Here is a 54,503-nt window from a genome sequence, read left to right as displayed (position 1 = left end):
GCTGGGGTGGGTTGTGTGGGGGTGTTGGGACACCCCCCCCCCCCCCCCCCCCACGACCCACCCGCACCGACCATGCCACGTTTGACTTACCCCTCATTAACACTCACGACCCCGGCCAGGATCGTACATATAGACATGAACCGGACACCGGGCAGTCGGAGACTGTCCTTTGTGGACACTCAGCGGCGCTTGGACGTCAGCGGTGAGGGCCCGCGCCACGCTTGCTCACCCCTGCATTCCGTGAAGGCCTCCTTCCCTACCCTGAAGGTAGGGAAGGAGGCCTTCACGGACCCACGACCACCTGGCCGCCACCTCCAGTAAGTACCTTGGCCCTTACCGCTCACGAGGCCTACAGCGGAATGGACTTGCTGTTGCAGCCTCCGCCACCGCAGGCCGTCACGGTCAGCTGCCTCGCCCCGGCCGGCAACCTGACCATCGCCCGCCGCACCCCGTCATCGACGGTCACCTGGGTCACCACCCCCTGCGGGGACACGGCGAACCGCGCGGTGAGGGCCGAGACCGGAGAACGGTCGGTCAGCGTGACCACCAGCTGTCCCGGATCGACGGTGCCCCGGACGCTTTGCGCCGCGCATCCGAGCGGACTGCACACTTCGAAGGGTGTGGCGGCGGTCGCGGTGCCCGGGAGACCGAGGGCCAGCACGCCCAAGGCGGCGACGGTGAAGGCAAGAGATTTCATGACCACTCCCCAGTGATTGTCGGAATCACCGAGGCTATGGCCGGCCGCTACGCACACGGCGAAGTTTCACTTAGGACCGAAAAAGCCCCCTTCCCACACGAAACGTGGGAAGGGGGCTTTTCAGCGAATCAGGAGCGGCGGGCCCGCTTCGCCTTGCGAGGCGGCGGAAGCGCACCTTCGGCACGGAGCCGGGCGGCGTGCTCGGCGAGCGCGTCGACGAGGTGCGGGACGTCGGCCTTCTCGGGCTGGACGTCGACCCGCAGCCCGAATTCCACGGCGGTCTCCGCGGTCTTCGGGCCGATGCACGCGACCAGCGTGCGGGTGTGCGGCTTGCCGGCGATGCCGACGAGGTTCCGCACGGTCGAGGACGAGGTGAAGCAGACCGCGTCGAAACCGCCGGTCTTGATCATCTCGCGGGTCTCGGCGGGCGGCGGCGCGGCCCGGACGGTGCGGTACGCGGTCACGTCGTCGATCTCCCAGCCACGTTCGCGCAGGCCGGCCGAAAGGGTCTCGGTGGCGATGTCCGCCCGCGGCAGCAGCACGCGGTCGACCGGGTCGAGGACGTCGTCGTACGGCGGGAACTCGGCGAGGAGGCCCTCCGAGGACTGCTCACCTTCCGGGATCAGCTCGGGGATGATGCCGAAGGAGCGCACCTTCGCGGCGGTCGATTCGCCGACGCAGGCGATCTTCACGCCCGAGAAGGCGCGGGCGTCGAGCCCGAACTCCTCGAACTTCTCCCACACCGCGCGGACGGCGTTGGTCGAGGTGAAGACGATCCACTGGTAGCGGCCGTCGACGAGACCCTTGACCGAACGCTCCATCTGCGCGGGGCTGCGCGGCGGCTCGACCGAGATGGTCGGGACCTCGTGCGAGGTGGCGCCGTGGCCGCGAAGCCGCTCCGCCATCTCACCGGCCTGCTCCTTGGTGCGCGGCACCAGGACCTTCCAGCCGTACAGCGCACGCGACTCCCACCACGACAGCTTCGAGCGCTGGCCGACGGCCTGGCCGATGGTCACGATGAGCGGGCCGACGAGCTCGCCCGCCTCGTTCGCGACGGTGGCCAGCGTGGTGTCCAGGGTGCGCTGAGTGTTGATGGTGCCGTTGGAGGTCACCGCGACCGGGGTCGTCGGCGCCAGTCCGTGCTCGGTCAGCGCGGACGCGGCCTCGGCCAGGTGCGCCGACGTCGCGTGCAGCACGATCGGGCCCGGGGTGGCGGCCAGTGCGGCCCACTCGACGTCGCCGCGGACATCGACCTCGGTGTGCGTGCCACCGAGCGCGACACCGGCGTACGCCGGCACGGCCGCGCCGGGCGAGACGCCCGGGATGATGTCGAACACGGCGCTGGTCCGGGAAACGGCCTGCACCTCGGCGACGACGGCGGGCTGGGTCAGCGGGTCACCGGCGATCAGCCGGAGCACGAGCCGTCCGGCCTTGGCCTCGTTCACCAGGTCCTTGGCGACCTCGGTGGCCTCGCCGACGGCGGGGCGCACTTCGGCGCCCTCGGCGGCGAAGGCCAGGACGCCCGAAGGGACGTCCGGGTCGGTCACCACGACCTCGGCCTTGGCGAGCAGCTCCTGAGCGCGGACGGTCAGCAGACCGGCGTCACCGGGGCCCGAGCCCACGAAGGCGACACGCCCGGTGGTCTTACGCGCGGGGGTCATCTGTGCGTTCTCCTCTTGAGCGGCCGCAGTCGAGCGCGGCCCTACCTTCAACGTTCTGACTCACTGGGCGGGGCCGGACAGCGCGCCGGCCCCCAGGTCGAGCAGCTCGGCGGCCAGTGTCCGGCCGAGCTGTTCGGCTTCATGCTTGTCGGCGAGCGCGGAAGCGCGCACCATGTCGACCGCGTCCCCGTCACCTTCGACGGCGGCGGTGCCCCGCAACGAGATCCGCTCGACGACCCGCCCTTCGGCGTCCAGGTCCTCGACGATCTCCGCCAGCGCTCCGACCGGTGCGCTGCACCCGGCCTCCAGCGCCGCGAGCAACGCCCGCTCGGCGGTCGCCACGGCACGGGTGCCTTCATCGTCCACTGTGGACCCGAGCAAGTGCTCGATGTCCACGTCACCGGTCCGGCACTCCACCGCCAGCGCACCCTGTGCGGGCGCGGGCAGCATCTGGATCGGGTCGAGGGTCTCGGTGATCTCCTCCGCCCGGCCGATCCTGGCCAGTCCGGCACGCGCCAGGACGACGGCGTCGAGCTCTCCGTCGCTCACCTTGCGCATGCGGGTGTCGATATTGCCTCGGATCGGCACGATTTCCAAACCGAGACCGAGCGCGCGCAGCTGCGCGGTCCGCCGCGGCGAGCCGGTGCCGACGGTCGAACCGGGCGGAAGCTCGCCCAGAGTCAGCCCGTCACGGGCGATCAGCGCGTCACGCGGGTCCTCGCGGAGCGGCACGGCGGCGAGCGTGATGCCCGGCTCCGGCGTCGTCGGGAGGTCCTTGTACGAGTGCACGATGACGTCCACTTCCTCGCGCAGCAAGGCTTCACGCAGCGCGGAAGTGAAGACGCCGACCCCGATCGTGGGGATCGGCGCGGACGACTGGTCGCCGGGGGTCGTCACGGTGACGAGCTCGACCTCGGCCCCGGTGGCACGCAGGGCGTCGGCGATGGTGCCGGTCTGCGCGAGGGCGAGTTTGCTGCCGCGTGTCCCGATGCGGATGACTCTGCTCACTGGATGATCACTCGTCTTTCGGCTTTGCGGTAGGACTCGCCACCGCGGCGGGCGCCTGCGGGTCGAGGCAGAACAGCTCGCGCAGCGCGTTGGCGTAGTCGGTGTCGGCCGTCTCGGCGGCCAGCTGCTTGACCCGCACCGTCGGCGCGTGCAGCAGCTTGTCGACCACGCGGCGGACCGTGCGGCCGACCTCCTCGCGGACCCCGGCTTCGAGGTCCGGCAGGCGGTTGTCCAGCCGCAGCAGTTCGGCGTCGACCACCTCGGCCGCCCGGCGCCGCAGCGCGGTCACGGTCGGGGTGACCTCGGCGCTGCGCTGACCGGCGAGGTACTCGCGCACCTCGTCGAGCACGATGCCGGTGGCCTTCGCGGTCTGCCGCTCGGTGGTCGGGGTGCCCGCTTCCCGCATGCGGCGCTGGATGGTCTCGAGGTCGACCACGGTGACGTCGGCCAGCTCGGCGACGTCGTGCTCGACGTCGCGCGGGAGGCCGAGGTCGCAGACGACCAGCGGGCGCCCGGCACGGGCCGGGACGTGGGCGGCGGTGAAGACCGCGGCCTGCGCGCCGGTGCAGCAGACGACGACGTCCGCCTCGGCGACCGCGTCCGCGATCCCGCTCATCTGGACGGCCTTCGCGGGCACGCCCTGCTCGACGCTCGCGGCGGCGAGGCGGGCGGCCCGTTCCTCGGTGCGGTTGGCGATGGTGATCTCGCCGATCCCGGATTTGCGCAGGTGGGACGCGGTCAGCGCGCCCATCGAACCGGCGCCGACGATCAGCGCGTGCTTGCCCGCGATGTCGCCCGCGGCGGCCAGCGCCTCGGAAACCACCGACGCGCCGAGCTGGTCCAGCCCGGTCTCGGTGTGGACGCGTTTGCCGACGCGCAGCGTGGTCTGGATCAGCTCGTGCAGCGTGCGGCCGACGGTGCCGGCCTCCCGCGCGGTGGCGTACGACGACCGGATCTGGCCGAGGATCTGCGTCTCGCCGACGACCATCGAGTCCAGCCCGGAAGTGACCGAGAACAGGTGCTCGATCGCGGCGCCCGCGTAGTGCACGTACAGCGAATCGTAGAGGTCCGCGGGCTCCATCCCGGCCTGGCGGGCGAGCACGTCGGAGACGTCGTTCAGGCCGCCGTGGAAGGTCTCGACGACGGCGTAGACCTCGATGCGGTTGCAGGTCGAGACGAGGATCGCCTCGCTGACGTGCTCGGCCTGCTGCAGCTCGTTGAGCACCTTGGTCACGTCGGTCGCGGGGACCGCGACGCGCTCCAGGGTGTTCAGCTCGGCACTGCGGTGCGAGAGCCCGACCGCCAACACGCTCATTTCAGCGCACCACCATTCCATTGCCGTGGCCGTTCACGCTGCCATTCTCGGCGCCCCCGGGGCCACCGTCTCCTCCGCCGTTGCCGTTAGCGGCCAGATCGGCGCGACGAGCGACGTGGAACGACAGGATCTGCAGCTCGACCGCGAGATCGACCTTGCGAACCTCGATATGTGCCGGAACCTGCAGCACCACCGGGGCGAAATTCAGGATGCACTGCACGCCACCTGCGACGAGCCGGTCGCAGACCGACTGCGCGGCGGTGGGCGGAGTGGCGATGACGCCGATGGAGATCTGCCGTTCGGCGCAGACTTTGGGGATCTCGTCGAGATGCGAGACCGGGAGACCGCCGACCGGGACACCCACCAGGTCGGGGTCGAGGTCGAACAGCGCCTCGACCGGGAACCCGCGGCCCGGGAAGCCGCCGTAGTTGGCCAGCGCGTGCCCGAGGTTACCGATGCCGACCACGGCGACCTTGTGCTTGCGGGTCAGGCCGAGGATCCGCTCGATCTGGCTGACCAGCACCTGGACGTCGTAGCCGACGCCGCGGGTGCCGTACGAGCCGAGATAGGACAGGTCCTTGCGCAGTTTTGCGGAGTTGACGCCCGCGGCCTGCGAGAGCTCCTCGCTGGAGATCGTCGTCGCGCCCTGCTCGGCCAGCCCGGAGAGGACACGGAGGTAGACCGCGAGGCGGGCGACGGCGGCCTCGGGGATCGACTTCGCGCGGACCGCTTCCGGTTCGGCGGCGGCCTCGACGGCGGGCATCTCCGCGGTGGGCGCGTTGTCGGCGTCCGGTGTCACCCGGGTGCGCCGGCCTCGTTGCGACACCACGCTTGTCCGCTCCCTCTGGCTCCTGCTCACGACATGAATCGCCCGAACCTGGAAATCGGCTCTTGACCCGCCGCGCTGAGTCCGGTTCGATGCCGGGCGCTTTCGGAGGCGACGTATCTACGGTAGCCACTTGTGAACGCAGGCACAAAGTCACAGGTGAGCGCTGTGGTCAGTCTCTCTAGCGCGCGTTGACCGACACCGTGTGCCAACCCGTGGCGCCGTCCGGCACGGTTCCGGCGCGCTCCTGCGTCTGCGTGTAGCCCGACTGGTCCGTGGCCCGGACGGCGATCTGATGCTGACCAGCGGCGACGTCGACCTCGGTCCACCACATCCGCCAGGTGTCCTTCGACGTCTCGGCGGACAGGACGGCCTCCTGCCACGGCCCCTGATCGACCCGGACCTCGACCTTCGCGACGCCGGTGTGCTGCGCCCACGCGGTCCCGGACACCACGATCTTGCCCGCGTTCACCGCCGAGCCCGGCGCGTCGATCCGCGACTGCGTCTTCACCGGCCCTTCCTTGGCCCACCCGCGGTCGAGCCAGTACGCCTTGCGCTCTTCCCAGGTGGTGATCTCCAGCTCGGTCACCCATTTCGTGGCGGACACGTAGCCGTAGAGCCCGGGGATCACGATCCGCGCGGGGAAGCCGTGCTCGATCGGGAGCGGTTCGCCGTCCATGCCGAGGGCGAGCATCGCGCCGCGCCGCGGGTCCAGGGCGGCTTCGACCGGGGTGCCGCAGGTCCAGCCGTCGACGCTGGTCGCGAACATCTGCTCGGCGCCGGGTTTCACGCCCGCTTCGTTCAGCAGGTCGCGGAGGTCGATGCCGATCCAGCGGGCGTTGGAGATGTACGGGCCGCCGACCTCGTTGGAGACACAGCACAAGGTGACGTCGCGTTCGATCAGCGGCCGCGAGCGGAGATCTTCATACCGATAGGTGACTTCGCGATCGACCATCCCGCGGATCTGCAGGCTCCAGTCCTCCGTGCGGACCTGCGGAACCACCAGCGCCGTGTCGATCCGATAGAAATCCTTCGAAGGAGTGATGTACGACGGGGTCCCGAGCTTCACGAAGTCCGCGTCGGCCGGGATCGGCGGCGCGGTCCTCGCCGCGACGAGCCTGCCGACGGCGGCACGCGACTCCTCGGCGTTCTTCCTGGTCCCGACGATCTGGCCGGTCAGCGCCGCGACACCGGCGCCCGCCGCGACGGACGCGCCGGTGATCAGCACCTTCCGCCGGTCCGGGCCTTCGCCTTCACGGTCGTCGAAGAACACCTTCGGGCGGAAGAACGAGTGCAGCCGCGTGAACACGACGAGCGCGACGACGGTGGCGATCACCGGCGCCAGCAGCGCGATCTGCCCGAGGTCGGTGCGCACGAAGACGGCGGCGACACCGGCCGCGCCGAGGACGCCGGCGAGCACCTGCCCCGGCAGCGGCTTGCGGCGCGAGAGCTGCCCGGCGAGCAGTGCGAACAGCACCAGCACCACGGCCAGGCCGATCTTGAGGACGGGCTTGTCCCAGGTCTCCAGCGTCTGCTCGGCCCAGGCGACGACCGCGTGCGGGCTGTGGTCGATGACGAAGTTCGCGACGGCGACGAAGGGCGAAGCCGTGTACCCGACGAATCCCGCGACGAGATGTCCCACGCCGAGGGCCGCCGCCAGTGACAGGAGCCCGGTCAGTGCGGCTTGCGGGAAGCTGAGCCTGCGTTCGTCGTCCACGACTCCATCTTCGTCAGCGATCGGCCCGAAGGTCGGCCGATCGCCCTTACGAGACTGTTACGCCAGGGCTTTCCGGAGCCTGTCCTCTTCGACGCGCCAGTAGCCGTGCTCGGCGTCGTCGATCAGGATCACCGGCACGCGGTCGCCGTATTCGGCCCGCCATTCGGGGTCGCTGTCGACGTCCTCCGCCGACCAGGCGACGCCCAGTTCGCCGCAGATCCGCTCGATGTCCTGTTCCGCGACCTCGCACAGGTGGCAACCGGTGCGAGTCATGACGGTCACGTGGTGCGCCATGCGTTCAATCCTTACCTGAGGCGCAGCCTGCGCAGCTTCCCGGTGGCCGAATGCGGCAGCGACTCGGCGAATTCGACGGTGTGCGGCACTTTGTACCCCGCCAGATGCTCGGCGCAGTGCTCGACGACCTGCTGCTCCGAAAGCGAAGCACCGGGCGCGGGGACGACGACGGCCTTCACCGCTTCGCCGGTCCGCTCGTCGACGACGCCGACGACGCCCGCCTCGACGACCTCGTCCAGCATCGAGATCACGTTCTCGACCTCGTGCGGGAAGACGTTGAAGCCGTTGACGATGATCAGGTCGTTGGCGCGGTCCACCAGGTGCAGATCGCCGTCGGTGTCGAGGTAGCCGACGTCGCCGGTGCGGAACCAGCCGTCCTCGTCGGGGCCGTGGGAGCCGTCGGGCCAGTAGCCGGAGAACAGGTTCGCGCCGCGGATCGACACCAGGCCGGTGCCGCCGTCCTCGTCGAAGGCGTCGCCGAGGTCGTCCGGGTCCAGCGGGACCGGCTCCGCGTCGCCGTCGCTGTCGACCAGCCGGAGCTCGACACCGGGCAGCGGCCGCCCGACCGAACCCGGCTTCGGGTAGCCCGTGACCAGCGTCGTGGTGACCACGGGCGCGCATTCGGTGAGGCCGTAGCCCTCGTAGACGTCGAGTCCGGTGGCGCCGCGGAGGGCGGTGAGGATCTTGGGGTGCAACGGCGCCGCGCCCGAGGTCATCCGCCGGACGGTGGAAAGGCCCCGCCCGAGCTCCTCGGGGTCCATCGCGGCGAATTCGGCGTACATCGCGGGTACGCCGGCGATCGATGTCACCCGGTATTCGGCGCAGTCGGAGAGGGTGCGTTCGGCGAGGAAGCGCTCGGAAAGGATCGCCGTCGCGCCGACCGCCGTGGTCTGCAGCAGGCCGGGGCCCAGGCCGTAGACGTGGAACAACGGGATGGTGATGAGGACGCGGTCGCCGTGCACCAGCGGCGCCGGGACGATCCGGCTCAGCTGGTCGAGGTTCGCCAGCAGCGCCCGGTGCGACAGCATCACGCCGCGCGGCGGGCCGGTCGTGCCGGAGGTGTACGAGATGACCGCTATGTCCTCACCGGCGCCGGACGCGTCGACCGGCTCGGCTGCTCCATCCGACGTAACAGGCGGTGAGAGGCTTATCACCCGGTCGGGGAGTTCGTCGGTGGGTTCGCGTTCGAGGACGAGCCGCGCGCCGCTGTGCTCCAGCAGCCCGTGCAACTCCGCCGACGGCCCCTGCGGCGAGACCGGGACGACCACCGCTCCCGCGCGGAGCGCCCCGAACAGCGCGACGGCGAACGCGGCCGACGTCGGCAGGCGCAACGCCACCCGGTCGCCGCGCTCGATTCCGGCGTCGAGCAGGGCGCGGGCCAGTGCGTGGGCGGCGTTGTCGAGTTCGGCCCAGGTCAGCGCGACCCCTCCGCCGGTCTCCTGGACGGCCACCTTCCCGGGCCACTGACGGGCGGCCTCGGCGAGCAAAGTGGGCACACTTGGATCGGCAACCTGCTCCGCGCTCAACTGCGAACCTCTTCCCTCGGTGAACGGCGTTGCCAGTTTGTCATCTCGGCCACCGTCATGGGTGTCACTCGCTTTCGTCGCAGTTCCGTAACCCCGGCACCGCTACCTACTTCGCGGTAACTACACGTATGCTGCTGGTCGTCGTCGAGTGGTGTTGATCACTCGATGGTGAGAAAGGGAGTCCGGACGTGCAGATCTTGCAGGCCCACGCGGCGGTGGGACATGCGGGCCGGTCCTCCCTGTCCGGAACGGGAGGTGGACCGTGACTCTTCCCGCGACGAGCCCCGTCTCGATGCTGGCGGGCCACATCCTGCGCCGGAGTGGTTTCCCCTCGGCGACACCGGCCCGGCCGAAGGTCAGCGACACCGCGGAGAACGACGCCGCCGCCGAAGCCGCGAAGGCCGAAGCGTGGGAGCTGGTCAGCGCCGCCCAGGACGGCGACACCTCGGCGTTCGGACGGCTCTACGACCGCTATGTAGACGTCGTCTACCGCTACGTCCTGTTCCGTCTCGGCGACCGGGACCTCGCCGAGGACGTCACCAGCGAGACCTTCCTCCGGGCGCTGCGCCGCATCACGTCGGTGAGCTACCAGGGGCGTGACGTCGGCGCCTGGTTCGTCACCATCGCGCGCAACATCATCCTCGACCACGTGAAGTCGAGCCGGTTCCGTCTCGAGGTCGTCACCGACGAGGTCGCCGAGCCCAACGGGGCGCCGATCGGGAACGTCGGCGTGCAGGCCGTGGCGGGGCCCGAGCAGCAGGCCATCAGCCGCGCCACCCGCGCCGAGCTCCTCCGTTGCGTCGCCGAGCTCGGCGAGGACCAGCGCGAGTGCATCGTGCTGCGGTTCATGCAGGGGCTCTCGGTCGCCGAGACCGCGGCGATCATGAAGCGCAACGAAGGCGCCATCAAGGCCCTTCAGCACCGCGCGGTACGCCGTTTGGCACAACTTCTGCCCACAGGACTGCGTTAACGTTCCATATTTGTCCCTCACCGGGCCTTGCCGTAACTATTGGGCCTCCCCGCTCGTTTTCTCAGCCAGACCGGTGTCAGGACCGGGCTGAGCAGATGGAGACTTCGCCGTGGGCGTGCCGGGATGGTTCGCGCGGGAGCGGGCGGACGGTGACCGCTTCGCCGATCTTGTCGACGGCACCGAATCCCCGGACGACGACGAGTTCGCGCACGAACTGGCGCTCGTCGGCGGCTTGCGCGAACTCGGCGCCGGCGGCGCACCCGACGCCGAAACCCGCCAACGGATCCGCGACGAGATCGCCGGGCGCCTCGCCGAAGCCGAAGCCGTACCGAAGCGACGTGGTCACGCCGTCGCCAATCTCGCGGCGGCCGCCGTCGCGCTCGTGCTGGCGCTCGGCGGGATCACCCTCTTGCTGTCCAAGGACGCGTTGCCGGGCGATCCGCTGTACGGCATCAAACGAGCGGGTGAATCGGCCTCGCTCGGGCTCACCTTCGACGAACAGGACAAGGCGAAGAAGCACCTGGAGTTCGCCGCGAACCGCGTCGGCGAACTGGACGAGCTGACGCGACAGGGCGCACCCACCGACGCGTACTTCACCGGACTCGCCGATTTCGAGACGGATCTGCGCGCCGGCGTCTCGCGGCTGACCGCGCTCGTCACCGATCAGGGTGGCCAGACCCGGCTCACCGAACTCCGCTCCTGGGCGCGGCAGCAGTCCGACCGGCTCGGTCTCCAGGCCGGCCACGCCCCCGCCGAAGCGCGCGACAAGTTCGACGCGGCCCGCGTCCTGCTCGACAAGGTGCAGACACGGACGACGGATCTCGGTTCGCGCCTGATCTGCTACACGATCACCACGGGCTCTTCCGACGAACTGGGCGCGGTCCCGGCCGCCGGTGACTGCGTCCGCAACCCCGACTCCCCCGACGCCGTCCTGCCGCCGGTGACGTCTTCCCCACCGTCGTCGGCTCCGACGGGAGCACCGACGCTGGCCTCGGTGCCGCCACCGTCGTCCGGTGTGGACACCGCGACCCCGACCGGACCGCTCGCTCCGCCGACAGGAGGCACGCCGCCGCCCGTGGCACCCGTCCCCGGCCCCACGAACCTGCCGCCCGTGCCGACGACCACCACCACGCCGAAGCCGCCGCTGATTTCGATTCCACCGCTCATTCCGGGATTACCGCCGATAACCATCGGCTGACGCGGTGTCACGTGAGGCAGGCGCCACACCTGGGACAGCGTGGTCGGCCGCTCGCTACGCTGTGCTTCAGGCACCTGGGATTCCGGAGGCGGTGTGCGTGTCAGTTTGGCGGGGCAGGGACAAGAGTCAAGAGCTCGAACGGCTGGCCGAGCTCGCGGGCGAGGCGTCGGCCGAGGCCGCCATGGCGACCGCGTCCGCCGAAGCACTCGAACCGCCCGCGCCGCCCGCTCCGCCGGACCTGACGGCGGCCGCGTTCTTCGACGTCGACAACACCATGATGATGGGCGCGTCGATCTTCTACTTCGCCCGCGGACTGGCCGCCCGTAAGTTCTTCACGTCCGCCGATCTGGCCGGATTCGTCTGGCAGCAGGTGAAATTCCGGCTCGGCGGCCGGGAGAACAAGGAGGACATCAAGACCCACCGTGAGCGCGCACTGTCCTTTGTGGCCGGTCGCACGGTGCAGGAACTGACCGACATCAGCGAAGAGATCTACGACGAGCTGATGGCGGACAAGATCTGGTCCGGCACCCGGGCGCTCGCGCAGATGCACCTCGACGCCGGACAGCGCGTCTGGCTGGTCACCGCGACCCCGATCGAGCTCGCGGCCATCATCTCCCGGCGCCTCGGCCTCACCGGCGCGCTGGGCACCGTCGCGGAGACCAAGGACGGCGTCTACACCGGCCGTCTCGTCGGAGACCTGCTGCACGGCCGCGCGAAAGCCCACGCCGTGCGGGCGCTGGCGTCACGCGAAGGACTGAATCTCAAGCGCTGCACGGCGTATTCGGACTCGCAGAACGACGTCCCGATGCTGTCGGTCGTCGGGACCGCCGTCGCGGTGAACCCGGACGGCGGTCTTCGCGACGTCGCGCGGGCCCGCGGCTGGGAGATCCGTGACTTCCGGACCGGGCGGAAGGCCGCGAAGATCGGCGTGCCTTCGGTGCTCGGCGTCGGCGCCGTGGCCGGCGCCGTCGCGGCCGGCATGGCCTACCGGAAGCGCTGACCGCGTCACTCGCGTGCCTGAACCCGTCACTCGCGTGATCGAACACGTAACTCGCGTGCTTGGCGCCGTATCTCTCGAGTTCCGGCTCTAATCACGCGAATGACGGCCCCGATCACGTGAGTTACGGCTCTGATCACGCGAATGACGCGTTCTAGCCCTTGAAGACGCTCTTCCGCTGCGACAGGCGTTTGTACAGCGATTGCTGGATCGACTCCCGCACCTGGTCGGTCAGCGTGAACACCAGCATCGGGTCGTCCACGGCGTCCGCGTCGTAGGTGTCCGTGCGGATGGGCTCGCCGAACTCGATGGTCCACTTCGTCGGCAGCGGGATCGCGCCGAGCGGGCCGAGCAGCGGGAAGAACGGCGTCACCGGGAAGTACGGCAGGCCGAGCACCCGCGCGAGCAGCTTGATGTCGCCGACCTTCGGGTAGATCTCCTCCGCGCCGATGACGGACACGGGAATGATCGGCACCCCGGTCCGCAGCGCGGCGGAGACGAAACCACCGCGGCCGAACCGCTGCAGTTTGTACCGCGACGAGAACGGTTTCCCGATCCCCTTGAACCCTTCCGGCCAGACGCCGACGAGTTCTCCCTTGCGCAGCAGGCGTTCCGCGTCGGCGTTGCAGGCGAGCGTCTGCCCCGACTTGCGAGCGAAGGAGCCGATCAGCGGCAGCTGGAACACCAGGTCCGCGCCGAGGCCGCGCAGGTGCCTGCCGCCGGGGACGTGATCGTGCACGGCGACGGCGGTCATCAGCGCGTCGAGCGGCACCGTGCCGGAGTGGTTCGACACCAGCAGCGCGCCGCCGTCGGCGGGCAGGTTCTCGACGCCGAACGTGTCGACCCGGAACCACTTCTCGTAGAGCGCGCGCAGCGGCGGCAACAGCAGGGTCTCGGTGAGCTCGGCGTCGAAGCCGAACTCGTCGACGGTGTAGTCACCGGTCAACCGGTCGCGCAGGAACTCCAGTGCCGTCCTGAGCGAGGCCGGGAGGAGGTCCGCGTCGGCCGGACGGGTCCGGGCGGGCGAGACCCGCGCCGCCCCGGGGAACTCGACGACGGGCGCGTCCGCCCGGCGTTCCTGCTCCAGATGCTCTTGTGCTTCTTCCGACTCGCGAAGATCCCGCTCCGCCTGGACGGCCGGGTCCGGCTTCTCTCTGCCGGGGCCGTGCAACGGGATGACCTGCGCTTCAGCGCCGCTCACGTCTTCCGCCTCGCCTTCGTGAGAGTTCTCGTGTGGCCTGCTCATCGGTGCGCCGCCTGTCCGGTCGCCGCGGCCACCAGCACCTTGCCCGCGAATCCGGCGAGCCTGCCGCCGTCCACCACGGGCCGGAGCCCGCGGCCGGTGATGTAATCGTCGAACGCTTCCCGCGTCGTCCAGCGCGGGGTGTAGCCGAAGTCCTTCTTGAGCTTCGTGATGTCCACGACGCGGCCGAAGTTCAGCAGCCGGACCTGGTCGGCGGAGAAGTCGACGACCCTCGCCCCGCGCAGCACCTTGCCGACCGACGGCACGACGCCGCTGGGCATCGGGAGTTCGACCCGCCCGGCTCGCCGGATCGCTTGAGAGAGGGTGAGTACCCCCTCCGAGCCGACGTTGAACACGCCGGGTTTGTCGTTCAGCGTCGCCTGTTCGAAGACGGCCAGCGCGTCGGAGGCGTGAAGGAGCTGGATCCGGGCGTCGTAGCCGAAGACGGTCGGGACGAACGGCAGCGCGAAGTAGCGCGAGAGCACGGTGTCGATCTCGGGGCTGATGATGTTGGCGAACCGGAGGAGCGTCGTCGTGATGTCGGGGCGGCGGCGCATGAGCCCGCGGACGTACCCCTCCATCTCGACGGCGTCCTTCGCGTAGCCGCTGGCCGAGGTGGGGATGAGCTCCGAATCCTCGGTGAAGACGGCCTGCGAACGCGCGCCGGCGCCGTAGACGGCGGCCGTCGACTTCACCACGAGCTTGCGCACGAGCGGCGAGCGCTGGCAGGCCGCCAGCAGCCGCATCGTGCCGATGACGTTGACCTCTTTGATCGCCGTCCGGCGGGCCGGGCCCGCCGGATGCGCGGTGCACGAGGCGTGCACCACGGTGTCGACCTTGGCCGTGCTGATCACCTTGGCGATCAGCGGGTTGCGAATGTCGGCGCGGACGTACTCAGCGTGCCCCATCCGCTGCAGCACCGACTTCTGCGGGGGCGTGGTGTCCACGCCGATCACCCGCTCGAACTCCGGATTGTTGCCGAGTCTGGCGAGCAGTTTCCCGCCAAGGTCTCCCCCGACCCCGGTCACGAGCACGATGTTCGACGGCATAGGACTCCCTGCGGCTTTGGACGGTTCTCGGGCTTTCGATCACGGGGTCCTGATGACCTTCGAGCGCGGATTGATCCACCGAGTGTGCGCGTACCTGCACTCATTGGAAGCATCGCGCGGCTGCCCTTGAGATGTTACCGCTCATTAGGGGTAGTCGAGTCAGCGCTTACATGCTATTAACCCGCTGCTCGCAGAGGGGATGCACGTCTCACTCGAATGGGCGGAAACCGCCCACCGAATGGGAATGGCCCGTCCAGAAACTGGACGGGCCACTCACCGGCTGTGTCTTACTTGCCGGCCTTCCTACGCTGAACGCGCGTCCGGCGCAGCAACTTGCGGTGCTTCTTCTTCGACATGCGCTTACGGCGCTTCTTGATCACAGAGCCCATCGTGAGCGCTCCTTCCTTCGTCGTCGGTCACGCTGCCCGGCGCAGCGTCCAACGGGTGGAGCGCACAGGCACGAGCGGTCTTCCAGGGTACTCGCGCCCCGGAAGACGCCCTCGGGCGGGCACGTTGTGCTCCGCGAAGCGGGCCTCAGCCCACGTCGAAGTACGCGCCTTGCAGATACTCGTGTACGGCCTTTTCGGGCACTCTGAACGACTTCCCGACGCGCACCGCGGGCAGCTCGCCCGAGTGAACGAGGCGGTAGACGGTCATCTTGGAGACCCGCATCAGCGTGGCCACCTCGGCGACCGTCAGGAACTGGACCTGGCCCACTGAAGGCAGGTCATCCTTCTTGTTCGGCGGCATGATTCACCGTGTCCTTCGACACGTGTCGCGCCACGAGGCTTCCCCACCTGTGGTATCGACACGCACGTGCTCTCCTGAGAGTAGCGGGACACGTGTGGCTAAAGCGACGCGAGACCGGATAAATATCGCGCGACCGCGACCGCGCCGCCAGGGCGCGGCTACGCAGCGAAGTCGCGTTAGCTCGAACGGCGCCCTGCCATCACGATCGCGGGGCCTAACGGCCTAAACGCGCGACTACAAGGGATCAAAAGACCTGGGTCGCCTCAGCCCTCGTGGGCGCGGCCCAGCTCGGTCGAGCGGTCCTTCGCGGCCTCGATGGCGGCCAGCAGCGCCGCGCGGACGCCGTGCTTCTCCAGCTCGCGGATGGCGTTGATGGTCGTCCCGGCGGGCGAGGTGACGGCCTCACGCAGCAGCACCGGGTGTTCGTCGGACTCGGCGAGCATCTTCGCCGCTCCGACCGCCGACTGGATGATCAGCTGGCCGGCGAGCGCACGGGGCAGGCCGAGCAGGATCCCGGCGTCGATCATGGCCTCGACCAGGTAGAAGAAGTACGCCGGGCCGGAGCCGGACAGCGCCGTGACGGCGTCCTGCTGCGACTCGGGCACCTCGACGACCTGCCCGACGTGCGAAAGCAGGTCCTTCACCACCGCGATGTGCTCGGCGGTCGCGTGCGCACCCGCGGAGACGGCACTCATCGCCTCTCCGACGAGCATGGGGGTGTTCGGCATGACCCGCACCACCGGGACGCCGTCGGCCAGCCTGCGCTCGTACAGGGCCGTCGGCAGGCCCGCGCACAGCGAGACCACCAGGGACTCCTCGCCGAGCAGCGGCGCGAGCTCGTCCAGCACGGGCTCGATGTCCTGAGGCTTGACCGCGACGACCAGCACGTCGGCCCGGCGGGCGGCGTCGGCGACGCTGACCCCGTGCACGCCGTAGCGCTCGGTCAGCTCGGCGGCGCGCGCCGGATACCGCTCGGTGAACAGCAGGTCGGCGGGGCTGTGCCCGCCGTGCAGCAGGCCCGAGAGCAGGGCCTCCCCGATCTTCCCGGCACCCAGAACCGCGATCACACTCATGCCGTTCAGCGTGCCAAACCGCCGTCAGCCGCCAGGCGCCGGGGCGAGGGCCAGCTGCCGCGCCTGGCAGACCAGCCTGCCCTGCGAGTCGACCACGAGGGCGTCCGAGTCGAACCAGGCCTCGTGCACCGACTGACTCTGGACGATCACCCGCAGCCAGCCCGGCGCCGGCCGGGTGCGCAGCAACGCGGTCAGCTGCACGGTGGGCGCCCAGCCGACCCGGCCGAGGTTGTAGACCACCGGCGGGTTCACGTCGCTCGCGAGCAGGGCGAAGTACGGGTCCGCGAGCCCGTGCCTCGGCCGGACCCACAAGCGGATCCTCGGCGGGTCGCCGATCCGGCCGTGCAGGTAGCCGACGCTCGCCGGATCGAGCCGGACCTCGCAGCCCTTCGCGAGGTTGAAGAGGCCTTCGGAGGTCTCACCGGTCATGGGCACCGCGCCGGGCGGCGGCTCCGCGGGCATGGCCGGGACGTCGGTCCACTCCGGCCGCCGCATCGGCAGCCGTCCGGTGGTCACCCTGGCCTCGACACAGCTGCGGCCCCGCTGCTCCAGCAGGACCCCGACGACCGAAGCGCGCCTTCCGACCTTTCGGACGTCCATGCGCAGCAGCACCGGCCCCACCGCGGGCGGGTGCAGGAACTCCGCGCTGATCGCGAGCGGCTCGGACGGCGGCTCGCCGCGCTCGTGCAGGAACGACAGGGCGGCCCGTGCCATCAAGGCCATCAGGAAGCCGCCGTGCGGATGTCCGCCGATCGACCATTCGGTCCGGAGAACCGCCGTGAAGGTGCCGTCACCCAGTGATCTCGTCGCGCATGCCGCGTCGAAGGAGGTGCTCGTTTCGTCGGTCGCGCTCACCGAGCACTGACCCAGGCCACGAGCCGATCCATCGGGGTGCGGGAGATCAACAAGCGCAGCTGGTTCACGGTCGGAACTTTACGTGTACCAGCGCCTCGAGCGCAGGGAGGAATGAATCTCCGCACCTGGAGACGATCTTTGTCACTGGCCGAGATGAAGCCTCGCGAACAGGAGTGACTCCGCGAGGTCCCGCGACCGCTGCGCCGCGCTCGGCGACCGGCGGGTGTTGATCTCCAGCACGACCTGCCCGGAGAAATCGCTGCTCACGAGCTTTTCCAGCAGTTCGGCGCAGGGTTCGATGCCGCGTCCGGGCACCAGGTGCTCGTCCTTCGGGAGCCCCGTGCCGTCCGCCAGATGGACGTGCGCGAGCCCGGGACCCATGCGGTCGGCGAGCGCGAGGGCGTCCATCCCGGCTGCCGCTGTATGGGACAGGTCGAGCGTGTAGTGGCGAAACCCTACGTCCGTAGGGTCGATCGAAGGCCGGAACGCCGACACCCGCGACGTCCGCGAGCCTCCGGGCGGCCGGACCTTGAACATGTTCTCGACCGCGATCTCGATGCCGCTGGCTTCTTCGAGCTCGTCGACGAGGTCTCCGAACGCGTCGCCGTAGCGGCGCTGCCACCGGAACGGCGGATGCACCACGACCGTGCGCGCGCCCAGTTCCTGTGCCGCTTCGACCGACATCCGCAGGCGCACCACGGGATCCGGCGACCACACGCGCTGGGTGATCAGCAGCGACGGCGAGTGGATCGACAGCACCGGCACCCCGGTGCGGCGCGACCAGCGGCGCAGCGCCGAGACGTCCTGGCTGACCGGGTCGGCCCAGACCATCACCTCGACACCGTCGTAGCCGAGGTCTGCGGCCAGCTCGAACGCCGTGCCCGCCCGCAACGGCCAGACGGACGCCGTCGAAAGGCCTACCGGAACCTGCTGAACCATTCCGGCATTCTTCCCGAGGCCGCTAGCGGGCGACCAGCAGGAGTGCGGCCGGTGAGACCGTCACCACCAGTCCGACCAGCACCGCGAGCACCAGGGTCTGCAGATCCTCCGCCTTGCGGATCTTCCGGACGATCCACACCAGCGCGACGATCACCAGCACCGCGGCGACCAGCGCGGCGGCGGGGATGTTCACCCACAGCCAGTTGAAGCCCAGCCACACGGCGGCGCCGCCGACGACGCCGAGGGCGAGCTGACCGGCCAGCGCCAGCCACTGCTTCCCGGGCGAGACCTTCTCGGCGGACGCCGCGGGCTCGTCGTCCTCGACGACATCCTCGGCCTGATCGTCGTAGTCGTCCTCGTACTCGTCGGCGCGGTAGCCGTAGTCGTCGCGGCCGAAGTCCGGGCCGCCGTCCGGGTACGCCGGGTCGGCGAACTCGCGCTCGTAGTCGTCGAGGTTGTCCTGCCGCTCGCGGTCGTCGAGCGAGTGGGGCGGCACGAACGGCATCGGTGCCGGATGCCCCATGGTCGGGGGGCCGGCGTCGAACGGGTCCGGCTCGGGATCGGCGTCCGGCTCGACGGGCGCGACCGGGGGCGGTACCGGCGGGATGCCGCCGATCTCGGTGTCCTCGGACTGCACCTTCTGCCTGCGTTTACGCCATCCGGCGAGCCCGGCGGGCGGTGCCGCGGGTGCGACGGGCGCCTCGGGTTCGGGCGTGTTTTCGTCGCCGACCGCGGCGAACTGCTCGGTGCTCGGCTCGGCCTTCGGCTGGGGCGGCCGGGCGGCCGGGCGGCGGCGCCGCGCCGGCTGGGCGGGCGGCGTCGCGAACCCGCCACTGGCCATCGGGCCGGGCTGGTCCTGGACGTCTTCGGCCGGGGCGTCGAGGCCGCCGTCGAGTCTCGCCGAAAGCCCGGAGGACGGAGGACCGGCGGGCGGCTCGGGACGGCGGCGGACCGGCGGCACCGCGCCGCGGGTCTCCTCCGGTCCCGGAGGCCGCGGACGACCACGCGGGGGCAGTCCCTCGGAGTCCGGCGGACGCTGCTGGTAGCCGGACTGCTCCTGCGGCGGGGTCGGCCGGACGAACTGGCCCGACTGCTGGGGCGGGCGCTGCTGGTAACCGCTCTGCTCCTGCGGCGGCATGGGCCGCGCGAACTGACCGGATTGCTGCGGCGGACGCTGCTGATAGCCGCTCTGCTCCTGCGGCGGGCGCACCGGCGGCGTCTGCCGCGTCGGGGTGGACGCGACGTTCGGCGGCACCGGCAGCGGCGCGGAGTCCTGCTGCGGCTGCGGGAGCGGACGCGCGCCGGAGTCTTGCGGGCGCGAACGGCGCGGAGGACGGTTCGCCGGCGGCGGGGTATCGCCGGACACCCGGTCGATGATCGCCTGCGGCGCGGTGTCGCTCACCGACGGCGCGCGCCGTCCGCGAGTGGGCTCGGGAGCCTCGTCCTCGTCGTCGGCCGCGCGGCGTCGCCTGCGGCGCCCGCCTTCGGGCTGGGCTCCGTGCTGCGCGAGCAGCTCCGCCACCGTCTTCTGTGGCTGGCCGCTCTCTGTCTCGTCCGTCATACCGTGCTGTCCAATGCGCGCTCGAGCCGTTGTGAACCGGCACGCGACGGGGCATCGGCGGCGTCGCGCGCGCTATCCACCGTCATCCGCATTTCCGTCACCTCTTCACCGTGCCCGTTCTCCGTCGACTAAGTCCAGTCGGGCGCTGCCGCCCACAGTGTCGTCCGCACCGTTCGAATGGTCCAGCCGTCGAAGGATGACACCTTCTCGCAGCGCCCACGGACAGATCTCCAGTTCTTCCAGGGAAAGCGCCCGCATGGTGGCTTGTGCGACGAGCGCGCCGGCCACCAGCTGATGCGACCTGCTCGCGCTGACCCCCTCGAGTTGGGCCAGGTCCTGGGCGGTCATCCGGGAGATGAACGCGATGAGCTGGCGCAACGCGGTGTCGGTCAGGGTACGGCGCACGTGCGGCCCACTGGCCGACGGCGCCGCTCCGGTCAGCCGGGCGAGTGACCGGAACGTCTTCGAGGTCGCCACGACACGATCGGGTTCACCCAATTTGGCGACCTTCTTCGCGAGCGGGGCGAGTTGTTCTTCGATCCACGCCGAAGTCGCGATGAGCTCCGAACGGGTCGGCGGGTCGTGCTGGAACCGCGTCCGCGTGGTCCGGCCCGCGCCCAAGGGCAGCGATTCGGCCAGATCGGGCTCCTCGTCGCGGCCCATCGCGATCTCGAGCGAGCCGCCGCCGATGTCGAGCACGAGCAGCTTGCCCGCCGACCAGCCGAACCACCGGCGGACGGCGAGGAAGGTGAGCCGGGACTCGTCGATCCCGGAAAGCACCTTCAGTTCGACGCCGGTCTGCTCCTGGACCTTCGCCAGCACCTTCGGGGCGTTCTTGGCCTCGCGGACCGCGGAGGTGGCGAACGCCATGACCTCTTCGCAGCCGAGCCGGGCCGCGGCCGCCTTCGCCGATTCGACCGCACGAACGAGGCTGTCCGCGCCCGCGCGGCTCAGGTCGCCGTTGCGGGTGATCTGCTCGGCGAGGCGGAGGACGGCCTTTTCGGAATGCATCGGGGTCGGGTGGGCGCCACGGTGGGCGTCGACCACGAGCAGGTGGACGGTATTGGAACCGACGTCGAGTACCCCTAGGCGCACGAGCGTCTACGGTACCCGCCCCCACGTCAGGTCACGAAACCGTAACCGTGATCTGTATCGCAGGGGCCGGGGCTGAAGGGGACTTTCCCCGCATGCGATGAGACGAAAGCGTCCTTCACCGCGTCTTATGCTGGGAAAGCCCCCTTCAGCTCACGTCTCGAACTTGTAGCCCAGGCCACGCACCGTGACCAGGTGCCGGGGCGAACCCGGGTCCGGTTCGATCTTCGACCGCAGCCGCTTCACGTGGACGTCGAGCGTCTTGGTGTCGCCGACGTAGTCCGCGCCCCACACCCGGTCGATCAGCTGCCCGCGCGTGAGCACGCGGCCCACGTTGCGCAGCAGGTACTCGAGCAGGTCGAACTCCTTCAGCGGCAAGGAGACCTCCTGGCCGTCGACGGTCACCACGTGCCGCTCGACGTCCATCCGCACCGGCCCGGCGGCCAGCACCAGCGGGGCCAGATCGCCTTCGGAGCCCGGCTCGCCGCCGCGGCGCAGCACCGCCCGCACCCGCGCGATGAGCTCGCGGGCCGAGTACGGCTTGGTCACGTAGTCGTCGGCGCCGAGTTCCAGCCCGACGACCTTGTCGATCTCGCTGTCGCGCGCGGTCACCATGATCACCGGTACCGCGGACCGCTGCCTGAGCTGCTTGCAGACGTCGGTGCCGCTCATCCCGGGGAGCATGAGATCGAGCAGGACGATGTCGGCGCCGTTGCGGTCGAACTCCTCGAGCGCCTGCTGCCCCGTCACGGCGACGGCGGCGGTGAAGCCCTCTTTGCGGAGCAAGAACGCGAGCGGGTCGGCGAACGACTCTTCGTCCTCGACGATGAGAACCCTCGTCACAGGTTTCCTCCATGGTCGGGGCTTTCTTGCCCTGTTGCCACGAGACGGGGTGTCCGCTCGGGGGTCTTCTCCGGCCGTGATGCCGGCGGAGCCTGTTTCACGGGCGCGGCCGGTTCGGCGGGGATGTGCGCGGGGATCCGCAGGGTGAAGGTCGACCCGGTGCCGGGACGGCTCCACAGGCCGACCGAACCGCCGTGGTTGGCGGCCACGTGCTTGACGATCGCCAGGCCGAGCCCGGTGCCGCCGGTCGCCCGCGACCGCGCCTTGTCCGCACGGTAGAACCGCTCGAAGACGCGCTGCTGCTCGTCTTCGGCGATGCCGATGCCGCGGTCGGTCACCGCGATCTCGACCTTCCCGTCGACGAGTCGCCTGCTGATCGACACCGGGCTGCCCGGCTGCGAGTACGCGACGGCGTTCTCCAGCAGGTTCGACAGCGCGGTGACCATCAGCGTCCGGTCGCCCTCGATGAGCAGGCCGCTGGCCGCGTCCGTGGTGATGGTGATCTCGGCGGATTCCGCCGAAAGCGTCGTCCGGCCGAGCGCCTCGCGGACCACGGCGTCGACCTCGACGACGTTCAGATCGGGCAGCCGCTCGGCGCCCTGCAGCCGCGACAACGCGATCAGCTCGGTGACGAGCTGGCCGAGCCGGGTCGACTCGCGGAGGATCTTGCCGCCGAAGCGGCGGACCTCGTCGGTGTCTTCCGCGGCGTCGAGGACGGCCTCGGTGAGCAGCGCGATCGCGCCCACCGGCGTCTTGAGTTCGTGGCTCACGTTCGCGACGAAATCCCGCCGGACGGCTTCGAGCCGGATCGCCTCGGAGTGGTCGACGGCCTCGACCACGGTGAACCCGTCGCCGAGCGGGCGGACCTCGCCGAGGACGGCCTCGGGCTGGCGACCCCTGGCCTCCAGCGGCGAAAGGTCGATCTCCATCGGCTCGTCGGTCTCGACCACCTGCTCGGCGGCCTTGCGGGCCCGCGGATCGGCCTGGTTGACCTTCACCAGCCCGAGCTCGTAGGCGCGCGGGTTGTGCAGGACCATGTCGCCGAACTTGTTGAGCACGACGACGCCGTTGTTGCTGGACCGCACGAGGCGTTCGAGCAGTTCGGCCACGGTGGGCCCGATCGGTCGCCGCTCCTCGCGGCGGGCGCGGCCCCTCGCGATCAGGAAGCCGAAAACCACACCGACGATCAGTCCGCCGACGGCCAGGGCGAGTGCAACAGGCGTGGTCACAGGGGAATCGTAAGCGCGTGGGTAGTCTTTTGGCCTAGTCCCGGCCGCGTACTCGTGATGCCTATGACACCTGAGGACACCCTGTTCGCCTGCAGGTCAGACCTCGTTCACGCGGCCGAGACCTCCCGGGTGAGGCGGGTCACCCGAAACGGGGACGCCGGTGACGACTCGTGCCCGGATTCCGACTTTCGTCGTGACTATCCAGACCGTGTTCTGCCCACTCACCGGCGAATAGCGACGTTCCCGTTACGGCCCCCGGGGAATGTTGGAAGACTGTCGCCGTGGAACTCGTCAGTGACATCTCCCTGATTCGCGGAGAAGAAGAGTTGTTCGACCGGACGGCTCATCTGTTCGTCGCGGCGACCGACATCGCGTGCGCGGCCGACGACCTCTACACCTGGGCGCTTTCTCGGCCCTCGCTCACGCGGCAGGGCGAACGGCTGGTGCGCGACAAGCGGATCCGCAAGCTGTACCGGCCCGGTGTCCTGCTGAACGAGCAGACCGCGCAGCACCTGCACCACCTGTCCGGTCTCGGGGCGCAGATCAGGATCGGCACCGAGGAGATCAACGAGACGATCCTGCTCGACGAACGGGTCGCGATCATGGCGGGCGACGAGGGCAAGGCGGTGCGCTCGTACAGCGTCATCTCGCGCCCCGAGCTGGTGCAGGGCATCCTGTCGCTGTTCGAAACCGCCTGGCTCGCGTCCACCACCCTGGAGACGTTCGACGCGCGGTTCGCCGACATCCGGATGGAGGCACCGCAGATCCTCGAGTTCCTGACCACCGGCTGCAAGGACGAGAAGGCCGCGAAGAGCCTCGGCATGGGCGTGCGCACCTATCAGCGGCGCGTCTCCGAGCTGCTGGTCGCGCTCGGCGTGACGTCGCGGCTCCAGGTCGACGCGCGGGCGCGGGAACTCGGCCTCCTGTGAAGCGCTGGGCGGGGTTGGCCGTGCTGCTCGCGCTCGCGGGCTGCACCACGACGATCTCCGGCGCCGCGCGGCCCGAACCGGAGACTCCGCCCGCGAATCTCGCGCTGGTCGACCCGGCTCGGACGGCGTCGGTGCTCACGGCGGTGAAGACGGCCACCGAAGCGGCGTTCTCCTACGACAGCACGGCCGTGCCCGCCTACGAGAAGGCGCTCGCCGACAACGTGACACCGGGCGCGCGCGACGAGATCGCGAAGCTGTTCACCGAGGTCCGGAACTCGGCGGAGCCGATCAAGCTGGTGACCAGGGTGATCGTCTCGGCCGCGGTCGAGCAGACCCCGGACAAGGCGCGGGTGCTGACCGCGCTGGACCAGACCAGCACCAGGGCGGGCACCACCAGCAAGGGCATCGCGACGGTGCTGCTCGGGACAGTGCGTGAAGGCGACCGCTGGCGGATCGACAAGATCGAGGTGACCCCGGCCGGACCCGGGCCCGCGGCGGACAAACCGGGCGCGGGTGACCGGGTGCTCGCGCGGGTCCGGGATTCCGCCCGTGACGGTGCCCTGCGCGCCGCGGAAGCCCTGCTGAACGTGGACCCGGCCGACCCCGAAGGCACGTACGCCCGCTACGAATCCGTGTCGACCGGGCAGCTGCTGACCCAGTTCCGGCAGGACAAGGCGGCTCGGCTGGACCAGATCCGGTCCGGGGGCACGAAGGCGTCGATGGCGCCGAACCCGGCGGCCGCGGTCATGGAGGTCGTGGACGACAAGGCGAGCGTGCTGCTCTTCGCGACGTCGGAGGTCAAGGACGCGGCCGGGCAGACGACGAAGAAGTACCTGCCGATCGTCCTGCGCCTGCAGCGGCTGCCCGAGGGGTGGAAGGCGGCCGGCGTCGAGTCGGTCCAAGCCCTCCCCTGAACGCAATTCGTCCTCTGAATGCGGTGGTTCGAGAGCGAACTACCGCGTTCAGAGGACGAAACGCGTGGGTTCAGCGGCCCTGGTTCGCCACGGCGGCCGCGGCTTCCTTGGCGGCCTCCGGGTCCAGGTAGGTCCCGCCGGTGGTCACCGGCTTGAGGTCTTCGGTGAGGTCGTAGCGCAGCGGGATGCCGGTCGGGATGTTGAGCCCGGCGATCGCGTCGTCGGAGATGCCGTCCAGGTGCTTCACCAGCGCCCGCAGCGAGTTCCCGTGCGCGGCGACCAGCACGGTCTTGCCCGCGCGCAGATCCGGCACGATCGCGGACTCCCAGTACGGCAGCAGCCGCGCGACGACGTCCTTCAGGCATTCGGTCAGCGGGGCGGCGTCGCCGAGGTCGGCGTAGCGTGCATCGCCGACCTGGCTGAACTCGTCGGCCGGGTCGATCGGGGGCGGCGGGGTGTCGTACGAGCGGCGCCAGAGCATGAACTGCTCCTCGCCGAACTCGTCCAGGGTCTGCTTCTTGTTCTTGCCCTGCAGCGCGCCGTAGTGCCGCTCGTTGAGGCGCCAGTCGCGCTTCACCGGGATCCAGTGCCGGTCGGCGGCGTCGAGCGCCAGGTTGGCGGTCGAGATCGCCCGGCGCATCAGCGACGTGTGCACGACGTCCGGCAGCAGACCGGACTCCGCGAGCAGCTGCCCGCCCTTGCGTGCCTCCTGCTCGCCCTGCTCGGACAGCGGCACGTCCACCCAGCCGGTGAACAGGTTTTCGGCGTTCCACGTGCTCTGCCCGTGACGCAGCAGCACCAGAGTCCCAAGCTCAGCCATGGGGTTCAGCCTGCCAGAGTGAGCGGAAGCGCCGGTCAGAGGGCTGGGATTGCCTTTGCTTCTACGGAGAGTGCGTTACCCGCGAGTAACACCTTCACCCGTCCAGAAGACGGGTTGCCAACAAGTCCCGATCCCCGGAAATCAGGCTGCACTCCGTTATCCCCGTTTTCCAAGTTCACTCGAACGGAGTAACCGGTAGTCTTGTGATTACAGGTGGAGATCTGACAGGTTGACTACGTCCCGCGCGGCCGGATTCCACGCACTCCCCGGCTCGACGCGGGTGACGACCGCGACTCGTCTCCCCCCTGCCGAGTCGCGGCGCCCGCCGGCCCCGTTGGCATCCCCCTCGTCACCGGGTCCACCTTGGCGGGAACTTCAGCGGGGCGGCTCGAGATCGCGACTCCCCCCTCCCTCGAGCCGTCCCGCCTGTTCTCTTCTCGGGCCCAGCCCGTAACTCGCGTGATTGAAGACCGAACTCGCGTGACTGGGGCCGTAACTCGTGAGTTACGGCCCCAGTCACGCGTGATCGGCGTTCAGTCCAGCGGAGGCGCGGACGGCAGGTCCGAGGCCGTCGCCATCGCGGGTGCCGCCGGACGGCGCCGCTTGCGCAGCCACCAGACCAGCGCGGCCACGGGAACGCCGAAGACCAGAACGAACGGCGCCATCGCGCCGAGCACGGTCAGCAGGCCCCCGCCGAAGGTCAGGAACGCGTCCCAGCCGCCGGCCAGCCCGCCGAGGAACCCGCTGCGGGACTCCTCCGCCGCCGCGACCGTCTCCGCCTTCACCTGCAACGAAATAGTCGACATGGCGACACTGCCCGCCAGGCTTTCGCGCCGCTTCTGGAGCGACTCGAGTTCGGCTTCCCGGCTCGTCAGCTCGCTCTCCACCGAGGCGATCTCCGAGACCGACGTCGCCCTCGCCAGCAGCGCGCGGATGCGCTCGACGCTCGCTCGCTGGGTGGCCAGGCGCGAGTCGACGTCGACCATCTGCTCGGTCACGTCCGTCGCGGTGACCTCGCGTTTCACCTGCTTCCCGAGCTTCGCGAGCTGGTCGAGCACGCCGTCGAGGCGCTCGGAGGGCACGATGACGTTGACCGACGCCCGCTTCTCCTGGGTGCTTTCCTGCCCGGTGTAGCCGGCGGCGCCCTGGGTGATGACGCGCACCTGCGAGATCACGTCGGCGACGTTCGGCGCGGTGAGCTCCAGGTTCGCCGTGCGCACCAGCTTGCGGTCGGCCACCCCTGGCTGCCCCGCGGGCGCCGGGGCCTTGTCCGAACCCGCCTTGCCGTCGGGCGCCTCCTTGTTCGACGGCCCTTGGTTCGGCGCCGCCTGCTTGGTGTCGGCGGACATCGGCATCGCGGCGGACTCGCTGCTGCCGGAATCGTTCGCCGAGCAGCCCGCGAGCGCCAGCACGATGCCTGCCGCGGCCACCCATCTCAATCGCTTGCGCATCCGTCCTTCTCCCTCCAGTGCTGCGGAAAGAGACGGAACGGACGACGGTGCCGTTGCACCGTCCGGGTCACGAGTCGGTCAAGGCCCCGGGTTCGTGCCCGTTCGAAGGCTCGACGAGATGCTTGAACGCCTGCAGATTCGCCAGCGATTCGCCGCGCGAGACGCGCCAATCCCATTCGCGTTTGATCGATTCGGCGAACCCGAGCTCCAACAACGTGTTGAAGTCGCCGTCGGCGGCCTCCAGCACCTGCCCGAGGATCTTGTCCAATTCGGCTTCGGTGACCGTGTCCAGACCGAACCGGCCGACCAGGTAGATGTCGCCCATCGCGTCCACCGTGTAGTGCACGCCGTACAGTTTCGCGTTGCGGCGCAACAGAAAACGGTAAACGTCCTCATGGGACTCATCGGGACGGCGGCAGACGAAGGCTTCGACGGCGAAGGCGTGGTCCCCGGCGACCAGCCAGCAGTTGGTCTGCAGCTTCTTGGTACCGGGCAAGGTGACGAAGTACTTTCCCTCGCCACGCCTTTCGTATTCCAGGCCCGCATTGTCCAAAGAGGACCGCAAGGTCTCGTCGAGCGTCAAACCGCCACCTCCGCGCGCTGTTCGAGGGCACGCCGGAACGCGCCGGTCGCCTGAGCGTACGTGTCCAGCAGGCGGTCCGTCGTGCGGCGCCAAGAGAACCGCCGCGCGTGGACGACGGCGTTGGCCGAAAGCTCGGCACGCCAGCCGGGCCGCAACGCGACGTTCGCGAGCGCGCCGGCCCAGTCCTTCGCGTCGTGCGAAGGCACGAGCAGCCCGGAGACGCCGTGCGGGACGGCGACCGGCAGCCCGCCGACCTCCGCCGCGATCACCGGTGTCCCGCAGGCCTGCGCTTCGAGCGCGACCAGCCCGAACGACTCGTTGTAGCTCGGCACGGCGACCAGGTCGGCCGCCCGGTAGACGTTGACCAGTGACCGGCCGGGCTGGGGCGGCATGAACCGGGTCTGCGCCTCGATCCCGAGGGAAACGGCCAGCTCGCGCAGGGCCTGCGGCTGCTCCAGCCCGGTCCCGGACGGGCCGCCGACGATCAGCACCACCAGCCGCGACGCCAGCTCCGGCCGCTCCCGCAGCATTTCGGCCGCGGCCAGCAGGAGGACGTCCGGCGCCTTCAACGGCTGGATCCGGCCCGCGAAGGCCAGCACGATCGCGTCCTGCGGGAGACCCAGCGCCCGGCGCGCGGCGGCCTGGGAGCCAGGGGTGAAGCGGTCGAGGTCGACGCCGGGCGGGATGGCGTGCACGGCGTGCGGGTCGGCGTCGTACAGCTCGATCAGCTCGCGGGCCTCGACGCGGGTGTTCGCGACCAGGCAGTCCGCCTCCTCGACGACCTGCTCCTCGCCGATCACGCGCGTGCGCGGCTCGGGGGTGTCGCCCTCGGCCAGCGCGGCGTTCTTGACCTTGGCCAGGGTGTGCGCGGTGTGCACCAGCGGCACGCCCCAGCGGTCGCGGGCGAGCCAGCCCGCCTGGCCGGAGAGCCAGTAATGCGAATGGATGAGGTCGTAATAGCCCGGTTCGTGGAACGCCTCGGCCCGCAGCACCCCGGCGGTGAACGCGCACAGCTGCGCGGGCAGCTCGTCGCGCCCCAGCGGCTCGAACGGCCCGGCCGGGATGTGCCGGACCAGCACGCCGGGCGCCAGTTCGGCGACCGGGGGCTGATCCGAGGACGTGGCCCGCGTGAACACCTCGACCTCGACGCCCCGGCGGGCCATCTCGATGGCCGTCTGGCTCACGTAGACGTTCATCCCCCCGGCGTCGCCGGTACCCGGCTGCTCCAGCGGAGAGGTGTGCAACGACAGCACCGCGACGCGCCTGGGCGCGGCATCGAACCCGTGCAGAGGGATCGTCACCTGGTCAACACTCCCGAAGTCCTACTGATCGGCGAACCCGCGCAGCAGTTCACCGAACTCGTCCGCCGCTTCGGCGAACGGCAGATGCCCCACCTCAGGTAGCCAACGCACGACAGCCCCCTGAATCTTCCCCGCCGCGTATTCCGCCGACGTCGGATCGATCACAGCGTCCGCGAGACCATGGACGATAAGTGTCGGTTTGTCCAGATCGCGAAGCACGTCCTCGCTTCCGACGTCACGCCGGAACAGCGCGGAGCGCACCGCGGGCGGCGTGGAGAGGCAGGCTCCGAGCAGCGATTGGGCGAGCGTGCCCGACACCGGGGCGGCGGTCATCCGCTCGCTGAACTGCACCAACGCGGGAATCGCGACCGCCGGATCGTCCGAAAGCACCGCCGGGATGGCGTCGCGCATGGCGGGACCGACCTTGCCGCCGGGGCGATTCTTGCCGATTTCTGTGATAGCGCCCACAAAAACGACGCCGCCGAGCCGCGACGAGCCGTGCACCCGGAGGTAATCGGCGATGACCAGCCCGCCGTAGGACCAGCCGACGACGATCGCGTCCTCGCCGGCGAAGTCGAGGACGGAGGCGAGATCCTCCGCCCACACCCGCGGATCGTCGTAGCCCGCGGAGGGCACTTCGGAATCCCCGTGACCGCGCAGATCCATCGCGACCAGGCGGAACCGCTCGGTGAGCGCGGGATCCGCCATCTGGGGCGCCCACGCCTTCGCGGATTGGGCCCAGCCGTGCACGAACACGATCGGACGGGTGTTCTCGGCGCCCTCGACCCACAACCCGATGCGGGTCCCGCCGTAGCCGACTACCTCGGTCTTCATGTCCGCACTTTATGAGGTCGGCCGGGGTGGGGGGGGGGGGGGGGGGGGGGGGGGGGTGGTCGGGGGCCGGACCCCCCCCCCCCCCCCCCCCCCCCCCCCCCCCCCCCTGTACCGAACGGCCACCGGCGCCCGCACTCGCTATTTGACAGCCGAGAGGGCCTTCCAGGACTTCCAGTCGTAGAACCAGTTCTTGACGTCCGATTTGGTCGGGCTGCCCAGTTTCGAACCGGTGATCTCGACCGGGTCGCCGATCATCGCCGAGTCGAAGTACTTCTTGGCGTCCGCTTCGAGCAGGTTCACGCAGCCGTGCGAGGTGTTGGCCTTGCCGATGTTCGCCGCGTTGTCCTGGTTCTCGTGGATGTACTCGCCGTTGTTCGAGATCCGGCAGGACCACTTCTTGTTGACGTTGGTGTAGCCGTAGCGCGCGTTGTCGAACCGCGCCGTCGGCTCCTTCGTCATCACGATGAAGGTGCCGTTGGGGGTGTTGCGCTGGACGTCGCCGTCGAGCCCGTTCGAGCACGGGTAGCTCGCCGATTCCGACCCGCCCCGGTAGACCTTCATCACGTGGTCCGGCGTGTGGATCTTGACCACCTGGTTGCGGCCGATCTTGAACTCGGTGGTCACGTCGGCCTTGCCGTACGCGCCGCCGCCGAGCGCCACGCCGTAAAGCTTCGCCTCGACGCTGACCTTGATGTTGGCGGGCCAGTACTCCTTGGGCCGCCAGTCGACCTGCGTATCCGACAGCCAGCCCCAGGAGCCCTCGACGTCCTTGTCGGTCTTCACCTTGAGCGCCTTCTCGGCGGCCGCCTTGTCCTTGACCGGGGCCGCGAACTTCACGCTGATCGGCATCCCGACGCCGACCTCGGCGTCGTCGGTCGGGTTCAGCGTGGCGCGAACCTCCTTGGCCGGCTTGACCGTGCTGAACGAGCCCTTGAACTCGGCGGGCTTGTTGTCGCTGCCCGTGGCCTTCGCGGCGTAGGTGTACGTCTTGCCGTAGCCGAGGACCTCGGTGCTGGTCCAGGTCAGCCCGTCGGGGGAAAGCTCGCCCTTGACGTCCTTGCCGCCGTCCGCGGAGACCTTGACCTCGGTGAGCTTGCCGTCGGCGACCTTCACGACGACCGGCGTCACCACGGAGGCGTCCTTGGCGTCGGCCGCGGGTTCGGCGGTGATCTTGGCGACCGGAGCGGCTGACTGTCCTTCGCCGCCACTGCCTTCCGGCTTGGCGTTGCCGCCTTCTTCGCTGGAGCAGGCCGCGGCCAGCATGGCCGCCCCCGCGGCGAGCGCGGCCTTGAACACCGTGCGCCGTTCGATCACCGTGTACCTCCCATGAAGATCCCCGCGAGCTTCTACCCGCTCAGCGCCGGGAACCTCTCCGACGTTACCCGCGGCGACGGAACTCACCCTCGCCCCTCGGAGGGATAGACGCACGGGGACGGCGCGGGGTTGTTCACCCTCCCGCATTTAGTCCTCTGAATGCGGGCAGGGGTCAGAGCGAGCAGTTGATGAGCAGGGGTTCAGGGTGCAGCGAAACGCCGAAGCGAGCCTCGACGCCGTCACGCACTTCGCGCGCCAGAGCGAGGAGGTCCTCGGTCGAGGCCTTGCCCCGGTTCGTGAGCGCGAGCGTGTGCTTCGTCGACAGCGAGACCCGGCCGCCAGGCCCTTCGTGGCCCTTCGCGAATCCGGCCCGCTCGATCAGCCAGGCCGCGGACAGCTTCGTGCCGCCGGGCGCCGGATACTGCGGCACGCGCACGTCCTCGCCGACCACGTCCACGATCCCCGCCAGCACCTTCGCCAGCCGAGCCTCCCCGATGATCGGGTTGGTGAAGAAGGAGCCCGCGCTCCAGGTGTCGTGGTCGTCGGCGTCCAGGACCATGCCCTTGCCGCGACGCAGCCCGAGGACGGCTTCGCGTGCTTCGGCCGCCGGAACCCGGTCACCGATCTCGACGCCGAGCGTGCGGGCGAGTTCGGCGTAGCGGATCGGGGCGGAGAGGCCGTCTTCGTTCACCTTGAAACGCACCGTGAGCACGACGCCCGCGTCGGTCCCCTTCAGGATCGACGTGCGATAGCCGAAGCCGAGCTCTTCGGCGGTCAGCGTGCGGATCTCGCGGGTGGCGCGGTCGTAGAGATCGACCGAGACCAGGGACTCGGCCACCTCGCAGCCGTACGCGCCGACGTTCTGGATCGGTGTCGCGCCGACCGAACCCGGGATCCCGGAGAGGCATTCGAGCCCGCCGATGCCCTCGGCGACCAGGCCTTCGACGAACCCGTCCCAGTTCTCACCGGCCGCGACCTCGACGAGATCTCCGTCACGTGTCCAGCCGGTGTTGCCGATCTTCAGCACGGTGCCCTCGAAACCGTCGTCGGCGACGACGAGGTTCGAACCGCCGCCGAGCAGCAGGACCGGCTCACCCGCTTCGTCGGCCGCGCGGACCTCCTCGACCAGGGCCTGCACGGTCTTCGCCTCGGCATAACGCCGCGCCGGGCCGCCGAGGCGCAACGTGGTGTGGTCGGCGAGGGTGGGAGTTTCGGCAGTGCTCACGCCCGTGAACGGTACTGTCTGGCGCCATGGCCTCCCGTATCGAGCACCGCTCAGCGTTCTCCGCAGACCTCGCGACCACGTTCGACGCGGTCGCCGGCGAGGCGGCGCTGCGGGCGAGGCTGGAGCAGATCGGCGGCGACGACGCGGAGCTGCTGGAGTACGTCCCGGCCGGTGACGGAGTGCGCTACAAGCTGCGGCAGGGCATCAGCTCGGACAAGCTCCCGTCGGCCGTGCGGACGCTGCACCGGGGCGATCTGATCGTCGAGCGCGAGCAGACCTGGAAGGCGGCCGAAGACGGCTACACCGGCACCGCGACGGCGGCGGTCTCGGGCGTGCCGGGCGAGATCACCGCGAAGACGTCGCTGATCGGCGAAGGCGAGCGGACTACGCTGGTCAACAGCGGCCAGGTCAAGGTGCGGATCCCGTTCGTCGGCGGGAAGCTGGAAGGCGTGATCGCCGAACAGGTCACCAAGCTGCTGGAGCGCGAGGCCGAATTCGTCGCGAAGTGGCTGGCCGAGCGCTGAAACCGGTCGGGGCACCGACCCGGGGCACGACCAACCCGAACCGGCTCCGCCGCGTGGACCGGTGGCTCGCGAGCGACCCGGGGGTGACGCGGCTGCTGCATCGCGCGGACGAACCGCTCGTGGTGGACCTCGGCTACGGCGCCTCACCGGTGACCACGGTCGAGATGGCGCGATGGCTGCGCACGGTCCGCCGTGACGTCCGTGTGCTGGGCCTGGAGCTGGACGCCGAACGGGTCGCCGTCGCGCAATCCGCCGTCGACAAGCCCTGGTTGGACTTCCGGCGCGGCGGTTTCGAACTCGCGGGGACGCGGCCGGTGCTGGTGCGCGCGTTCAACGTGTTGCGGCAGTACGACGAAGCCGAGGTCCCGGGTGCCTGGTCGCTCATGCTGGACGCGATGGCACCGGGCGGGCTCCTCGTCGAAGGCACCTGTGACGAGATCGGACGGCTGAGCACCTGGGTCGCGGTCGGGCCCGGCGGGCCGCGCACGCTGACCGTGTCCGTCCATCTCGCGAGCCTGGAACGTCCGTCCACAGTGGCCGAACGGCTGCCCAAGATCCTGATTCACCGCAACGTTCCCGGCGAGCGGGTCCACGAACTACTGTCCACTCTGGACACTTGCTGGGCGACGGCCGCGCCGCATCAGAACTTCGGCGTCCGGGCCCGCTGGGCGCACGCCGTCCACCTGCTCACCGCCCGGGGCTGGCCGGTGCTGAACCGGCCGTCGCGATGGCGGCTCGGTGAACTCACGGTGCCGTGGTCGTCCGTGGCTCCCGACTAGGAATTCACCGGTCGAACCCCGCTCCGTCACCCCAAAGCGACCTGCGGTGATCACCATGGAACCGTGGAACTGCTGGAGTACGTCACCGGGCTGCTCGAGGGCACGCTGGGCTCGCCCTGGCTGTGGGTGATCGTGTTCCTCGTGTCCGGGTTGGACGCGCTCCTGCCGTTCATGCCGAGCGAGACCACCGTCATCACCGTCGCCGTCCTGATCGGCACGGACTTCCCCCGGCTGGCGCTGCTCGCGCTGGTCGCCGCGCTCGGGGCCTGGCTGGGCGACTGTCTCGGCTACACCGTCGGCGCCGCCGCGGGCCCGCGGGCGCTCGCCCGCCTGCAGCGTGGCCCGGACGGGGTCCGGCGCTACGAATGGGCGAAAATCCAGGTGCGACGCAACGCCGTCCTGCTGATCCTCGCCGCCCGCTACCTGCCCGGCGGCCGCGTCGCGAGCGGGCTCGCCAACGGCAGCCTCGGCTACCCGCCGCGCAAGTTCGTCCCGCTCGACGCCCTCGGTGCGGGCGTCTGGGCGGTGTACAGCGTCCTGATCGGACTCGTCGGCGGGGCGGCCTTCGCGAACGAGCCGGAGAAGGGCCTTCTACTGTCTTTCGCGCTCGGCCTGCTGCTGGTCGTGGCGATCGAGATCGGGCGGCGGGTCCGCGTCCGCATCCTGACCCGGCGCCGCGCGGTGGCCGGGACCAGCGACAATGGTGTGCGTGTCGAACCCTGAACGTCGCTACGTGATCTCCTTCGGCTGCCCTGACCGCACCGGCATCATCGCCCGTATCTCGGGTTTCCTCGCCGAGCACGGCGGTTGGATCGTCGAAGCGGCGTATCACACGGACCCGGACACCGGCTGGTTCTTCACCCGCCAGGTGGTGCGCGCCGATTCGCTCCCGTTCGACGCCACCGAACTGCGCACGCGCTTCGCCGAGGTCGCGAAGTCGCTTTCGAGCGAGTCGAGCTGGCAGGTCACCGACACCGGCGAGCGCCGCCGCGCGGTGATCCTCGTCTCCAAGGCCGGGCACTGCCTCTACGACCTGCTCGGCCGGGTCGCGTCCGGGGAACTGGACGTCGATGTCGCCGCCGTCATCGGCAACCACGCGTCGCTGGGCGACATCACCCGCGCCCACGGCATCCCGTTCCACCTCGTCCCGTTTCCCGCCGGCGACCCCGCCGCGAAGGCGTCCGCGTTCGCAGAGGTGCGGAAACTCGTCGACGAACACGACCCGCACGCCGTCGTCCTCGCCCGGTTCATGCAGGTCCTGCCCCCGGAACTGTGCGAAGCGTGGGCCGGGCGGGCGCTCAACATCCACCACAGCTTCCTGCCGTCGTTCGTCGGCGCGCGGCCGTACCACCAGGCGCACGCGCGCGGGGTGAAGCTCATCGGCGCGACCTGCCACTACGTCACCGCCGACCTCGACGCGGGCCCGATCGTCGACCAGGACGTCATCCGCGTCGACCACGGCGACTCGGTCGAGGACATGGTCCGCAAGGGTCGCGACATCGAAAAGGTGACGCTGGCGCGCGGGCTCCGGTGGCATCTGGAGGGCCGCGTGCTGGTGCACGGGAACCGAACTGTCGTGTTCTAGTGGTTCACTGTGTTCATGGGGACCTCAGAGATCAAGGCGATCGAGACGCTCGAAGCGCTGCGTGAGCACCTCGGCCACCCGGCCGAGCGGACCAAGGGGAAGATCATCCCCTTCCTCGATCCGCACGCGCGCACGCTGATCGAGCACTCGCCGTTCTACCTGCTGGCGACGGCGTCGGCCGACGGGACCTGTGACGTCTCGCCGCGCGGCGACCCCGCCGGTTCCGTGAAGGTGCTCGACGACAAGACGCTGGTGCTGGCGGACAGGCCGGGCAACAAACTGCTCGACAGCCAGACCAACATCCTCGACAACCCGCACGCCGGGCTGCTGTTCCTGGTGCCGGGGATGAACGAGACGCTGCGGATCAACGGCCGCGCGAAACTGGTCGCGGACGCGCCGTTCTTCGACGATCTCGTGGTCAAGGGGAAGCGGCCGTCGCTGGCGATCCTGGTCGAGGTCGAAGAGCTGTACATGCACTGCGCCAAGGCTTTCCTGCGGTCCTCGCTGTGGAAGCCGGAGACCTGGCCGGAGCGGTCGAGCCTGCCGACCGCGGGCCAGATCTTCCGCGACCAGATGAAGCTGGACATGTCGGCGGAGGCGCTGGACGCCGCGTTGACGGAAGGCGCGCTCACGACTCAGTACTGAGCCCGGATCGGATGCGGCGAAGGACGCTTTCCTCGCATGAGATGCGGTGAAAGCGTCCTTCGGCTCCGGTCAGACGCGGACCAGCATCTTGCCGGTGTTCGCCCCGCCCAACAGGTCGAGGAAGGCCTGCGGCGCGTTGCGGATACCGTCCACAATGGTCTCCGAGTACTTGAGCTCACCGGAGGCGACGAGCGGCGCGACCTCCTTCACGAACTGAGGCTGCAGCGCGTAGTGGTCGCCGACCAGCATGCCGCGCATGGTGAACCGCTTCGCGATGATCGACGCGAGATTGCGCGGCGCCGCGGCCGGTTCGGTGTTGTTGTAGACCGAGATCATCCCGCAGATCGCCATCCGGCCGTGCAGGTTGATCGAGTCGATGGCCGCTTCGAGGTGCTCGCCGCCGACGTTGTCGAAGTACACGTCGATACCTTCGGGCGCCGCCGCGCGCAGCTGCTCGGCCACCGGGGCGTCCTTGTAGTTGAACGCCGCGTCGAAGCCCAGTTCGTCGGTCAGCCACTTGACCTTGTCGTCCGTGCCGGCGCTGCCGATGACCCGCTTCGCGCCCTTCAGCTTCGCCAGCTGGCCGACGACGGACCCGACCGCGCCCGCCGCGCCGGACACGAAGACGGTGTCGCCCTCCTTGAACTCCGCGACCTCGAGCAGCCCGGCGTACGCGGTGAGCCCGGTCATGCCGAGGACGCCGAGGTACGCCGTGATCGGGGCGGCCTCCGGGTCGACCTTCACCGCGTGCTTCGCGGCGACGACGGCGTGGGAGCGCCAGCCGAGGCCGTGCAGCACGATGTCGCCGGGTTTGAAACCGTCCACGGTGGACTCGAGCACTTCACCGACGGCGCCGCCGTGCATGACCTTGCCGACCTCGTACGGCTCGGCGTAGGACTTCGCGCTGCTCATCCGGCCGCGCATGTACGGATCCACGCTCAGCACCTGGTTGCGGACCAGGATCTCTCCCTCGCCCGGGGTGGGGATCTCGACGTCGGCGATCTCGAAGTTCTCGAGCGTCGGGACGCCGTGCGGACGGGAGGCGAGCCGGATCTCGGTTGCGTTCACGAGGTAACTCCAAGTCTGTTGCCGAAGCGGGGCGATCGCCCCGTATTCACGACGGGTACAACGAGGGAACCGGGGCGACCATTCCGGTTGTGGCGAGCGCTACACGACCTCGGCGAGCTTGCCGAGAACGCCCTCGTAGATCCGCTTGAGCCCACCGGGCGCGAAGGTCTTCTCGAAGAAGCCGCCGATGCCGCCCGCGCCGTCCCAGGTCGTCTCGATGCGGACGAGGCTGCCTTCCGGAACCTCGCGGACGGTCCAGGTGGTGACCATGCTGGAGTTCGCGTCGGTCTCGACGAGGGTGCCTTCGGACGGCTCCGTCACCGTCGCTGCGACGTCACGCACGCGCTTCGACGTCGCCTGCAGCTTCCAGCGCGCCTTCGTGCCCGCGCCGACGCCGCCTTCCGTGACCTCGTAGTCGCGGTAGTGCTCCGTCAGCAGCTTCGGTCGGGTTTCGGCGTAGTCCGCGACGAGCGCCCTGACCTTGTCCGCCGGCGCCTCGATGGTGCGCTCCGCGATGGCCGTGACCTTTCCCATCCCACTCCCTTTCACCCGTGTTGCAAGACAGCGTCCACGATTCCACCGCTGCCCGCAGAGGGAGCGCGCGCCCCCCTGCCCCAGGTACATGAAGGCCCCCTTCCTGTACCTAGGCGCAAGGAAGGGGGCCTTCATGTACTTCAGCCGGAGCTAGATGAGGGACTTCTCCTTCAGCCAGTCCTTCGCGACGTCGCCCGGCTTCTCGCCGTCCGAATCGACGCGCTTGTTCAGCTCACGCAGCTGCACGGTGTCGAGGGCCTTGCTCACGGCGTTGACGGCGGCCGCGAAGTCGGCGCCGCGCTCGTCGAGGACCTTCTTGTTCACCGCGGGCACGACGTTCTCGGTCGGCACGATGGCGAGGTCGTCCTCCAGCGCCACGAACTGCGGGTCGCCGACGAGCGGGCTCACCGAGTCGACCGGGATGACGGTGACCTTGCCGGACCGCAGCTGCTCGACCCGCGGGCCGGCCTCCTGCACGGTCTGGAACGTGGCCTTCAGCTTGTAGACGTCCGTGAAGCCCTTGAAGCAGGGAAGCCGCTTCTCGCACTCCGGCGCCCCTGCGACGATGACGTTGTCGACCTTCGACAGGTCGCTGATCTTCGCCAGCCCCTTCTCCTTGGCGAGATCGGCCTTCACGATGTAGGTGTTCTTGTTCTCCGCCGGCGAGTAGTCCAGCAGGCCGACGCCGTCCGGCTCGAACAGCTTCTTGAGCTGCCCGTACTCGCCCTGCGCGTCCTTCGCGGCGTCCTTGCCGAATCCGGTGCTGATGGCGGCGCCCTGGTACTCCGGGACGAACTGGAGCTCACCGGACTTCAGCGCCGGGTAGATCAGCTCGCGCGAACCGAGGTTCAGCTTGCGGGTGATCGGATAACCCTTGGCCTCCAACGCGTTCGCGTACAGCTCGGCGAGGATCACGCTGTCGGTGAAGTTGAAGGAGGCGACCACGATCGGCGCCCCGCCCTTGCTCTGCGCGGCCGGGGCCGCCGCGTCGTCGCCACCCCCACAGGCGGTCATACCGAGGACGGCGGCGGCGAGCACCGCGCCCACTCGAACATTCCGTGTCCAGCGCACGTGCACACTCCTATGACTCGTTCAGAGGAATGGACAGTATCTCCGGGTCACGACAGAATCCACATTTTGAGAGTTGTGCCCCCTGCGCTCCCAGAGAACGGAATCCGGCGCCCCGATCGGGGTAAGGTCGGCCGGTGCGAGCCTCCTCCGTGTTCCCCGTTCCCGCCCAGGGCGGACGGCCGCTCTTCGAGTGGCGGTGGGTGGACCGCCATCTCGACGAGATCTTCGAACGGCTCGGCGAGCACATCACGCTGACCGCGGCGGCGCTCGCCATCGGGCTGGTGGTGTCGATCGGTGTTTCGGTGATTTCGCTGCGTCGCCGGTGGTTCTACGTCATCGCGCTGAGCGCGGCGGGTTCGCTCTACGTCATCCCGAGCCTCGGCGCCTTCGCCGTGCTGGTGCCCTTCACCGGCCTGACGTCCTTCACCACCGCGGTGATCCCGTTGGCGACGTACACGTTGCTGATCCTCATCCGCAACATCGTCACCGGTGTCGAACAGGTACCCAAGGAAGTCCGCGAAGCCGCGATAGGCATGGGTTTCACGCGTTCGCGGTTGCTGTGGCAGGTCGAACTGCCGCTCGCGCTGCCGGTGGTGATCGCGGGCCTGCGGGTCGCGGCGGTGACCACGATCGGGCTCGTGACGGTGACTTCCATGCTCGGCAAGGGCGGTTTGGGGTACTTCATCCGCAACGGTATCCAGACCGCGACGCCGAACCCGACGTCGATCATCGTCGGTGTCGGGCTTTCCGTGGTGCTGGCCGTGACGGTGGATCTGCTGCTGTGGCTCGGTGGGCGCGCGCTCGCGCCGTGGTCGCGGAAGGCGGCGTCGCGATGAGCATCATCGACCAGACCATCGAGTGGTTCGGCGAACCGAACCGCTGGAGCTGGACCGATCCGGCCGGCGTGCCGTACCGGACGGTCGAGCATCTCCAGTTCTCCTTGCTGGCATTGGCGATCTCGGCCGTGCTGACGATCCCGCCCGCGTTGTGGCTGGCGCATTACCGCCGCGCGCAGTTCCTCGCGACGAGCGCGGTGAACATCGGCCGCGCGATCCCCAGCTTCGGGCTGGTGATCCTGTTCTGGTTCCTGGCTTCCCGGCTCGGAGCCGACACGGGGTTCTGGCCGCTGATGCTCGCGCTGGTGGCCTTGGCGCTGCCGCCGTTGTTCACCAACACTTACGCGGGAGTCATCCAGCTGGAGCAGGAAACCGTCGACGCCGCGCGCGGAACCGGCTACCGCGAGTGGCAGATCATGCTGCGCCTGGAGTTGCCGCTCGCGTCACCGGTCATCCTCGCGGGTGCCCGCGTCGCGTTCCTGCAACTGGTGGCGACCGTCGCGATCGGCGCGATCGTCAACGACGGCGGCGGGCTCGGACGGTACATTGTGGACGGTTTCGCCCTCGGGGATCCGGGCCACGGCGAGATTCTGGCGGGTGGCATCGCGGTCGTCGTGCTGGCTTTGGTGTGCGAAGGCGTTTTCGCGCTCATCACGCGTTGGGTGACACCTCGCGGGCTGGCGATCCAGTCCCGCGCGGAAACCCGTTCCTGAGCGCCGAAACCAAAGCCGTCACCTCGGGTCCCAGCGACCGATCCGCCTCGACGGGCGGCACCAGTTCCCGCAGCCACTCGTAAGCGGCACGGAGCCGAGGCGAGCCATCCCCAGTCGCCAGGAATCGCGCCTGCGAACCCGTGATCAGCTCGCAGGCCGTGATGGCGAACATCCGCGCGCAAGCGTCACGGAGCTGGTTCCCCGCCGCCCAAGCGAACGCCTGCACATCCTCCTGCCCGGCAGAGGTGTCGACAGAACCCAACGTCGCGGGCGTGGCCAGCCGCCGCAGCGCGTGCAGCTCCCCCACCGCGCGTTTGTGCAACGGAACCAGCCCCGCCTGCGGGCCCGGATCCACCGCGAGCTGCGCGGGAAGGCCGCTGAACCGCTCGTCGAGCAACCGGTGCGTCCGCTGCACGCTCACTTCGCCGAGATGCACCAGCGCCGCCGTCACCGCGTCCATCCGCAGCCCGAGTTCGACGGCGTGAAACCCTGTCGTGGAAACGAATTCCCCGTCGAGGAACACCGGCGAGTCCGTCGGAACCGCACGCCGCAGGACAGCGCCCAGCTCGCCGTTCACCCGCGTGAGGTGGGCGATCGCCCGCGGTGCGACGCGCACGGAGACCGGCGCCTGGACGACTCCCGGGCGCACCGTGGCGCTGTCGAGCAAGCCGCCGAGCTCGTACAGCACCGACTCCAGTACCTGGTCGTCTCCCGCCAACGCGGGACGATAGATCGCTTGTGGCGCACCGAGAACGTCGACTGCGATCGCGGCGGCCAGGGTCTGGAGATCCACCAGCTGCTGGACTTCGGTCCGCGCGAAGGCGGCGAGCGTCTCCGCCAGCGGCGAACCCTGGATGAGGGTCGCGCCTTCCTTGAGTCCCGGCTCGTACGGCTCCGCCAGCACCTCCGACGCGGGTGTCTCGACGCCGTCCACCAGCACGGTCCCGACACCCAGGAAGGTCTGGAAGGCGTGCGCCAGCGGGATGATCTCGCCGGCGCTGCCCAGCCCCGTCCTCGGCACGGCGGGGGTGAACCCCTCATTCAGCCGGTCGACGAGGAACGTCACCAGCTCCGGGCTCGCACCCGCCTCGGGCGCGAGCAGATCCCGCAGGCGTACCAGCAGCAGCCAGCGCACTTCTTCGGCCGAGAGCCAGGGCGGGCCGCCGACGGCACGGCCGATCAGCAGGTTCCGCTGATGCGCGGCCGAACCTTCCACGGAGACCCCGGCGAGCCTGCCCATGCCGGTGTTCACGCCGTAGACGGGACGCTCGCCCAGCGCGGCGAGGACACGGGCGCGGTTCTCGGCGAGCTTCGCCAGCAACCCGGGATCGAGTTCGAGGGTCCCGGCCTCGAAGGCCGAGGCCAGCGGGAAGTCCTTTGTGGACAGCCTCACTCGACGGGGCGCGCGAGGCCGTCGATCACCTCGGCGCCGGGCAGGGACGCGAGGGTCGAGCCCGAGATCAGCAGCTTGCCGCCGCGGATACCGCTGCCGATGACCAGCTCGGGTTCGTCGGCGACCCGCTGGTCGATCAGGATCGGCCACTCCGCGGGCAGCCCGACCGGCGTGATACCGCCGTACTCCATGCCGGTGAGCGAAACGGCCTCGTCCATCGGGGCGAACGAGGCCTTGCGGACGTCGAGACGGCGTTTGATCACGCCGTTCACGTCGGCGCGGGTGGTGGCGAGGATCATCGCGGCGGCGAAGCGGACCTCACCGGCGCGTTTGCCGGCGACGACGACGCAGTTCGCGGACGCGGAAAGCGGTGAGCCGTAGGCCTCGCAGAAGGCGGCGGTGTCGGCCAGCTCGGCGTCGATCTCGACGACGCCGACGGCGTCCGGATCGGGCAGGGCGGCGAGCGCCTTCGCGACGGGCTCGGCGAGCAGATCCGTGCGGGTGAGGGCGGGGACGACGGTGAGGCTTCCGGCGATGGTCCAGGTGGTCACCGGCCCAGAATAATCACCAGTTGCGGCCGCCGCGCTGGACCTCGATGAGCTTGGGGCGGACGTCCACGAGGTACACCAGGACCGCGACCAGTGCGGGCAGCCACAGGATCATCCCGCCGCCGTAGAACTGGAAGAACGTCAACACCACGGTGGCCCCACCGGTGATGAGCATCCAGATGGGCTTGGTCTTCCGATCGGCGGCCGAATACGCGTCCGCACGCTGCAACAGCGCATGCACGAACGCGAACAGCCCCGTCAGCGCGCCGCCCCAATGGATGGCGATGAGGATCCAGTTGGCAACGAACACGGATTCAGCTTACGTCAAACCGGGCGAATGACCCGGGCCCCCGGCACCGAAGCGGGTGCCGGGGGCCTGGAGTTAACGCGGACCTTACTTCTCGGTGGTCTTCGGCGCGGTGGCCGGCTTCTTGGCGGCCGGGCTCGAAGTGGTGCGGCGCGCGGTGGTCGTGGTCTTCGGCGCGGTCTTGTTGGCGACCTTGCGCGAAGCCGAGCGGGTCTCGTGCGCGAGGTCGTCGCCGATCTCCTCGACCTCGTCGGCGATCTCGCCGGCGACCTCGGTCACCTTGCGGGCGGTCTTCTCGCCGACGGAGCGGGTGCCCTTGGTGACCTTGCCGAGCACGGTGTCGATGCGCTCACGGGCGTCGGTGGTCGCACCCTCGACGCGGTCCTGCGCGGTGCTGATCGCGTCCTCGAGCTGCTCGATGGCCTTCTTGACCTGCGGCTGCGCGGCGATCTTGTCCCACGCCTGCTCACCGGACTCGGCCAGCTTGTTGTACAGCTTCAGCGCGGCCTCGGTGTAGTCGTCGATGACCTTGCGCAGCTCGGCCGGGTCCAGCTTCTCGCGGAGACCCTCGACGTCGTGCGGGAGCTCTTCGATGTTCTTGCGGGCGGTCTCGCCACCCTCGACGACCTTCTCCTTGGCCTTCGACACGGCGTCGACGACGGCCTGGCCCGCCAGGTTGCCGGCGCCGAGGGCGGCCAGCAGCGGCGTGCGGACCTGGTCGAGGGCGGTGGTCTTGCGGTCGGTCTTGTTCTTCGTGGCCGTGGTCATGCTGACTCCTTGGATTCGGCTGCTGGTTCTGGGGTTGTCGCCGCCTGCTCGGGTTTCGCGGCGGCGTTCTCGCGGCGGAACGATTCGTAGACGTCGAGCAGGACCTGTTTCTGCCGCTCGGTCAGCTCGGTGTCGGCGCGGATCGCGTCGCCGACCGGGCCACCCGTGGGCAGATCGAGGATTCCCGCTTGCACGTAGAGCGCCTCGGCCGAGATACGCAGGCCCTTGGCGATCTGCTGCAGGATCTCCGCGCTGGGCTTGCGGACCCCGCGCTCGATCTGGCTCAGGTACGGATTGGACACGCCGGCGAGTTTCGACAGCTGCCGCAAGGAGATCTTCGCGTTGCTGCGCTGCTGGCGGATGTACTCGCCGATGTCGGAAGCGATGTCCGCGACCTTCTCCATCGGCCCGCCCGATGGGGGCTGGTCCCGGTTGGTGTCTGACATCGGTCACCTCCTCGCGACTTCACCAACGCTACGCCGGAGTGCTAGCAATTGCAAGCACTCTGCTTGCAACCATCGGGTGTGTTGGTGCTCACCCCGCTACGGTGGGGGGATGTCGAACGCCACGCGGCTGCGGCGGCGCCTCGTCGAGCATCTGCTCGCCGAGGGCGTGCTGCACGACGCGCGGTGGATGACCGCGTTCCGCTCCGTGCCGAGACACGTCTTCCTGCCGCGGTTCTTCGTCCCGGCGGCGAACGGCTGGGCCGCGGTCGAGCACGGCGACGACGAGTGGCTCAGGCGCGTCTACTCCCCCGACGTCCTGGTCGTCCAGCTGGACGACGATTCCGGGCTCTGGGAACGGGCGCGGTATCTCGGCGCGCAGCCGGGAACGCCGACCAGTTCGTCCAGCCAGCCCGCGATCATGGCGATCATGCTCGAAGAGCTCCGCGTCGCCGACGGACAGCGCGTACTGGAGATCGGCACGGGCACCGGCTACAACACCGCGTTGCTGTGCCATCGGCTCGGTTCCGGGCTCGTGTACACAGTGGACATCGACCCGGAGCTGGTCGACGCCGCGCGCGAACGGCTCGCGGAGATCGGGTACGCGCCCTCGTGTGTGGCGGCCGACGGCGCGGAAGGCTTTCCCGCGGGAGTGCTCTACGACCGGGTGATCTGCACTTGTTCGGTGTCGGCGATCCCGCCCGCGTGGCTGGAGCAGACGATGCCGGGCGGCCTGATCCTCACCACGTTGAACCGGCCGATCGGCGGCGGGCTCGTCCGGATCGTCGCGGGCGAAGGCGCGACGGGACACGGGCGGGTGCTCGCCCGCGACGGCCGCTTCATGCCGCTGCGCGCGCACCGGTTCAAACCGGCGAAGGCGCTCGAAGGCGACGTCGCATGGCGGCCGACGCGGCTGCCGATGGGAGTGATCACCGAGATCCGCAGCCGCTTCGAATTCTTCGCCGGGCTTCAGCTGCCGGGCGTGACGGCCGCACGGCAAGGCCAGAGCACCACCCTGGTCCACCCGGACGGCTCGTGGATGCGACATCGGCAGCGGGGCAGCGAGTACGAAGTGGCCGAAGGCGGCCCGCGACGGCTGTGGGAGATCGTCGAAGCCGCGTACGAAGAATGGCTCGAACTCGGCGAGCCGGGGCGGGACCGGTTCGGGCTCAGCCTCGACGGCGAGGACCAGGTGATCTGGCTGGATTCACCCGATGGCCGCACTTGGCCGTTGTGCCCCTGAAAGCAGGCCTCGTACCCACTTCTCGACATGGTCGACGGCGTCGTCCACCGGGATGTGGGTGGTGTCGAACAGTTCGACCGGCGGCTCCATCGCGGGCGCTTCCGCTTGCAGCCACGCGTTGAACTCCAGCATCTCCTCGACGCGTTCCTCGTCCCACTCCCGCCAGGCGGGCCGCGCGAGCAACCGCTTGCGCAACGCGTCGGGCTCGCTGACGAGCGCCAGATAGTGGATGTCGGAGAAGAACACGCGCTCGGGCAACCGCTCGAACTCGGGCGGCGCGACGGTGCCGCAAAGCACGACCGGCCGCCCGTTCTGATGCAGCATCGCCGCCATCCGCAGCCAGGTCGAGCGGAACACGGGATGGCCGGGGACGTCGTCGCGCAACGCCCCGGTCCACAACACGTCCTGCTCGACCACGAGCGCGAGATCGCCGAGACGTCGCGCCAGGAGCGGCCCGACCGTCGACTTGCCCGCGCCGCTCGGCCCGGTCAGCGCGAACAGCGGGAGGCGCCGGAACGGCCACCGGTGCGCGCATTCCGCGCACACCAGCAGCCCGCTCTCGACTCGTGGCCGTTCGGCGCGATCACCGCAGGCCGGGCAGATCTTGAGATCGAGGACCACGGTCAGTCGAAGAGGCCCTCGAGGAAACCGCCCTTACGACGCTTGTGCCCGTATCCGTGAGGAGAGTCCGCGTACCCGCCGCGGTATCCCTTGGGCGAGTCCGCGTATCCACCCCGGTAGCCCTTCGGCGAGTCGGCGTACCCGCCGCGATGCGGCCGCGGGGAGTCCGGGCGGCCGTAGTGCGGCGCCGGCGCGTGCCCACCTCCCTGATACGGCGGGGGCTGATGCCCGCCGTAGTACGAGTTCTCGGCACCGGCGATGGCTTCCAGCTCACCCCTGTCCAGGAAGATGCCGCGGCACCCCTGGCACTGGTCGATGTGGATGCCGTTCTTGTCGACGGTCTTCATGACGTTCTGGCACTTCGGACAAATCACGTATCAGAGATTACGCATTTTTCGCCCGCGAGGTCAGCAGGCACACAGACAAAACGGATGTCCGGCCGGATCCGCGTAGACCCTGAAGGTCTCCGGGGCGTCGTCGAGCAGCTTCGCGCCGATCTTCAGCGCGCGCTCGTGCGCGGCTTCCATGTCGGTGACGTCGAGGTCGACGTGGGCCTGCTGCGGGTTCTCGGCGGACGGCCACGCGGGCGGCCGGTAGTCGGGCACGCGCTGGAACGAGAACCGCGCGCCGCCTTCCGGGTTCCGCAGGGTCACCCAATGGCCGTCTTCGGCGACTTCGGCCGCCTCCCAGTCGAGCAGCTCGCGGTAGAACTCCGCCAGCGCGACCGGATCCGGGCAGTCGAGAGCCACCGCGCCGAAGGTCGGTACCGCACCCATGGTTCAGCCTCCAGAATGATCGAGTAACCAGTGAACCGAGTATGAGGGTTATCGAAGCCGATGACAACCGGTCTCGCCCGTACACTGGGCGAGGTGAACACCGACGCGTCCCTGGTGGTCGAGTTTCTGAACACGGTGAACGTCGAACGCGGCACCGACCTCCTGGACGAGCTGGAGTCCTGGCAACGCTGGGCCCGCGATCACCGGCTGCGCGCGGATACCCCCGCGGCCGCGCGCGAAACCCGGGACGCGCTGCGGGCCGCGATCGGCGACCCGCGGCTCCCCCAGCTCGGCCTGCGCGCGCCGGCGGAGATCGTCCTCGGCGCGGAAGGCCCGCTCCTGGTCTCGGAAACGGTCTGCGAGGCGGTGCTGGCAGCCTCGACCCGGCTGGCCGTGCTCGGCGAATGGATCCGGCTCAAGATCTGCCCGGCGGACGACTGCCTGTGGGCGTTCTACGACGAATCGCGGAACCGGTCGCGGACGTGGTGCTCGATGCGGGCCTGCGGGAACCGGGAGAAGGCGCGGGCTTGGCGGGCGCGCACGGCGGACGTCTCGACCTGAGCCCGCGGTGTGGGCTGAAAGCGTCCTTCACCGCGTCTGATGCGGCGAAGGACGCTTTCGTCGCGTCGCATGCGGCGAAGGGCCCTTTCAGCCCGCGCCGCCCCCGGATCCGCCGGACCCGAACGACCACAAGTTCTGGGGTCACCCACCCCCGAGTCACCCCCAGGGGTTGTGCACAGCGTTAGGCCAAAAACGTGAAAAGCTGTGGATAACCCTGGGGATGACTCCACTTCCTGTGGACAACTCCCGGTGAGGCCTCCGGAGTGTGGTATACGCGCGGCGCTCAGAAGAGCAGCTGCGCGACCGCGTAGATGACCAGCCCGGCGAGCGCGCCGACCACCGTCCCGTTGATCCGGATGAACTGCAGATCCCGGCCCACCTGGAGCTCGATCTTGCGCGAGGTCTCCTCGGCGTCCCAGCGCTCCACGGTGTCGGTGATGATCGTGGTGATCTCCTTGGAGTAGTGGGTGACGACGTAGGCCGCCGCGCCCTCCACCCAAGTGTCCACTTTGGACCGGATGTGATCGTCGGAGACCAGCCGCTCGCCGAGGGTTTCGATACCCGTGCGCACGCGGCGCCGTAGCTCGCTCGACGGGTCCTCGGCGGCGTTGAGCAGCATCTCCTTCGCCGTCGCCCACGCCGAGCCGATCAGCTTCTGCACCTCGTCGTGCCCCAGCATCTGGGATTTGACCTGCTCGGCGCGCGCCATCACCTCGGGGTCGGTCTGCAGGTCCTGGGCGAACTCGCCGAGGAACTTGTCCAGCGCCAGCCGCATGGGGTGGTTGACGTCGGTCTTCACCGCCCAGACGAACGACAGCACCTCGCCGTAGACCTTGTCCGCGAGCATCTCGTCGACGAATTTCGGCGACCAGCTCGGCGCCCGGTCCGAGACCACGCGCAGCATCGTCGAGTGGTTGTCCCGCACCCACTCGTAGCCGCGGTCGCACATCAGGTCCACCAGCTTGTGGTGCGCCCCGTCGGCGAACACGCCTTCCAGGATCTTGCCGAGCGGCGGCCCCCACGGCTTGTCCACGATCCGCTTGACCACGGCCTGTTCCATGATCGCCTGGACGTCTTCGTCGCGGAGCACCTTGACCGCCGCGCGCACCACGGTGGCCAGCTCGGACGTCACGCGTTCGGCGTTGGCGGGCTGCGAGAGCCAGCCGCCGAGCCGCTTCGAGACCTCGACCCGGCTCAGTTTCTCGCGGATCACGGATTCGGACAGGAAGTTCGAGCCGACGAAGTCGCCGAGGCTGCTGCCCAGCGCGTCCTTCTTGTTCGGGATGATCGCGGTGTGCGGGATCTTGATCCGCAGCGGATGCCGGAACAGGGCCGTCACCGCGAACCAGTCGGCGAGCGCGCCGACCATCCCGGCCTCGGCGGCCGCGCGGACGTAGCCGACCCAGGCGGGCCAGCCGGCGGCCTCCGCCCAGCTGGTCAGCAGGAAGATCACCGTCGCGCCGAGCAGGAACGACAACGCGACCATCTTCATCTTGCGCAGGCCGCGGCGCTTCTCCTCTTCGGCGGCGGTTCCACCGGGGGGATCGGCTGGGGTCACCTTGGCGGGCGTCAGTTGCTCCACACCGCCATTGTCCGTGAGGATGGCTGATCGTGCGCGAACCTGTCCTCGTACCCCGCCTCCAGCCCTTCACCTCGACCATCTTCGCGGAGATGACGGCACTGGCCGTCCGGCACGAAGCCGTCAACCTCGGCCAGGGTTTCCCCGACACCGATGGGCCCGCCGGAATGCTCGACGCCGCCAAGAACGCGCTGTTCGGGGGTGCGAACCAGTATCCGCCGGGTCCCGGGCGGCCCGAGCTGCGCGCGGCGATCGCGCGGCACCGGCTCCGGTACGGCGTCGAGTACGACCGCGACACGGAGATCCTGGTCACCGCCGGCGCCACCGAGGCCATCGCGGCGTCGCTGATCGCCCTCACGCAGGCGGGTGACGAGGTGATCGTCATCGAGCCGTACTACGACTCGTACGCGGCCGCGGTCGCCATGGCGGGCGCGGAGCGGCGTGTCGTCGGCCTGGTGGAACGCGACGGCCGGTTCGCGCTGGACGTCGAGGGCCTGCGCGCCGCGGTGACCGGCAGGACGAGGGCGATCCTGATCAACTCGCCGCACAACCCGACCGGCACGGTGTTCACGCGCGCCGAGCTGGAAGCCGTCGCCGCGCTCTGTGTGGAGCACGACCTGATCGCGATCACCGACGAGGTCTACGAGCACCTGGTCTTCGACGATGCCGAGCATCTCCCGCTGGCGACCTTCCCCGGTATGCGCGACCGCACCGTCTCGATCTCCAGCGCGGGCAAGACGTTCAACTGCACCGGCTGGAAGATCGGCTGGGTCTGCGCGAGCCCCGAGCTGGTCGCGGCGGTGAAGGCGGCGAAGCAGTTCATCACCTTCGTCTCGGGCGGCCCGTTCCAGCCCGCCGTCGCCCACGCGCTGGACCACGAACTGCCGTGGGCCGAGGAGCTGCGTACGAGCCTTCAGGACAAGCGGGACCGGCTCGCCGCGGGTCTCGCGGAGGCGGGGTTCGCGGTCCGGCCGACCGCCGGGACGTACTTCGTCTGCGTCGACGTGCGCCCGCTCGGGTTCGACGACGCCGCCGAGCTGGCCTGGGAGCTCCCCGAACGGGTGGGCGTGGCGGCCGTGCCCGTAAAGGTGTTCACCGATCACCCGGACGAGTGGAAACACCTCCTGCGGTTCGCGTTCTGCAAACGCAACGAGGTCATCGACGAAGCCGTCACCCGGCTGCGCAAACTTCGGTGACTCGTCCGATGTTCACGCCCAGCCGCCCTTTTCGAGTGTCCGTCCGAGCCGGTCGAGACACCGTCTTCGCAGCCTGCCGACACTGGCCGGACTGATGCCCAGCTCCCCCGCGAGCTGGGCATAGGACAGCTCCGGCCGGTGCGCGAGGAGCCGCACGAGCCGTCGATGCGCGTCCGGCAGGCGATCGACCGCCGACCAGAGCGCGCGGTCGCGTTCGGCGCGGACGACGTCGGCCTCCGGGGTCGTCTCCGCGCCGGGCAGCGGACGCGGCGTTTCGCGCCTGTTCCTGGTGATCATCCGGAGCGCGAGACGCCGCGCCGTGGTGGTCAGCCAAGCCCCGAGCTTCGCTTCGTCGCGTAGCGCGCCGGGCGCGCGAAGCAGTTCCAGCCACGCGTCCTGACAGATGTCCCTGGCGTCGGCTTCGCTCAGCCGATAGGTCTTCAGAGCCTTGAGCACCGCCGCCGACACGGCGTTCACGTCCCACATCCCGGACTCTCCCCTCCCGGCGGCTTGCGTTCGCCGCGCCGATCACCGAACGCGACTTCGACGGCACGCACCGCAGTGAGGATCCGGGAAAGGTCAGGTCACCGAGGATTTGAGTAGTTCCACCCGTCCCCGGATGGCCGCCGGACACATACCGAGAGTGATCAACTTCGGTACTCCAGGCACCGGAGCCGGTTGCGTCGTTCCGCCTAACGGGCTGGATCGGCGGCGGCTGAAGTGAAACACTCCCCTCCGGTGCTAAAACTGGTGCAGCCCCGGGGGAACTGCGACCTGACCGGAAGAGACCCCAAGAAAGATCGAACTCACGCGGAAAACGTGGGTTTCAGGCGCGGACGGTGGTGATTGCTGTGAGTGGTGCGGCAGTCGTGCGCCGTCACGACCTCACCTCTTGGAAGACCGGCACGCGAATTCTTTTCGCGGGCGGGCTCGCGCTCACCGGTTGGATCCTCGGCGCCGTTCTGAGCACCCCGGCTTCGGCCGACGAACAGATCTCCGTGACGCCGGAGACGTCCGTGGTCCAGCCCGCGGACGAAGCCGGATCCGGGAAAACGACCACTCCGAAAGAGTCCACTTCGGACTCCACCGCGGCCGAAACCACGAAACCCGCTGAGCCCACCGAAACCTCGGATGAGCCCGCTCCCGTTTCGAGCGAAGAGCCCGAGGCCGCCGGGACCACTGGGACCGCTGAGGCCGCTGAGGCCGCCGTGGAGGAAGAGGCCGTTTCGAGTACGAGTTCCGTCGAGAAGACTTCTTCTCCGGAACCGGAAAAGAAGACCGCGAAGCCGCAGGCGTCCAACGGTTTGCTGGGCGGCCTCATCGGCGGCGTGCTGAACGTAGTCACGAACACGGTCGGCGGCGTCGTCGAAACCGTCGGCGGGGTCGTCGGTGTCGTCGATGGAATCGGCGACCAGGTCGTCGCGCCGATCATCACCCCGAAGCCGTGCTGCGGCGGCAACCCGGGGATCCTGCCGGGCGCCGGCGACATGCTCGACCCCGTTTTCGGCGGCGGCTCTGGCGAATCGGCGGGCGGCTCGGTCACCATCGCCGTCCCGGCCAAGGCCGCCACGCAGAACGCGCCCGCCACCCCGGATCCGCGTCCGCTCGTTCCCGCCGAGACCCCCGTTCCGGCGGCGAGCCAGAACCACCGCGTCACGCTGCCCGTCCGGACCGAGTTCGACAGCAAGCCCGCTCCGGCCAAGCCCGCCGACTCGGGCACGCACGCGTCCCGGGACGGCGGCGGCTCCGGCGGCGGCGGTGGCCTGCCGAGCGCACCGGTGGCCCCGGTCGCGCCCACGACGACCGCCCAGCCGGGACACGACAACACCGGTGGCGGCCGCGGGCCGCTCGCCGTGCTCGACGCCGGAATGCCCGCCACGCAGCTGAAGCTCATCGGAGCAGGCTGCGACCACGAAGGCGAGCGCACCGGCCGGGAAGCCGCGCTTCCCGCCACCTCCCCCGACTGACCTGACCGGGTCGCCGGGGAGAACCACGTCCAAACCAAGATCAACTTCTGGTTTCGACGTCCGCTGAATCCTCTGGCAAAAGCCGCTTTCGCCTGCCCCTTTTTCAGGCAACTCCACTGTCTTTCCGAACGGCCGACCGCGCCCGGCCGGTTCGGATCCCGGCCCCGGCGCCGCGCTGCCCCTGCGGCGCCGGGACCAGCACCGGGTGGACTCCGGGGGCTTCTGCTCACCGCGCCGAGCAGGAGCCGGCCAAGCTCGAAGTCCGCCTGAACCGCGGGCGGTTCCCGGCACGTCGAGGGGCTGTGCCGGGTAACCGCCGCGGTGCCCGCCTGCGAGGTTTCGGCCTCGGGGCGGGCCGGATAGCCGGTGCGCTGGTCGTGCGGCGCCGATGCCCTCCCTGGAGCGTCGGCCGCCCCGCCGGCGCACCGGCTATTTCCGTTTCCGACGCCCGCGTTTCGTCCTCTGAATGCGGTAGTTGCACGCGCAACTACCGCATTCAGAGGACTAAACGCGGGGAATCAGGTGACCTGGACGGCGACCGTGGCGGCGGCGACGGGGGTCGCGGCCACCGAAGCGGCCGCCGCGCCCAGCCTGCGCACGGCCTCGAAGAGCCTCTCGGCCGGAAGCGCGTACGGCAGCCGCAGCCAGCGCTCCAGTCCACCGTGGACACCGAACCGCGAGCCCGGCGCCACCTGCACCCCGTGCCCCGCCGCCGCGACGGCCAGCCGCGTGCTCATCGGCTCCGGCAGACGGCACCACAGCGACAGCCCGCCGGACGGCACGGTGAACGTCCACTCCGGGCAGTACCAGTTCAGCGCCCCGATCAGCGCGTCGCGCTGGGCCAGCGTTTCCCGGCGGCGGTGCGTCAGCGCGGCTCCACCGTCGTCGAGCAGTTCCGCGAGGACGAGCTGTTCGAAGACCGGCGACCCCAGGTCGACGGCGAACCGGGCGGCGACCAGCCTGCCGATGATGTCCTCCGAGGCGCGGATCCAGCCGAGCCGCAGGCCGGCCCAATGCGATTTGGCCGCCGAGCCGATCGTGATGCCGAGATCGCCCATGAACGCGCCCAGCGGCGGCGGCCCGTCGGCCGGATCGCCTTCGAGGTCCAGTTCGACCAGCGTCTCGTCGATGATCGCCGGGGTACGGGCGCGGGCCAGCGCGGCCGCGAGCCGCTCCCGGGCGGCGGCGTCCATCCGCAGACCGGTCGGGTTCTGGAAGTCCGCGACGAAGTACGCGAGCCTCGGCGCGGACTGCCGCAGCGCGGCCTCGATCCCGACGACGTCCCAACCGGTGACCGGGTCCAGGGGCACCGGCACCCCGATGGCGTGCGCGGCGCCGATGGCCTCCAGCGTGTTCGGATACGTCGGCTGCTCGACCAGCACCCGGTCGCCCGGACCGGCCAGCATGCGCAGGACCTGCACGAACGCGTGGTGCGCGCCGTTGGTGACCATCACCTGATCGGCGTTGGTCGGCAGGCCGCGTTCGGTGTAGCGGCGGGCGATCCGCTCACGCAGGACCCGCAGGCCGCGCACCTGGTAACCGTTCTCGCCGAGGTGGTCCACCAGCGATTTCCGCGCGGCGTCCACGGCCGGGACCAGGCCGGCGACGGCGGGCGGGCAGGCCTGCGCGAGGTCGATGAGGTCCTCGCCGGTCGGCAGGATCGCGCTCCGGCCCCGGCCGCCGGGCGACGCGATCCACGAGCCCGCCCCGCGACGGCTGGCGACCAGGCCTTCGGCGCGCAGTTTGTCCAGCGCGGCACCGATCAGCGTGCGGCTGACGTCGAGCGCTTCGGCGAGCTCCCGTTCGGCGGGGAGCTTCGTGCCGAGCGGCAGCCTGCCGTCGAGAACCAGCAGCTCGACGGCGGCCGCGAGATCCGCGGCACCGTGTCGAGAACCACTCTGGCGCCAACTCCCCAGCAAAATGGCCAATTTCGAGCCCGAAACGCGTCCAGTCAGCGGAATCAGCGGTTCCATAAGACCAATTGTTCCAGATTGGCCATGGTCAAGGTAGCCACTCACCCCTGATGGTGCACTCGTGGCACTCAAACTCGACCTCAGGCCTGTCGGCATCTCCCAGGACACCATCCGCCGTTCGATCCAGCTCGTCGGCGGGCTCGCCCTCTACGGCGGCAGCATGGCGATGCTGACCAGGTCGGGACTCGGCCTCGACCCGTGGGACGTGCTCCACGAAGGCCTGATGAAGATCACCGGTCTCTCGTTCGGCACGGTCACCGCGATCGCGTCGGTCCTCGTTCTCCTGCTGTGGATCCCGCTGCGGCAGCGGCCCGGGATCGGGACCGCGGCCAACGTCGTGGTCATCTCGCTCACCGTCGACCTCGTGCGGGTCTTCCTGCCCGACCAGGACGTGCTCGGCTGGCAGATTTTCAACCTGGTCGCCGGCGTCGTGCTCAACGGCCTCGCCGCCGCGATCTACGTCGGCGCGCGGCTCGGCCCCGGCCCCCGCGACGGGCTGATGACCGGCCTCTCGGCCCGGACGGGCAAGTCGATCCGCCTCGTCCGGACCCTCATCGAGATCACCGTCCTGGCCGCGGGCTGGCTACTCGGCGGCACCGTCGGCGTCGGCACGGTCCTCTACGCGCTCGCCATCGGACCGCTGACGCAGGCCTTCCTGCCGTATGTCGTCTGGCGGGAGCGCGCCGCCGGCTAGGCGGTGTCCTGTAGGCCTGCACCCGCTCCCAATGTCCACAAGGGACACTCTTCGAGCCGTAAGTGTCTGGTTTGGGTAGTATACACGGTTCCACGAGGGGGTCGTGAGTGGCAAAGAGGGGTTCTAACCCTCATTATCACTCACGACCCCGGCCCGGATCGTACATATAGACATGAACCGGACGCCGCGCAGTCGGAGACTGTCCCTTGTGGACACTCAGCGACGCGTGGACGTCAGCGGAGAGGGCCCACACCACGTTTGACTTATCCCTCAATAACCCTCTTTATCACTCACGACCCCTTTGTTAAACCACTCAAATCGGCCCAATCGGGCACCGTCCTGGTCGTGAAGCCGGAGCGTGGGGGGGGGGCCGCCAAGGGGTGGGGCGGACCCCGGGCAAGGGGTGTGTGGGCACCCCCGCCGGGGCGCCCCCCCCCAAAACCAAAAAAAACCCCCCCACCTGAT

57 protein-coding genes are annotated in these 54,503 nt (G+C 69.7%); 17 read left to right on the top strand and 40 right to left on the bottom strand.

All coding sequences use genetic code 11. The features are described 5' to 3' along the window. Positions 1–349: 349 nt before the first annotated feature. The 8 genes from ACIRGA_RS32685 to ACIRGA_RS32650 all read right to left on the bottom strand — a co-directional run bounded on the left by ACIRGA_RS32685 (position 350) and on the right by ACIRGA_RS32650 (position 9,044). Positions 350–697: a hypothetical protein gene (locus tag ACIRGA_RS32685; protein WP_400948424.1), complete on the bottom strand. Its 348-nt coding sequence runs from the start codon at positions 695–697 to the stop codon at positions 350–352. Positions 698–825: 128 nt separating this feature from the next. Continuing rightward, on the bottom strand, positions 826–2,358 hold the full coding sequence (locus ACIRGA_RS32680; protein WP_005151748.1) for a bifunctional uroporphyrinogen-III C-methyltransferase/uroporphyrinogen-III synthase: 1,533 nt from the start codon (positions 2,356–2,358) through the stop codon (positions 826–828). A 60-nt stretch (positions 2,359–2,418) separates the two neighbouring features. Further along, positions 2,419–3,366 (bottom strand): hydroxymethylbilane synthase, encoded by a 948-nt coding sequence (hemC, locus tag ACIRGA_RS32675; protein ID WP_400948421.1) that lies wholly within the window; start codon positions 3,364–3,366, stop codon positions 2,419–2,421. Between the two features lie 7 nt (positions 3,367–3,373). Then, a complete protein-coding gene (locus ACIRGA_RS32670) occupies positions 3,374–4,681 on the bottom strand; it encodes a glutamyl-tRNA reductase (RefSeq protein WP_400948418.1) in 1,308 nt (435 codons plus the stop codon). Between the two features lies 1 nt (position 4,682). Continuing rightward, positions 4,683–5,510, bottom strand: a complete 828-nt coding sequence (locus tag ACIRGA_RS32665) for a redox-sensing transcriptional repressor Rex (RefSeq protein WP_005151741.1) — start codon at positions 5,508–5,510, stop codon at positions 4,683–4,685. A 178-nt stretch (positions 5,511–5,688) separates the two neighbouring features. Continuing rightward, positions 5,689–7,224, bottom strand: coding sequence for a molybdopterin-dependent oxidoreductase (locus tag ACIRGA_RS32660; protein ID WP_400948415.1), 1,536 nt, complete (start codon positions 7,222–7,224; stop codon positions 5,689–5,691). Positions 7,225–7,281: 57 nt separating this feature from the next. Continuing rightward, on the bottom strand, positions 7,282–7,518 hold the full coding sequence (locus ACIRGA_RS32655) for a glutaredoxin family protein (RefSeq protein ID WP_400948413.1): 237 nt from the start codon (positions 7,516–7,518) through the stop codon (positions 7,282–7,284). An 11-nt stretch (positions 7,519–7,529) separates the two neighbouring features. Next, entirely contained in the window at positions 7,530–9,044 is a 1,515-nt protein-coding gene (locus tag ACIRGA_RS32650; RefSeq protein ID WP_400948410.1) for an AMP-binding protein, read from the bottom strand. 262 nt (positions 9,045–9,306) lie between these two features. Here ACIRGA_RS32650 and ACIRGA_RS32645 point away from each other — a divergent pair, with 262 nt between their 5' ends. From ACIRGA_RS32645 to ACIRGA_RS32635, 3 genes are all read left to right on the top strand, one after another. Further along, positions 9,307–10,014 (top strand): sigma-70 family RNA polymerase sigma factor, encoded by a 708-nt coding sequence (locus ACIRGA_RS32645; RefSeq protein WP_400948408.1) that lies wholly within the window; start codon positions 9,307–9,309, stop codon positions 10,012–10,014. A gap of 109 nt (positions 10,015–10,123) precedes the next feature. Further along, positions 10,124–11,212 carry a DUF5667 domain-containing protein gene (locus ACIRGA_RS32640; protein WP_400948405.1) on the top strand — a complete coding sequence of 363 codons (1,089 nt, stop codon included), beginning with the start codon at positions 10,124–10,126 and terminating at the stop codon, positions 11,210–11,212. A gap of 97 nt (positions 11,213–11,309) precedes the next feature. After that, complete coding sequence (locus tag ACIRGA_RS32635) at positions 11,310–12,212, top strand: HAD family phosphatase (RefSeq protein WP_016330921.1); 903 nt, start codon at positions 11,310–11,312, stop codon at positions 12,210–12,212. Between the two features lie 151 nt (positions 12,213–12,363). On the opposite strand, the gene ACIRGA_RS32630 is transcribed toward ACIRGA_RS32635, so the two are convergent. The 11 genes from ACIRGA_RS32630 to ACIRGA_RS32580 form a co-directional block, all read right to left on the bottom strand. Then, positions 12,364–13,455: a lysophospholipid acyltransferase family protein gene (locus ACIRGA_RS32630; protein ID WP_400948402.1), complete on the bottom strand. Its 1,092-nt coding sequence runs from the start codon at positions 13,453–13,455 to the stop codon at positions 12,364–12,366. Then, positions 13,452–14,501: an NAD-dependent epimerase/dehydratase family protein gene (locus ACIRGA_RS32625; RefSeq protein WP_400948399.1), complete on the bottom strand. Its 1,050-nt coding sequence runs from the start codon at positions 14,499–14,501 to the stop codon at positions 13,452–13,454. The genes ACIRGA_RS32630 and ACIRGA_RS32625 overlap by 4 nt, the downstream gene beginning before the upstream one ends. Before the next feature lie 287 nt (positions 14,502–14,788). After that, positions 14,789–14,890 (bottom strand): 30S ribosomal protein bS22, encoded by a 102-nt coding sequence (locus ACIRGA_RS32620; protein ID WP_007030867.1) that lies wholly within the window; start codon positions 14,888–14,890, stop codon positions 14,789–14,791. Positions 14,891–15,035: 145 nt separating this feature from the next. After that, positions 15,036–15,251 (bottom strand): helix-turn-helix domain-containing protein, encoded by a 216-nt coding sequence (locus tag ACIRGA_RS32615; protein ID WP_016330918.1) that lies wholly within the window; start codon positions 15,249–15,251, stop codon positions 15,036–15,038. Between the two features lie 263 nt (positions 15,252–15,514). Further along, a complete protein-coding gene (gene proC, locus ACIRGA_RS32610; RefSeq protein WP_400948396.1) occupies positions 15,515–16,324 on the bottom strand; it encodes a pyrroline-5-carboxylate reductase in 810 nt (269 codons plus the stop codon). A gap of 24 nt (positions 16,325–16,348) precedes the next feature. Next, positions 16,349–17,179 (bottom strand): thioesterase family protein, encoded by an 831-nt coding sequence (locus ACIRGA_RS32605; RefSeq protein ID WP_400948394.1) that lies wholly within the window; start codon positions 17,177–17,179, stop codon positions 16,349–16,351. 141 nt (positions 17,180–17,320) lie between these two features. Further along, a complete protein-coding gene (locus tag ACIRGA_RS32600) occupies positions 17,321–18,118 on the bottom strand; it encodes a sugar phosphate isomerase/epimerase family protein (RefSeq protein WP_400948391.1) in 798 nt (265 codons plus the stop codon). Between the two features lie 22 nt (positions 18,119–18,140). Next, positions 18,141–19,679, bottom strand: a complete 1,539-nt coding sequence (locus ACIRGA_RS32595) for a hypothetical protein (RefSeq protein WP_400948388.1) — start codon at positions 19,677–19,679, stop codon at positions 18,141–18,143. 105 nt (positions 19,680–19,784) lie between these two features. Next, the gene (locus ACIRGA_RS32590) at positions 19,785–20,774 is read right to left on the bottom strand and encodes a hypothetical protein (protein WP_400948386.1); all 990 of its coding nucleotides are present in this window, start codon (positions 20,772–20,774) and stop codon (positions 19,785–19,787) included. Between the two features lie 150 nt (positions 20,775–20,924). Then, positions 20,925–21,614 (bottom strand): response regulator transcription factor, encoded by a 690-nt coding sequence (locus ACIRGA_RS32585; protein ID WP_034310560.1) that lies wholly within the window; start codon positions 21,612–21,614, stop codon positions 20,925–20,927. Continuing rightward, entirely contained in the window at positions 21,611–22,843 is a 1,233-nt protein-coding gene (locus ACIRGA_RS32580; protein ID WP_400948383.1) for a sensor histidine kinase, read from the bottom strand. Before ACIRGA_RS32580 ends, ACIRGA_RS32585 begins: the two co-directional genes overlap by 4 nt. 281 nt (positions 22,844–23,124) lie before the next feature. Here ACIRGA_RS32580 and ACIRGA_RS32575 point away from each other — a divergent pair, with 281 nt between their 5' ends. Together ACIRGA_RS32575 and ACIRGA_RS32570 are read left to right on the top strand one after the other, a co-directional pair. After that, positions 23,125–23,772 carry a DNA-binding response regulator gene (locus tag ACIRGA_RS32575; protein ID WP_395877199.1) on the top strand — a complete coding sequence of 216 codons (648 nt, stop codon included), beginning with the start codon at positions 23,125–23,127 and terminating at the stop codon, positions 23,770–23,772. After that, positions 23,769–24,686: a hypothetical protein gene (locus tag ACIRGA_RS32570; protein WP_400948379.1), complete on the top strand. Its 918-nt coding sequence runs from the start codon at positions 23,769–23,771 to the stop codon at positions 24,684–24,686. Before ACIRGA_RS32575 ends, ACIRGA_RS32570 begins: the two co-directional genes overlap by 4 nt. Before the next feature lie 70 nt (positions 24,687–24,756). Here ACIRGA_RS32570 and ACIRGA_RS32565 read toward each other — a convergent pair whose 3' ends face one another. The 7 genes from ACIRGA_RS32565 to ACIRGA_RS32535 all read right to left on the bottom strand — a co-directional run bounded on the left by ACIRGA_RS32565 (position 24,757) and on the right by ACIRGA_RS32535 (position 32,214). Next, positions 24,757–25,506 carry a phosphoglyceromutase gene (locus ACIRGA_RS32565; RefSeq protein WP_400948377.1) on the bottom strand — a complete coding sequence of 250 codons (750 nt, stop codon included), beginning with the start codon at positions 25,504–25,506 and terminating at the stop codon, positions 24,757–24,759. A gap of 533 nt (positions 25,507–26,039) precedes the next feature. After that, a complete protein-coding gene (locus ACIRGA_RS32560; protein WP_400948374.1) occupies positions 26,040–26,957 on the bottom strand; it encodes a DUF4349 domain-containing protein in 918 nt (305 codons plus the stop codon). Between the two features lie 67 nt (positions 26,958–27,024). Continuing rightward, positions 27,025–27,540, bottom strand: coding sequence for a YbjN domain-containing protein (locus tag ACIRGA_RS32555; RefSeq protein WP_400948371.1), 516 nt, complete (start codon positions 27,538–27,540; stop codon positions 27,025–27,027). Continuing rightward, positions 27,537–28,841, bottom strand: coding sequence for a D-inositol-3-phosphate glycosyltransferase (gene mshA, locus ACIRGA_RS32550; RefSeq protein ID WP_400948368.1), 1,305 nt, complete (start codon positions 28,839–28,841; stop codon positions 27,537–27,539). The genes ACIRGA_RS32555 and mshA overlap by 4 nt, the downstream gene beginning before the upstream one ends. Before the next feature lie 21 nt (positions 28,842–28,862). Further along, positions 28,863–29,675, bottom strand: a complete 813-nt coding sequence (locus ACIRGA_RS32545) for an alpha/beta fold hydrolase (RefSeq protein WP_400948365.1) — start codon at positions 29,673–29,675, stop codon at positions 28,863–28,865. Positions 29,676–29,813: 138 nt separating this feature from the next. Next, positions 29,814–30,989, bottom strand: coding sequence for an Ig-like domain-containing protein (locus tag ACIRGA_RS32540; RefSeq protein ID WP_400948362.1), 1,176 nt, complete (start codon positions 30,987–30,989; stop codon positions 29,814–29,816). Positions 30,990–31,161: 172 nt separating this feature from the next. After that, a complete protein-coding gene (locus ACIRGA_RS32535) occupies positions 31,162–32,214 on the bottom strand; it encodes a UDP-N-acetylmuramate dehydrogenase (RefSeq protein ID WP_400948359.1) in 1,053 nt (350 codons plus the stop codon). 26 nt (positions 32,215–32,240) lie between these two features. Between ACIRGA_RS32535 and ACIRGA_RS32530 the strand changes: the two genes are divergently transcribed. The 5 genes from ACIRGA_RS32530 to ACIRGA_RS32510 all read left to right on the top strand — a co-directional run bounded on the left by ACIRGA_RS32530 (position 32,241) and on the right by ACIRGA_RS32510 (position 35,747). Continuing rightward, positions 32,241–32,738 carry a DUF2505 domain-containing protein gene (locus ACIRGA_RS32530; protein ID WP_400948357.1) on the top strand — a complete coding sequence of 166 codons (498 nt, stop codon included), beginning with the start codon at positions 32,241–32,243 and terminating at the stop codon, positions 32,736–32,738. Then, positions 32,720–33,517, top strand: a complete 798-nt coding sequence (locus tag ACIRGA_RS32525) for a class I SAM-dependent methyltransferase (protein ID WP_400948355.1) — start codon at positions 32,720–32,722, stop codon at positions 33,515–33,517. Before ACIRGA_RS32530 ends, ACIRGA_RS32525 begins: the two co-directional genes overlap by 19 nt. A gap of 63 nt (positions 33,518–33,580) precedes the next feature. Then, positions 33,581–34,240: a DedA family protein gene (locus tag ACIRGA_RS32520; protein WP_400948353.1), complete on the top strand. Its 660-nt coding sequence runs from the start codon at positions 33,581–33,583 to the stop codon at positions 34,238–34,240. Beyond that, positions 34,218–35,102, top strand: a complete 885-nt coding sequence (purU, locus tag ACIRGA_RS32515) for a formyltetrahydrofolate deformylase (protein ID WP_400948350.1) — start codon at positions 34,218–34,220, stop codon at positions 35,100–35,102. The genes ACIRGA_RS32520 and purU overlap by 23 nt, the downstream gene beginning before the upstream one ends. Positions 35,103–35,117: 15 nt before the next feature. Further along, positions 35,118–35,747, top strand: coding sequence for a pyridoxamine 5'-phosphate oxidase family protein (locus ACIRGA_RS32510; RefSeq protein ID WP_400948347.1), 630 nt, complete (start codon positions 35,118–35,120; stop codon positions 35,745–35,747). A 69-nt stretch (positions 35,748–35,816) separates the two neighbouring features. Here ACIRGA_RS32510 and ACIRGA_RS32505 read toward each other — a convergent pair whose 3' ends face one another. From ACIRGA_RS32505 to ACIRGA_RS32495, 3 genes are all read right to left on the bottom strand, one after another. Then, a complete protein-coding gene (locus ACIRGA_RS32505) occupies positions 35,817–36,815 on the bottom strand; it encodes an NADP-dependent oxidoreductase (protein ID WP_400948343.1) in 999 nt (332 codons plus the stop codon). A gap of 99 nt (positions 36,816–36,914) precedes the next feature. After that, positions 36,915–37,349: an SRPBCC family protein gene (locus ACIRGA_RS32500; RefSeq protein ID WP_400948339.1), complete on the bottom strand. Its 435-nt coding sequence runs from the start codon at positions 37,347–37,349 to the stop codon at positions 36,915–36,917. Between the two features lie 150 nt (positions 37,350–37,499). Beyond that, positions 37,500–38,396, bottom strand: coding sequence for an ABC transporter substrate-binding protein (locus tag ACIRGA_RS32495; RefSeq protein ID WP_400948432.1), 897 nt, complete (start codon positions 38,394–38,396; stop codon positions 37,500–37,502). Positions 38,397–38,569: 173 nt separating this feature from the next. Here ACIRGA_RS32495 and ACIRGA_RS32490 point away from each other — a divergent pair, with 173 nt between their 5' ends. Continuing rightward, positions 38,570–39,256 (top strand): ABC transporter permease, encoded by a 687-nt coding sequence (locus tag ACIRGA_RS32490; RefSeq protein WP_400948430.1) that lies wholly within the window; start codon positions 38,570–38,572, stop codon positions 39,254–39,256. Then, positions 39,253–39,969, top strand: coding sequence for an ABC transporter permease (locus ACIRGA_RS32485; protein WP_400948336.1), 717 nt, complete (start codon positions 39,253–39,255; stop codon positions 39,967–39,969). Before ACIRGA_RS32490 ends, ACIRGA_RS32485 begins: the two co-directional genes overlap by 4 nt. Here ACIRGA_RS32485 and ACIRGA_RS32480 read toward each other — a convergent pair. From ACIRGA_RS32480 to ACIRGA_RS32460, 5 genes are all read right to left on the bottom strand, one after another. Further along, on the bottom strand, positions 39,908–41,362 hold the full coding sequence (locus tag ACIRGA_RS32480; protein WP_400948334.1) for an aromatic amino acid lyase: 1,455 nt from the start codon (positions 41,360–41,362) through the stop codon (positions 39,908–39,910). The genes ACIRGA_RS32485 and ACIRGA_RS32480 overlap by 62 nt on opposite strands. After that, a complete protein-coding gene (locus ACIRGA_RS32475; protein WP_400948332.1) occupies positions 41,359–41,913 on the bottom strand; it encodes a YbaK/EbsC family protein in 555 nt (184 codons plus the stop codon). Before ACIRGA_RS32475 ends, ACIRGA_RS32480 begins: the two co-directional genes overlap by 4 nt. Before the next feature lie 13 nt (positions 41,914–41,926). Then, positions 41,927–42,220: a DUF2516 family protein gene (locus ACIRGA_RS32470; RefSeq protein WP_037333051.1), complete on the bottom strand. Its 294-nt coding sequence runs from the start codon at positions 42,218–42,220 to the stop codon at positions 41,927–41,929. 84 nt (positions 42,221–42,304) lie between these two features. Further along, positions 42,305–42,985 carry a hypothetical protein gene (locus ACIRGA_RS32465; protein ID WP_400948329.1) on the bottom strand — a complete coding sequence of 227 codons (681 nt, stop codon included), beginning with the start codon at positions 42,983–42,985 and terminating at the stop codon, positions 42,305–42,307. Next, a complete protein-coding gene (locus ACIRGA_RS32460) occupies positions 42,982–43,389 on the bottom strand; it encodes a helix-turn-helix domain-containing protein (protein WP_400948427.1) in 408 nt (135 codons plus the stop codon). Before ACIRGA_RS32460 ends, ACIRGA_RS32465 begins: the two co-directional genes overlap by 4 nt. 151 nt (positions 43,390–43,540) lie before the next feature. Between ACIRGA_RS32460 and ACIRGA_RS32455 the strand changes: the two genes are divergently transcribed. Continuing rightward, a complete protein-coding gene (locus ACIRGA_RS32455) occupies positions 43,541–44,671 on the top strand; it encodes a methyltransferase domain-containing protein (RefSeq protein ID WP_400948326.1) in 1,131 nt (376 codons plus the stop codon). Here the strand turns inward: ACIRGA_RS32455 and ACIRGA_RS32450 are convergent. Genes ACIRGA_RS32450 through ACIRGA_RS32440 form a run of 3 tightly spaced genes read right to left on the bottom strand, consistent with a single transcriptional unit; the run spans position 44,636 to position 46,068 of the window. After that, positions 44,636–45,292, bottom strand: coding sequence for an AAA family ATPase (locus tag ACIRGA_RS32450; RefSeq protein WP_400948323.1), 657 nt, complete (start codon positions 45,290–45,292; stop codon positions 44,636–44,638). The two genes, ACIRGA_RS32455 and ACIRGA_RS32450, sit on opposite strands and share 36 nt — an antisense overlap. 2 nt (positions 45,293–45,294) lie before the next feature. Further along, positions 45,295–45,666: a zf-TFIIB domain-containing protein gene (locus tag ACIRGA_RS32445; protein ID WP_400948320.1), complete on the bottom strand. Its 372-nt coding sequence runs from the start codon at positions 45,664–45,666 to the stop codon at positions 45,295–45,297. Between the two features lie 33 nt (positions 45,667–45,699). Then, positions 45,700–46,068, bottom strand: a complete 369-nt coding sequence (locus ACIRGA_RS32440) for a VOC family protein (protein WP_400948318.1) — start codon at positions 46,066–46,068, stop codon at positions 45,700–45,702. A gap of 60 nt (positions 46,069–46,128) precedes the next feature. Here ACIRGA_RS32440 and ACIRGA_RS32435 point away from each other — a divergent pair, with 60 nt between their 5' ends. After that, entirely contained in the window at positions 46,129–46,629 is a 501-nt protein-coding gene (locus ACIRGA_RS32435; RefSeq protein ID WP_400948315.1) for a CGNR zinc finger domain-containing protein, read from the top strand. Positions 46,630–46,912: 283 nt separating this feature from the next. Here the strand turns inward: ACIRGA_RS32435 and ACIRGA_RS32430 are convergent, their stop codons facing one another. Then, positions 46,913–48,211, bottom strand: coding sequence for a DUF445 domain-containing protein (locus ACIRGA_RS32430; RefSeq protein ID WP_400948311.1), 1,299 nt, complete (start codon positions 48,209–48,211; stop codon positions 46,913–46,915). A 29-nt stretch (positions 48,212–48,240) separates the two neighbouring features. On the opposite strand from ACIRGA_RS32430, the gene ACIRGA_RS32425 reads away from it, so the two are divergent. After that, complete coding sequence (locus ACIRGA_RS32425; protein WP_400948306.1) at positions 48,241–49,404, top strand: pyridoxal phosphate-dependent aminotransferase; 1,164 nt, start codon at positions 48,241–48,243, stop codon at positions 49,402–49,404. Positions 49,405–49,416: 12 nt separating this feature from the next. On the opposite strand, the gene ACIRGA_RS32420 is transcribed toward ACIRGA_RS32425, so the two are convergent. Beyond that, on the bottom strand, positions 49,417–49,890 hold the full coding sequence (locus tag ACIRGA_RS32420; protein ID WP_400948302.1) for an RNA polymerase sigma factor: 474 nt from the start codon (positions 49,888–49,890) through the stop codon (positions 49,417–49,419). 365 nt (positions 49,891–50,255) lie between these two features. On the opposite strand from ACIRGA_RS32420, the gene ACIRGA_RS32415 reads away from it, so the two are divergent. Next, positions 50,256–51,371 carry a hypothetical protein gene (locus ACIRGA_RS32415; protein WP_400948299.1) on the top strand — a complete coding sequence of 372 codons (1,116 nt, stop codon included), beginning with the start codon at positions 50,256–50,258 and terminating at the stop codon, positions 51,369–51,371. Positions 51,372–51,889: 518 nt separating this feature from the next. Here ACIRGA_RS32415 and ACIRGA_RS32410 read toward each other — a convergent pair. Further along, positions 51,890–53,344 carry a PLP-dependent aminotransferase family protein gene (locus ACIRGA_RS32410; protein WP_400948297.1) on the bottom strand — a complete coding sequence of 485 codons (1,455 nt, stop codon included), beginning with the start codon at positions 53,342–53,344 and terminating at the stop codon, positions 51,890–51,892. 61 nt (positions 53,345–53,405) lie between these two features. Here ACIRGA_RS32410 and ACIRGA_RS32405 point away from each other — a divergent pair, with 61 nt between their 5' ends. Continuing rightward, entirely contained in the window at positions 53,406–54,038 is a 633-nt protein-coding gene (locus ACIRGA_RS32405) for a YitT family protein (protein ID WP_400948294.1), read from the top strand. The last annotated feature ends 465 nt before the right edge of the window (positions 54,039–54,503 follow it).

It is taken from the genome of Amycolatopsis sp. NPDC102389 (genome assembly GCF_044765885.1).
Lineage (GTDB): Bacteria > Actinomycetota > Actinomycetes > Mycobacteriales > Pseudonocardiaceae > Amycolatopsis.
This window is presented reverse-complemented; position numbering and strand designations above follow the sequence as displayed.

Bases quoted from the DNA above. Each gene is read 5' to 3' on its own strand.
- ACIRGA_RS32685 (WP_400948424.1), bottom strand. From the start codon at position 697: ATGAAATCTCTTGCCTTCACCGTCGCCGCCTTGGGCGTGCTGGCCCTC.
- ACIRGA_RS32680 (WP_005151748.1), bottom strand. From the start codon at position 2,358: ATGACCCCCGCGCGTAAGACCACCGGGCGTGTCGCCTTCGTGGGCTCG.
- ACIRGA_RS32670 (WP_400948418.1), bottom strand. From the start codon at position 4,681: ATGAGCGTGTTGGCGGTCGGGCTCTCGCACCGCAGTGCCGAGCTGAAC.
- ACIRGA_RS32655 (WP_400948413.1), bottom strand. From the start codon at position 7,518: ATGGCGCACCACGTGACCGTCATGACTCGCACCGGTTGCCACCTGTGC.
- ACIRGA_RS32630 (WP_400948402.1), bottom strand. From the start codon at position 13,455: ATGAGCAGGCCACACGAGAACTCTCACGAAGGCGAGGCGGAAGACGTG.
- ACIRGA_RS32625 (WP_400948399.1), bottom strand. From the start codon at position 14,501: ATGCCGTCGAACATCGTGCTCGTGACCGGGGTCGGGGGAGACCTTGGC.
- ACIRGA_RS32620 (WP_007030867.1), bottom strand. From the start codon at position 14,890: ATGGGCTCTGTGATCAAGAAGCGCCGTAAGCGCATGTCGAAGAAGAAG.
- ACIRGA_RS32615 (WP_016330918.1), bottom strand. From the start codon at position 15,251: ATGCCGCCGAACAAGAAGGATGACCTGCCTTCAGTGGGCCAGGTCCAG.
- proC (WP_400948396.1), bottom strand. From the start codon at position 16,324: ATGAGTGTGATCGCGGTTCTGGGTGCCGGGAAGATCGGGGAGGCCCTG.
- ACIRGA_RS32600 (WP_400948391.1), bottom strand. From the start codon at position 18,118: ATGGTTCAGCAGGTTCCGGTAGGCCTTTCGACGGCGTCCGTCTGGCCG.
- ACIRGA_RS32595 (WP_400948388.1), bottom strand. From the start codon at position 19,679: ATGACGGACGAGACAGAGAGCGGCCAGCCACAGAAGACGGTGGCGGAG.
- ACIRGA_RS32565 (WP_400948377.1), bottom strand. From the start codon at position 25,506: ATGGCTGAGCTTGGGACTCTGGTGCTGCTGCGTCACGGGCAGAGCACG.
- ACIRGA_RS32560 (WP_400948374.1), bottom strand. From the start codon at position 26,957: ATGCGCAAGCGATTGAGATGGGTGGCCGCGGCAGGCATCGTGCTGGCG.
- ACIRGA_RS32545 (WP_400948365.1), bottom strand. From the start codon at position 29,675: ATGAAGACCGAGGTAGTCGGCTACGGCGGGACCCGCATCGGGTTGTGG.
- ACIRGA_RS32530 (WP_400948357.1), top strand. From the start codon at position 32,241: ATGGCCTCCCGTATCGAGCACCGCTCAGCGTTCTCCGCAGACCTCGCG.
- purU (WP_400948350.1), top strand. From the start codon at position 34,218: ATGGTGTGCGTGTCGAACCCTGAACGTCGCTACGTGATCTCCTTCGGC.
- ACIRGA_RS32510 (WP_400948347.1), top strand. From the start codon at position 35,118: ATGGGGACCTCAGAGATCAAGGCGATCGAGACGCTCGAAGCGCTGCGT.
- ACIRGA_RS32500 (WP_400948339.1), bottom strand. From the start codon at position 37,349: ATGGGAAAGGTCACGGCCATCGCGGAGCGCACCATCGAGGCGCCGGCG.
- ACIRGA_RS32485 (WP_400948336.1), top strand. From the start codon at position 39,253: ATGAGCATCATCGACCAGACCATCGAGTGGTTCGGCGAACCGAACCGC.
- ACIRGA_RS32465 (WP_400948329.1), bottom strand. From the start codon at position 42,985: ATGACCACGGCCACGAAGAACAAGACCGACCGCAAGACCACCGCCCTC.
- ACIRGA_RS32460 (WP_400948427.1), bottom strand. From the start codon at position 43,389: ATGGAGAAGGTCGCGGACATCGCTTCCGACATCGGCGAGTACATCCGC.
- ACIRGA_RS32455 (WP_400948326.1), top strand. From the start codon at position 43,541: ATGTCGAACGCCACGCGGCTGCGGCGGCGCCTCGTCGAGCATCTGCTC.
- ACIRGA_RS32440 (WP_400948318.1), bottom strand. From the start codon at position 46,068: ATGGGTGCGGTACCGACCTTCGGCGCGGTGGCTCTCGACTGCCCGGAT.
- ACIRGA_RS32435 (WP_400948315.1), top strand. From the start codon at position 46,129: ATGACAACCGGTCTCGCCCGTACACTGGGCGAGGTGAACACCGACGCG.
- ACIRGA_RS32420 (WP_400948302.1), bottom strand. From the start codon at position 49,890: ATGTGGGACGTGAACGCCGTGTCGGCGGCGGTGCTCAAGGCTCTGAAG.
- ACIRGA_RS32410 (WP_400948297.1), bottom strand. From the start codon at position 53,344: ATGGAACCGCTGATTCCGCTGACTGGACGCGTTTCGGGCTCGAAATTG.